Source organism: Hydrogenophaga sp. LT287 (assembly GCF_055702805.1).
In genome coordinates this window covers 1-52606 of record NZ_JBVPZC010000016.1, presented here as the reverse complement: position 1 = coordinate 52606, position 52606 = coordinate 1, and the positions used below count along the sequence as shown (strand labels likewise).

Here is a 52606-nt window from a genome sequence, read left to right as displayed (position 1 = left end):
ACCGCGGCCACGCAAGACTGCACCAGCCTCGGCGTGGTGCGGGTGCTGCACGCGCCACAAAACTCCCCTGCCACCGCCGACGCGTTCCAAGGCGTGGCGCAAGCCCGGCAGCGCAGGCGCTGCGCCGCAAAACGGGCCGTGCAAGCGGTGCAAACCGGCTGCGCGGGCCATCGGTCGCACACTTGGCAACTGCTGGGTAGGTGTTCTGAGAGCCGTCGCCATGCGTGGAACATGGGCCCAATATACTCACGCTGTCAGCAAAACGGCCATGGCGTTGTGGCATTGCCACGGCGACTTTGCGTCTGCCCTCATTCTGTTGACCCGCTTCGCGCCCGTCCCACCCTGGCCGGGTTTGAAAGCGCATCAAGCTCCACCCCAACTGTGAACAACCTGCCTGAGGCCGAAACCGCCGTCCCCCACCTGGACCCTCAGGCTGCTCTGCGCTGGCAGATGCAGCCCCGTGCCGACAGCCCGTGGCTCCATGAGGAGGTGGCTTCGCGCATGGTCGAGCGGCTTCAGTGGTTCCGCGACAAACCCGGCAGCTGGCTGCACTGGGAGCCGATCAACGGGGGCTTGCGGGCCCACGAGCAGCTTCTTGCGGTCTTGCCCGGCGCGGCCGTTCATGTGGCCTCGTCACAGATGCCGGAGGCTTTGGAGGCCACCCGCGAGTCCCGGGCTCTGTCGTGGAATCCCAAGCATTGGTTGCGCGGAAGGTCACCCCTGCCAGCGGGTGAAGGTACCCGAGTCGGCATGGTGTGGGCCAATATGGCGCTGCACACAGAAGCCATGCCGCTGGCGTTGCTAAGGCGCTGGCATGAAGCCATTGAGACCAACGGGTTTCTGATGTTTTCCTGCCTCGGGCCGGACACATTGCGCGAGCTGCGCACCCTGTATGCCCGCCTGGGATGGCCTGAGCCTACCCACCCATTCACCGACATGCACGATTGGGGCGACATGCTCGTGCACAGTGGATTCGCCGAGCCGGTGATGGACATGGAGCGCATTTCGCTCTCTTACAGCGGCGCAATGCCCATGCTGCAAGACCTGCGCTTGCTCGGCAGAAACCTGCATACCCACCGCTTTCCTGGCTTGCGTTCGCGTGCTTGGCGCGCCACATTGTGCGAAACCATTGAGGCAGAGTGCCCGCGTTCGGAGGACGGCCGCTTGTTGCTGACGCTGGAGATTATTTACGGGCACGCCTTCAAGCCCACGCCGCGTGTGAAGCTGGACGCAACCACGGCCGTCTCCATGGACGACATGAGGGCCATGCTCCGCTCGGGGCGGAGCTGAATGGGGTCGGTTGCCGGCGTGCCGCCAGCGGCCGTCGAACCACCCTCAGTAGGTCAAAAGTGACCTAAGCCACCTTGTCCCAGTCGGATGTGGCGGTTTTGTCAGGGAAGCCCATGAGAGCGGCCGCTACAATTGACATAAATCAAAGCCTTCGGGGTATTTTCCCTGCGCATCTGAAACGCCCTGAGGCTGTTTCAGAACACGACTGGTGGTAGATGGTGGGTCAAACCAGCAAAGCTTTTCGACTGGCGACGGAGTCCGCAGACGGTTTGCACTGGACCTTGCAGCGCAACTGTTCGGTAACGCCTGTTCAGCTCGCCATGACGTTCGGCGCTCTGGGTGCCTTGTCATTGGCGGTGGCGGTGTTTTTCTGGTTTCAGGGTGCCGTGCTTGTGCTGCCTTTCGCGTTGTTGGAATTGGCTGCGCTTGCGACCGCTTTTGTGGTGTACGCGCGCCACGCTGCAGACAGTGAGCGGGTGAGTCTGCAAGGCGGTCGATTGATCGTGGAGCTGGAGACCGCAGGCCATGTGAGGCGCAGCGAATTTGTGAGGGAGTGGGTGCGCGTTGAGCCGCTGTCCCGAGGTCAGCTGGTTGAAGTCCGCAGTGGCGGTTCTTCAGTGCAGCTTGGGCGTTTCCTTCGGCCAGAACTGCGGCCGGTGCTGGCGCGCGAGATTCGGCAGGCTTTGAGCGGGGTGTGAGATCGAGGGTGTGGGGGTTGGGTATTCCCTGAGTGGGCGGCCCTGAGAAAATTTGTTCTAATCTGCATTGATATAAATCAATACTTATATTTGAGGCGCTTAAAGTGAGTACGACGAAGAAAACAGGTGATTTCATGCGAAAACGGCTGACAACGCTGCGCGCAGCAAGTACCGCACTGGCGCTGGGTGCGGGTGTGTGGGCAACGGCAGGCGCTCAGGTCAATGACCTGCCTGGCGGTCCGGCTGTGAATCAGCTCAACTTCGCGCCTGCGGTGACCCGCATCGCCGAAGAGCAGCATTGGCTGCACTGGTTCATGATGGGCATTTGCGCCGTCATCTTCGTCATCGTGTTTGGCGTCATGTTCTATTCGATTTTGAAGCACCGCAAGTCGGTGGGGCACAAGTCGCAAGAGCTGGCCGAGCCCATCTGGGTCGAGTTGGGTTGGACCATCGTGCCTTTGCTGATTGTGATTGGCATGGCCCTGCCTGCCACCAAAGTGCTGGTGGCTCAGAAAGACACCACCAACAGCGACCTGACCATCAAGGCCACGGGCATGCAGTGGAAATGGGGCTACGACTACATCAAGGGTGAGGGCGAAGGCATTGGCTTCCTGTCCACGCTGGACAACAGCCACCGCGAAATGTCCAACAGCGGCAACCCACCGCCCACCGACAACTACCTGCTCAAGGTCGACAATCCGATGGTGGTGCCTGTGGGCAAAAAGGTCCGCATCATCACCACCGCCAACGACGTGATTCACGCCTGGATGGTGCCTGCCTTTGGCGTCAAGCAAGACGCCATCCCCGGCTTCGTGCGCGACACCTGGTTCCGCGCCGAGAAAACCGGCGACTTCTACGGGCAGTGCGCTGAGTTGTGCGGCAAAGAGCATGCCTACATGCCTATCCATGTCAAAGTGGTTTCGGCCGAGGAGTACACCGCCTGGGTCGGTGAGCAGCAAAAAGCCATGGCTGCTGCCGCAGACGATCCATCCAAGGTGTGGGCATTGACCGACATGGTCAAGCGCGGTGAGTCGGTGTATGCCGCCAATTGCGTTGCTTGCCATCAGGCCAACGGCAAGGGCGCGGGCCCAATCAAGCCACTGGACGGTTCTGCATTGGTGACCGATGCAAACAACGGACTCATGATCAACGTCATGCTCAACGGCGCTGCCGGTGGTGCCATGCCAGCCTGGAAGCAGCTCTCTGATACCGAGCTGGCAGCCGTGATGACCTACGCCAAGAACACCTGGTCCAACAAAACCGAGCAAATCGTGCAGCCCGCCGACGTGGTGGCCGCTCGCAAGTGATCTGTTTGCAGATAATTATTGAGCTTCAAAGGAATCGATCATGAGTGCAGTTCTTGACCACCACGACGCACATGGCCATGACCACGACCACCACGCCCCCACGGGCTGGCGCCGTTGGGTCTTTGCCACCAACCACAAAGACATTGGTACGCTGTACCTGCTGTTCTCCTTCACCATGCTCATGGTGGGCGGTGTACTGGCCCTGCTGATCCGCGCCGAGCTTTTCCAGCCTGGCTTGCAGCTTGTCAACCCTGGGTTGTTCAACCAGCTCACCACCATGCACGGCCTGATCATGGTGTTTGGCGCCATCATGCCTGCCTTCGTCGGTTTTGCTAACTGGATGATTCCATTGCAAATCGGCGCTTCCGACATGGCCTTTGCGCGCATGAACAACTTCAGCTTCTGGCTGATGATTCCTGCTGCACTGATGCTGGTGTCGTCGTTCTTCATGCCTGGTGGTGCTCCCGCCGCCGGCTGGACGCTGTATGCACCGCTGACGTTGCAGATGGGCCCATCCATGGACGCTGGTATTTTTGCCATGCACATCCTGGGTGCGTCGTCCATCATGGGTTCGATCAACATCATCGTCACCATCTTGAACATGCGCGCCCCCGGCATGACCCTGATGAAGATGCCCATGTTCTGCTGGACCTGGCTGATCACCGCTTACCTGTTGATCGCTGTGATGCCCGTGTTGGCTGGCGCCATCACCATGACGCTGACGGACCGCCACTTTGGCACCAGCTTCTTCAACCCCGCCGGCGGCGGTGATCCCGTGATGTACCAGCACATTTTCTGGTTCTTCGGCCACCCCGAGGTTTACATCATGATCTTGCCGGCCTTCGGCATCGTGAGCCAGGTGGTACCCGCATTCGCGCGCAAGAAGCTGTTTGGCTACGCGTCCATGGTGTACGCCACTGGCTCCATCGCTATTTTGTCGTTCGTCGTGTGGGCACACCACATGTTCACCACCGGCATGCCAGTGACCGGACAGCTGTTCTTTATGTACTCGACCATGCTGATCGCGGTACCCACGGGCGTCAAGATCTTCAACTGGATCGCGACCATGTGGAAGGGGTCGATGACCTTCGAGACCCCCATGTTGTGGGCTGTCGGTTTTATCTTCGTGTTCACCCTGGGCGGCTTCACGGGCCTGATTTTGTCGGTGGCTCCCATTGATATCCAGATGCAGGACACCTATTACGTGGTGGCCCACTTCCACTATGTTCTGGTGGCCGGTTCGCTGTTTGCCATGTTCTCCGGCATTTACTACTGGCTGCCCAAGTGGACCGGTGTGATGTACAGCGAGACACGGGGCAAGATCCATTTCTGGTGGTCGATGATTTCGTTCAACGTCACGTTCTTCCCGATGCACTTCCTGGGTCTGGCCGGTATGCCACGCCGTTACGCCGACTACCCCATGCAGTTTGCTGACTTCAACGCATTGGCTTCGGTTGGCTCTTTGGCCTTCGGCCTCGCGCAGGTGTATTTCTTCGTTGCCGTGATCATTCCCGCCATGCGTGGAAAAGGCGAGAAAGCCGTACAGAAGCCTTGGGAGGGCGCAGAAGGTCTGGAGTGGGAAGTTCCATCTCCAGCGCCTTTCCATACCTTCGAAAATCCACCGAAGCTGGACGCCACCGCCACGAAAGTGATCGGCTGAAATTGTCTGGATCCGTTGAAAATATGTCGTCTGAACAAAAAAAGAACAACCTGCGCCTGGGCCTGATCCTGGGTTCTGTGGCGCTGGTTTTTTTTCTGGGCTTCATCGGTAAACTGGTTTTCTTTGGTGGTTGATCGCTCTTAACGAGCAAACTGAGAAAAGTACCCCATGGGATTGCGCAGCGAAAACTTCAAGATGGTCGGCAAGCTTGGCGTGATTACGCTGGGTATGTTTGGTTTCGGCTATGCGCTGGTGCCCATCTACGAAGCCATCTGTGAAGCGACAGGTATCAACATACTTGCCCGTTCAGAGTTGGAGGTGCCTGGTTCACGTCCCACGTCGCCAACCAACACCCAGGTGGATCGTTCCCGGACCATCACGGTCGAGTTTGATGTCAACACCAGGGGTCCCTGGCACTTCAAACCCGCCGTGCGTTCGATGGAAGTCCACCCCGGTGAATTGACCACGGTGGTGTACGAGTTCCAGAACATCCAGAACCGAACCATGGCAGCGCAGGCCATACCGAGCTACGCACCGAGGCAGTCATCTGCCCATTTCAACAAGCTGGAGTGCTTCTGTTTTACCCAGTACACACTGGCGCCGGGTGAAAAGAAAGAATGGCCAGTGGCGTTTGTCATTGACCCGCGCCTTCCCAAAGACGTCACCACCATCACGCTTTCGTACACTTTCTTTGAGGTGGGTGGCAAGGTGCCGCAGGCTCCTCAAGATGTGGCTGTTCAGACGCCGGTGATGTTGCCCAAGGCGGTAGACCCGGTATGACCGAGCCTGTTCATCGGCGCAAAGGCTCCATCAGCGGTACCGTCAAGGCCGTTCTTTGGGGTTTTCTGGGTGTCAGGCGCAATGCAGACTATCAAAGCGACATCGCCAAACTCAACCCGATACACATCATGGTGGTGGGTGTGCTGATGGCGCTGTTGTTCGTCTTCGCTTTGATCTTGCTCGTGAACTGGGTTGTGGCTTAGACGTGGTTCGAGCCAGCAACCGTTATTTAATTTTTCCAATATTCATATAAGCGAAAGCAATTAGGAGTGAGCATGTCAGCAGCAACACACGGCACGACGCCTTATTACTACGTTCCGGGGCCTTCGCGTCACCCCGTCATGGCCTCCTTTGGTCTGTTTTTCGTGATTCTGGGTGCCGGCCAGTGGATTAATGGGGTCGAATGGGGCGCCTATTCTTTGGCCTTTGGACTGACCTTTTGGTCCATCGTGCTGTTTCAGTGGTTTCGTGATGCTGTGAACGAAAGCGAAAGCGGTTTGTACGGTCACAAGATTGATCTGTCGTACCGCTGGAGCATGAGCTGGTTCATTTTTTCCGAGGTGATGTTTTTCGGCGCGTTTTTCACCGCGCTGTGGTGGGCTCGGGTGCACTCTGTGCCCGCACTGGGAAACATTGAAAATGCGCTGATCTGGCCTGACTTCACGTCGATTTGGCCGAGCGTGCAGGCCGGTGCTACAGCGTCCCCCGCCGGTATCGTTGAGCCATTCCAGACCATGGGACCATTCTGGCTGCCCACCATCAACACCGCCTTGCTGCTGACTTCGGGCGTGACCCTGACCATTGCACACCATGCCTTGCAGGCTGGAAACCGCAGCAAAACCATCGCGTTCATGTGGATGACGGTGATTCTGGGTGTGGTGTTCTTGTGCGTGCAAGGCTACGAGTACTACCACGCCTATGTTGACTTGAACCTGAAAATGTCTTCAGGCATCTTCGGCTCGACGTTCTTCATGTTGACGGGCTTTCACGGTTTCCACGTGTTCGTAGGCATGTTGATGCTGCTGTTTATCACGTTGCGCCTGCAGAGGGGCCATTTCACCGCAAAGAGCCATTTTGGCTTTGAAGGCGCGGCCTGGTACTGGCACTTTGTGGACGTGGTCTGGCTCGGTTTGTATATTCTGGTTTACTGGCTCTAAACAGTGAGGGGTCTTAGCAGCAGTTAGCGGGCCCTTTAAACCCAAGAAAAAAGCGCCAATGGGCGCTTTTTTCTTTAACCCACGTTGAGTGGGAAGTCAGGGCTGCATAGGCAAGCCTGTTGGATTGATCCAACCCATCCAGTAGCTGATCAAAACGACCAGAAAAAGTAGGATGGAAAACCCCACCCTGAACGCCAGCGCACGTGCCATGTGATTTTTGCGGGGCATTCCTTCGCTGTCTGATGGGTTGGTTGCTCCTCCCCGCATCATGTACAGCAACGCAGCTCCCAAGCTGCCCAAAATGGCGACAAAAGCGGCAATGACAAGGTATTTCATGCGGCACATTATCCGGTTCTTTGTGATTTCTGACGTAGCCAGGCCATGAGTCCCCGACTTGTACGCTTTTGGATCGTCACTCTGGCAACGCTCATCACCATGGGGGTGACCAGCGCGCTGGGCGTGTGGCAGCTAGGACGGGCCTCGCAAAAGCAGGCTCTTCAGGACCAGATTCAACAGCGCAGCGAGCTGACAGCCTGGACCGAACGCAACCTGTTTGAGGCTGCAGACCCGCAAGTCGGCTTGCACCGCTCCGTTCGCCTCACTGGAGAGTGGGTGACCGGGATCGATATCTTTCTTGACAACCGCCAGATGGACGGAAGGGTGGGGTTTTTCCTTGTCACACCCTTGCGGCTGACTGGGAGTGATCGGGTGATATTGGTGCAGCGAGGGTGGGTGCCGCGGGATTTCACCGACCGCAGTCGGGTGCCTCAGGTAGAAACACCCGTGGGTGTTATTCGCATTCAAGGGCGTTTGGCCCCTGCACCGGGCAAGCTTTTTGAACTGGGTGACGCGGGGTCCGGGCCGATCCGGCAAAATATCGACGTCGCCGCGTTGTCGCAGGAAACAGGGCTTGCCCTGCTGGATGTTTCAGTTCTACAAACGGGCGACATGAAAGACGGACTGCAGCGCAACTGGCCCAGCATCACCGCAGGCGTGCAAAAGCACCACGGTTATGCGTTTCAATGGTTCGGCTTGTGTGCCCTCGCTGGCATTTTGTATGTCTGGTTCCAATTCCTCTCTCCCCGCCGAAAGCGCACTCCCAATGGCACAGACGCCTGATGAACCGTTGACCATGACTGTGCATAGCTTGCCCCAACTGGACCAGGCCAGTGCCCGCAGTGCAGCCAGCACCCGGGCCGGGCGCTGGAAAATGCTCGCCCTGCTGTTGGTGTGCACCGCACCCGTCATAGCTTCTTATTTCACTTACTACGTGGTGCGCCCTGAAGGCCGCCGCAATTACGGTGAACTGGTAAACCCGCAGCGCCCACTGCCTGCTTTCGCGGGAATCGATGCCCAAGGCCAGGCCAAGCCGCTCGAGCAACTCAAAGACCAATGGTTGCTCATCAGCGTAGCCGACAGCGCTTGCGATGACGCTTGCCAGAGGCACCTGTACTTGCAGCGCCAGCTTCGTGAAACACTGGGCAAAGAAAAGGACCGGCTGGACTGGGTCTGGTTGCGCACCGGAGATACGCCGCTGAGCGAACCCATGTTGCAAGCCACTGCTGCTGCAACCGTGCTGCAGGTTGACGCTGCGCAACTGGCTAACTGGCTTGAACCAGCCCCGGGGCAGCGTCTGGAAGACCATTTGTACGTGGTGGACCCATTGGGTAACTGGATGATGCGCTTTCCCGCCAATGTGGACCCCAAGCAGGCCAAGCGTGACCTTGATCGCCTGCTGCGAGCCTCGTCTTTTTGGGACAAGGCGGGCCGCTGATGCAACGCGCCTGGGCTTTGAGCGGCTCCTGTGCGTGCCGCGGGTCGTGCGGCACCGATGCCCTGTGTTGCGCAGGCTGTTCAAGTATTTTTAATTTGTCTTGCCGCGCGGCCGTTTCGGTCGGGGCGGTTTATTGAGCTTCTGACATGGAAACCCAAGCGTTGTACGACCTGGCACCCATTGCCCGGATCATGTTTCTGGGTGTGGTGATTGCCCTTGGGCCCTTGGCCTGGGTGTGGGTGCGCAACCGCCACGCCGCACCGGCCCAGCGGTTGCGCATGTTGACGCTGATGACCTTGTTTCTCACGTTTGACCTGGTCCTGTTTGGCGCCTTTACCCGATTGACCGACTCCGGTCTGGGGTGTCCCGACTGGCCGGGTTGCTACGGCAGCGCCAGCCCGGTAGGAGCCAGCAGCGCCATTGCGGCGGCTCAAGAAGCCATGCCCACCGGACCGGTCACGTTCTCCAAAGCCTGGATCGAAATGATCCACCGTTACCTGGCCACCGCCGTGGGGGTGTTGATCATCGTGCTGGCCAGCGTCAGCTGGATTGAGCGCCGACGTATCTCTGTGTCTTACGTCTGGCCATTGGTCACGCTGGTCTGGGTGTGCTTGCAGGGTGCCTTTGGTGCGCTCACGGTCACCATGAAACTGTTCCCCGCTATCGTGACGTTGCATCTGCTGGGCGGTATGGCCTTGCTGGCTTTGCTGCGCGCACAAGCGACCGGCTATGCCTTGGCTTCGCCGGGTGCGGCAGCGCCCGTGTCGTTGCCACCCAACACCCGGCTGGCGCTGGGTTTGGTCTACGTGTTGCTTTGGATTCAGATCGCACTGGGCGGTTGGGTCAGCACCAACTACGCGGTGCTCGCGTGCAGCGATTTCCCGACCTGTCAGGGCAGCTGGTGGCCCGACATGGACTTCCAGCATGGCTTTACCCTGTGGCGCGAACTGGGGCAAAACCGGGCCGGTGAAGCCATTGCGTTTGCGGCGCTGACCGCCATTCATTATGTGCACCGGCTCAGCGCCTATGTGGTTTTTGCGGCCTTGTTCTGGCTGGTCTGGCGCCTGTGGTCGGTGGCCGGTATGCGGAACACGGCGCTTTGGCTGGTGGCCTTGGCCCTGTGGCAGTTTTTTACCGGTTTGACCAACGTGGTACTCGACTGGCCACTGCTGGCCGCCGTGAGTCACACCGGTGGCGCAGCAGCGCTCGTGGTGGTCATGACCGGCGCCATTTTCAGCACCCGCACCGCCCATCAACCCGTGAGCGCGCCTGCACTCACCACCTCTCGACCCATCTGATGAGCTCCGCGTCTTCCAACCCCACTGCCGTTGCCCTGCCACCTGCCTGGCGGCAGTTTTACGCGCTCACCAAACCGCGTGTCATCCAGCTCATTGTGTTTTGCGCCCTGATCGGCATGGTGCTTGCCGTACCGGGTGTGCCCACTTGGGCGCAGGTGCAGCTGGCCGCCATTGCATCCTTCGGTATCTGGCTGGTGGCGGGTGCCGCTGCAGCTTTCAACTGCGTGGTTGAGCAGCAGATTGACGCCAAGATGAAACGCACCGCCTGGCGACCTACCGCCAAGGGCGAGCTCTCCAACCTCAAGACCTTGACCTTTTCGGCCGTGCTGTGCGCCATGGGTTCGGGCATTCTGTACTTCTGGGTCAACCCGCTCACGATGTGGCTGACCTTTGCCACTTTTGTGGGTTATGCGGTCATCTACACCGTGATTTTGAAGCCGCTCACACCGCAAAACATTGTGATTGGCGGCGCCTCGGGTGCTATGCCCCCGGTGTTGGGCTGGGCTGCCATGACCGGCGTGGTGTCTCCAGAGGCGCTGATTCTTTTCCTCATCATCTTCCTCTGGACGCCCCCCCACTTCTGGGCGCTTGCACTGTACCGGGTGGAGGACTACCGCAAGTCGGGCCTGCCCATGTTGCCGGTGACGCACGGCTCTGAGTTCACCCGGTTGCAGATTTTTCTCTACACCCTGGTGCTGTTTGCGGCTTGTCTCATGCCCTTCGTCATGCGCATGAGCGGCTGGTTTTATCTCGCGGTGGCGGTGGTGCTGAGCATTGGGTTTACCGGTTACGCCTATGTGCTGTGGCGGGATTATTCCGATGCGCTGGCCCGAAAAACCTTCCGCTTTTCCTTGATCCATTTGTCGTTGCTGTTCGCTGCGCTGCTGATCGACCATTACCTCTGACACGGTCCGTTGTGCGTTGCGCGCACCAGATCCATCAAGCCCATCCCGTTTTCCTGGACCCGCTCATGACCCCTTTTCTGCTGATCCGTCGAGCCGTGCTCATGGGCGCTCTGGTTTTGCTGGCTGCCTGTGGTGAGAACAAACCGGCTTTTACCGGCATTGACATCACGGGTGCTGATTACGCCACCGGCTTTTCGCTGACCGATCACAACGGACAACCGCGCACACTGACCGACTTCAAGGGCAAGGCTGTGGTGGTTTTCTTTGGCTTCACCCAATGCCCCGACGTGTGCCCCACGTCGCTCGGTGAACTGGCCGAGGCCCGGCGCCTGCTGGGTGCCGATGGCGAGCGTTTGCAGGGCCTTTTTGTCAGCATCGACCCCGAGCGCGACACGCCCGAGATCATGAAGGAATACATGGCCAACTTTGACCCCAGTTTTCTGGCCCTGTACGCTGCTCCAGACGCCTTGCCTGCACTGGCCAAGAGCTACCGTATTTATTACAAAAAGGTCCCGGGCAGCACCCCCACCAGTTACACCATGGACCATTCGGCCGGCAGCTACGTGTACGACGCCACGGGCCGTGTGCGCCTTTACCACCGCTATGGCAGCGGCGCGCAGGCGTTGGCCGATGACGTGAAGCGGCTGCTTAACGAGTGAGTGCCGTCAGCCCAAAGCTGCGCCCCAATGACAACGGCACCTCTTGGGGTGCCGTTGTCATTGGGGCGGCTGGTTAGCGCTTTAGTCGACTTTCGCGCCGCTGATTTTGACCAAGCGCTCGTACTTGCTGCGCTCGCGCGCCATGAAGGTTTCAAACTGCTCAGGCGTGCTGGGCGCAGGTTCGGCCATCAGGCTGGCGAATCGCGTTTTCACTTCGGGCGACCGCAAAGCTTCGGTAAAGGCCGCATTGAGTTTGCGCACGGTCTCTGGCGGCGTGCCGGCCGGCACCACCAAACCCCACCAGGTGTCGATTTCAAAGCCGGGCAGGGTGTCTGCAACGGGCGGTACGTCGGGCATGGCGGCAGCGCGCTGCGCGGTGGTGACCGCCAACGCCTTCAGCTTGCCCGATCGGATGTTGGGTGCTGCGGTGGCCAGGTTGTCAAAGTTGAAATCGACCTGCCCCGACAGCAGGCCCAGCTGTGCCGGGTTGCCACCGTTGTAGGGAATGTGCACCGCAAAAATGCCCGCCTGGTTTTTGAACATTTCGCCGGCCAGGTGGCCCGCGCTGCCGTTACCACCCGAGCCGTAGTTGAGCTTGGCGGGGTTGGCCTTGGCGTAGGCGATCAGATCCGCCAGGCTGTTGATGTTGAGCCGCTTGGCAGCGTCCGCGTTCATCACCAGCACGTTGGGCACCCGCAGCATCTGCGTGACCGCTGAGAAATCTTTGGCCGGGTCGTAGGGCAGCTTGGTGAACAGCCAAGGGTTGATGCCATGCGAAGCAGTGGTGGCGATGCCGAGCGTCAAACCGTCGGGCGCGGCCTTGGCTGCAGCGCTCACGCCAATGTTGCCACCCGCACCGGGGCGGTTGTCAACGATCACCGTGCCGAGCGATCCTTTGACCGCCTCGGCCAGGATCCGCGCCGTCACATCAATGGGGCCACCCGCCGCAAATGGCACCACGATGCGCGTGGTGGTGGTTTGCGCCTGAGCGGCCGCGGGCAAGGCCAACGCCGAAGCGCCCAGGGCCAAAGAGGTGATGAGGTGGCGGCGGTTCAACATGGCGAGAGTTCCTTTTGCGGGGTTTTGGCGCGGCGAGAGAGCTTGCTCAAGCCTTGTCGGCTGCGCTGGTGAATGAATCGGCAAAGAATTCTTCTGGCGGCAGTCCGGCTTGCGCGCTGAAGTCGGTGCGGGCTGACTCCACCACGATGGGCGCACCGCAGGCATACACCTGGTGGCCAGAGAGATCGGGGAAGTCTTGCAGCACCGCCTGGTGCACAAAGCCGGTGCGCCCGGTCCACTGGTCTTCCGGCAGCGCGTCTGACACCACCGGCACATAGCGCAGGTGGGGCATGCTGGCCAACTGGGCTTCGATCCAGGCGCTCTGGTACAAGTCAGCCGGGCGGCGCCCGCCCCAGTACAGTGTGGTGGAGCGGGTGATGCCCTTGAACTGCATGTGCTCGATGATGGCCTTGATGGGGGCGAAACCCGTGCCCGAAGCCAGGAAAACCATGGGTTTGGTGCTGTCTTCGCGCAGGTAGAAGCTGCCGTAAGGCCCTTCAATGCGCAAGATGTCCTTTTCTTTCAGGGTGCCAAATACGTGGTCGGTGAACTTGCCGCCGGGCATGTGGCGCAGGTGCAGTTCCACCGACGGTTGGCCGGCCTGCGTGTGCGGGGCATTGGCCATGGAATAGCTGCGGCGGTCGCCGTCGCGCAGCAAAAATTCCACATACTGACCCGCGTGGTACTGAAAGGCGTCGCTGGCCGGCAGTTGCAGCCGCAGCACGATCACGTCGTGCGACACGCGTTCGAGCGCGCTCACGCGCACCGGCATTTTTTTGATGGGGAATGCACCCGCTTCGGTGACCTGGCGCGATTCCAGCACCACGTCGCTGTGCGCCACGCCGCAGCAGGTGAGCACATAGCCGGCGGCTTCTTCATCGGCGCTCAGCGCTTTGGCCTGGTGAGCGCCTTGGGTCACACTGCCCGACAACAGTTTGCACTTGCACGAGCCGCAGGCGCCGTCTTTGCAGCCATAGGGCAAACCAATGCCCTGGCGAATGCCAGCGGCCAAAATGGCTTCATCGGGTTGGGCTTCAAAGATGCGTCCGCTGGGCTGAACGGTGATGGTGAATGTCATACAGTCTGTGGGTGTTGAGGTGCCTTCGGTGTGCCGCAGCCGCACCGGTAATTTTCCATTGTCGCAAATTCGGAATTCGCATGAGCCTACTTGGCGCTTTGCCCGCACGCTTTCGGCGTGAGCGGGTCCTGATCATTGGTTGTGGCGATGTCGGTCAGCGCGCTGCCAGCGTGCTCGGCGGTGGCGCGCGCGCGCGCATCCTGGCGCTCACGTCGTCGCCCGATCGCTGCGCCAGCCTGCGCGCGCAGGGCATCACGCCCTTGCTGGGTAACCTGGACGATGCCCGCAGCCTGCAGCGGCTCGCAGGCCTGGCCACCCGGGTGCTGCACCTGGCGCCGCCGCCCTCAGGCGAACAGGCCGACTGGCGGCTCGACCCGCGCACCCGCGCCCTGGTGCGTGCGCTGGCGCAGCGCTCGGTGCCAGCAGCGCTGGTGTATGGGTCAACCAGCGGTGTTTACGGCGACTGGCAGGGCCGCTGGGTGAGCGAAGCCACCCCCGCCCAGCCGCGCACACCGCGCGCCTGGCGCCGGGTGGACGCCGAAGCTGCCGTGCATTGGCTGGGCCGCGCCACCGGTGTGCGCACTTCCGTGCTGCGCATTCCGGGCATTTACGCGTCCGACCGGGCCGGTGGCACGCCGCGTGAGCGTCTGTTGCGTGGCACGCCTGTGCTGCGCGAGGCCGATGACGTGTACACCAACCACATCCACGCGGACGACCTGGCGCGCGCTTGCGTGCTCGCCCTGTGGCGCGGCCGCCCGCAGCGCAACGTGAACGTGGTGGACGACACCCAGCTGAAGATGGGCGATTACTTCGACCTGGCCGCCGACCTCTACGGCCTGACGCGCCCGCCCCGCATTGCGCGCGATGCCGCGGGCGATCAGTTGCCGTTGATGTTGCTCAGTTTCATGAGCGAGTCGCGTCGGTTGCACAACCAACGCATGAAAACCGAACTGCGGCTGCACCTGAACTACCCCACCGTGGCAGAGGGGCTGGTGAGCCCGGCCGCTCCCTCTTAGGCGGCCGCAATCGTGCTCAGCAGCCAGCCGGTGTAGGCCAGGTAAGCCGCCAGCAGCGCCCCCGCTTCCCAGCGGTTGATGCGCCCCGGGCGCCCGCGAAAGCCCCAGCCCATGACGAACAGCACCAGCGTCAGGCCCGCCATGACGGTCAGGTCGCGCGAGATGGAGACGGCTTCGATCTGAATGGGCGAAATCGCTCCAGCAATACCCACCACGGCCAGCGTGTTGAACAGGTTGGAGCCCAGCACATTGCCCAGCGCGATGTCGTGCTCGCCTTTGCGTGCGGCGGCCACGCAAGAGGCCAGTTCGGGCAGTGATGTGCCCACCGCCACCACGGTCAAGCCGATGATCAGGTCGCTCACGCCGAGCGATTGCGCAATCGTGACCGCGCCCCAAACCAGCAGCCGGGAACTGGCGATCAGCACCAGCAAGCCCAGCACCAGCCACATCAGCGAACGCTTCAGCGGCATCGCGTGCGCCTTCAGCTCGGTTGCTGTTTCCACAGCCAGCGCGTCACTGCCGCCGCGCATGCCTTCCACGATTGACCAGGTCACCAGCACGCCAAACACCGCCAGCAGCACCCAGGCGTCCAGCCGGGTGATCTGACCGTCCCACACCAGGTAGGCCGACAACGCCGTCACGGCCGCCAAGATAGGCAGCTCTTTGCGCAAAATCATCGAGTGCACGATGATGGGCGAGATCAGGGCTGTTACGCCCAGAATCAGCGCGATGTTGACGATGTTGGAGCCCCAGGCGTTGCCCAGCGCCAGCCCCGGGTTGCCTTGGCTGGCCGCCAGGGTGGACACCACCATCTCAGGTGCCGAGGTGCCAAAACCCACAATCAACATGCCCACTAGCAAGGGCGGCACGGAATAATGCCCCGCCGTGGCCGACGCACCTTCAACAAAACGGTCGGCACTCCAGACCAGCAAGGCAAGGCCGACAAGGATGGCAAGAGAGGGCAGCAACATGGTGGACGGTGCGCAGCGGCAGGGTGTTGGACAATGCTTATTGTCTCAGGCTCTTTCGGCCTGTTCCTACACAGGGCCACATGTTCACACCCCGTTCTTCACGCTCTGAGCCAGTCGCCCCCGGTGCTCCCATGCGCTGGCGTGTGGGGGCTGCTGTGGGTGTGGCGGCCTTGATGCTGCTGATGCTGTGGTGGTGGCGCCCGGTGCTGCTGATGCCGGGTACGCGTGCGCTGGTCATGCAAGGCGGAGACCCCTACCTGCGAGCGCTCATGCGCACCATTTCAGCCAGTGAATCCAACGTGTTGCGCCCTTACCACGTGCTCTACGGTGGCAGCTACGTCTGGACACTGGACAAGCACCCCAACCGCTGCGAGCGCATCGGGCGCGGCCCCAACAAAGGCAACTGTTCCACGGCCGCCGGGCGCTACCAGCTGTTGGCGGGTACTTGGGTGGAACTGGCCGCACGCCACCACCCCGACCGCACCAGCGATCCCCTGGACGCTACGCAGCTGAGCTTTGCGCCGATCCATCAGGACGCGGTGGTGTACGCATGGTTGACCGAGCATCGCTGGGGCAACCTGTCTGCCCAGCTGCGCCAAGGGCGTGTACAGCCGGTGCTGCGGCGCCTCTCGGGCACCTGGACGAGCCTGGGCTACGGTATTGAAAACAACAGCATGAGCCGCGAGCTGCCGCGTGTGTACCAGCGTGTACTGCAAGACGAGCTGGCCAGGGTGCCCAAAACGGCCCTTTCAACACCAGACGCGCAACAAAAAGGCCGTGCAGCAGGTGCTGCACGGCCTTGATTTGGTGCCCGGGATGTTCGGTTGCGCTGCCTCTGGTTGCAGGCCTTCGTAAGTGCCTACCGTGGAGGCTTTTCAAAATGTGCCCCCAATTTTCCGTTTTGTGCCCCCAAATGTGCCCCATGTGCCCCCGGATGAACGCGCACTGCTCCGCACTTGTCAGCACTGGTTGCGTACGATTTTCATAGGGGAAAAGAAAAAGGCCGCACGCTTATGGAAGCATGCGGCCTTATAACTGGTGCCCGGGGCCGGAATCGAACCGGCACGCCATCTCTGGCGGGGGATTTTGAGTCCCCTGCGTCTACCAATTTCACCACCCGGGCGGGAATTCGTAAGCCGCAAATTATGGCACAGTGTTGACCATGAACTACCCGACCATTGAAGACGCGATTGGAAAAACCCCGCTTGTGGCCTTGCAGCGCATCGGCGCGGCCGCCAACAAGGCCCGTGGCAACGTGATTTTGGGCAAGCTGGAGGGCAACAATCCGGCCGGTTCGGTGAAAGACCGGCCTGCGGTGTCCATGATCCGGCGCGCCGAAGAGCGGGGCGACATCAAGCCCGGTGACACGCTGATTGAAGCCACCTCGGGCAACACCGGCATTGCGCTGGCCATGGCGGCTGCCATCAAGGGTTACCGCATGGTGCTGATCATGCCGGAGGACCTTTCGATCGAGCGGGCCCAGACCATGAAGGCTTTTGGTGCCGAACTGATCCTCACGCCCAAGAGCGGTGGCATGGAATCGGCCCGCGACCTGGCCGACCGCATGCAGGCCGACGGCAAGGGGCGGGTGCTTGACCAGTTCGCCAACGCCGACAATCCGCGCATCCATTACGAGACCACCGGCCCCGAGTTGTGGGAGCAAACGGCAGGACGCATCACCCATTTCGTGAGCGCCATGGGCACCACCGGCACCATCACCGGCGTGTCGCGGTTTTTGAAAGAGAAAAATCCGGCGGTTCGCATTGTGGGCGCCCAGCCCAGTGAAGGCTCGCGCATTCCGGGCATTCGCAAATGGCCGCAGGAGTACCTGCCTAAAATTTACGACCCCAGCGCCGTGGACGAGTTGATTTACGTGAGCCAGGCCGATGCCGAAGACATGTGCCGCCGTCTGGCCCGCGAGGAAGGTATTTTTGCGGGCATCTCGGCCGCCGGTGCCTGCTGGGTCGCTCAGCAGGTGGCGCAACAGGTTGAAAACGCCACCATCGCCTTCATCGTGTGCGACCGCGGTGACCGCTACCTGTCAACCGGCGTGTTCCCCGCTTGATGGTGCGTTTCACACGGGAACCGGCTGCTCAGGCCGCGACCCAATTCAACACCAAAGGCTGATGGCATGAACACCGAATTTCGGTTTTGCCCGTCTTGCGCCGGGCCGCTGGCGCTCATCGGCAAAGAGGAAGACGGTGGCCTGACCCAGCGCCTGCGCTGCGCGGCCTGTGGTTTCACCCACTGGAACAACCCCACTCCGGTGCTGGCGGCCATTGTCGAGGTGGACGGTCTGGTGCTGCTGGCGCGCAATGCCGCCTGGCAAAACCGCATGTTCGGCCTCATCACCGGCTTCATGGAGGCTGGCGAAACCCCCGAAGACGGCATTCGCCGTGAAATTGCCGAAGAAACCAGCCTGCAGGTCAGCCAGTTGAATCTGGTGGGCGTGCACGATTTCCAGCGCATGAACCAGGTGCTGATCACTTACCACGCGGTTGCCCATGGCGATGTGCGGCTTTCAGCCGAGCTGCTTGAATACAAGCTCTTGCGCCCCGAGCAGGTGCGCTGCTGGCGCGCTGGTACCGGCTTTGCGCTGGCCGACTGGCTGCGTGGCCGGGGTATCGAACCTGCGTTTCTGGAGTCTCCACCGTCCGGCGGTTGAGTGGCCCTGTCCCCGGCGGACCCGTCTAACAAAACCGTGCCCTGCTGCACACCTGCGTTGGGCTGGCTTGCCCCCGTACCGCGCGTGGCGTGTCAGCCCGCTTAGAATCAGCCATCCTGAGGAACACCCCATGCAAGCCGACAAAGAACTCGATGCCCGTGGCCTGAACTGCCCGCTGCCTATTTTGAAGGCCAAGAAAGCCCTGGCTGACATGCACAGCGGCCAAACCCTGTGTGTGATCTCCACCGACGCCGGTTCGGTGCGCGACTTCCAGGCGTTTGCCAAACAAACGGGTAACGAACTGCTCGAGCAGCAGTCGGTGGGCAGCGATCATTTCACGCTGCTGAAACGCCGCTGATCGGCACGCTGGTTTTTTGAACCGCCAGCGCTGACACGGCCACCGCGCGCAACATGGAAGTCTTGCTGGTTGACCCGCTGGTGCCTGAAGCCCTTGGCTGGCTTCAGGAGCGCCACGATGTGAGCTACCGGCCCGAGCTCGGCGATGATCCGATCGAACTGCGCAAAAACATGTACAAGACGCGCGCCATCGTGCTGCCGCCGCATGTGATCGTGTCGCAAGAGTTTTTGGACTTTTCACCCAAGCTGCAGCTGGTGGCCCGCATGCAGATTTCCAGCGACAACACCGATCTTGACGCCTGCGCGCGCCGCCAGGTCCGGGTGATCCAGGCGCGCAGTGCCACGGTGCGTTCCAACGCTGAATACGTGCTCTACGGCCTGCTCATGCTGTACCGCCGAGGCATGATCAGTGCCTTGCTGGGACGCAAAATTTCGCAGGTGCGCATGGGCCGCGAACTCGCTGGCAGCACCGTGGGCTTGCTGGGGCTGGCACCGGTGGCGCACACGCTGGCGCCCATGCTCAAAAGCTTGGGCGTGCGCTTGCTCGGTTACGACCCAGCCGTGCACCACGCGGCCCCCATTTGGGACAAGCTCGGTGTGGAGCCCACCACGGCGCAAGACCTGCTGGCCCGCTCCGACGCGGTGTCGCTGCAGGTGGTGTATGCCTCGCGTTTCAAAGGCTGGATCAACGAGCGGCTGTTGAACCACTGCAAGCCCGGGCAGCTGTGGGTGGGGGTGAGCCGCAGTTCGCTGTTTGACCCGGAAGCCCTGGCGCACGCCTTGTGCGATGGCCGCATTGACGCCTGCTTGCTGGACGGCGCCAACCCGAGTTTTGCGGCCGAAGGCACGCCCTTGCATGCGGTGCCCAACCTGCACCTGACGCCTCGCCTGGGCTCGCACACCCGCGAAGCCAAGCTGCGCGCCAGCTGGTATGTGGCGCACCGCATTCACGAGAGCCTGTCGCCGCTGGCTTCGCACCCGGAAACCCGCCACAGCGACTTTTCGGTGCTCGACAGCCTGGACTACGCCGACCAGGAAGATCCCCAGGCGGTGTCACCTTCCCAGTGGAGTTCGCTGGAACTGCACCGGCGATGAATTGAGCCGGCGCCGCTCCCGTTGCGGCGCCGCGTGTTCAGTTACCCAGCCGGGCCAGTTGCTCGCGCACCTTGGCCAGCGTGGCGGTGAAGTCGGCCACCCGTTTCTTTTCTTGCTCAATCACGGCAGGTGGTGCTTTGGCCACAAACGCCTCATTGCCCAATTTGGCGCCCGCCTTGGTGATTTCGCCCTCCAGGCGGGTGGCTTCCTTGCCCAGGCGCAGCTTTTCGGCGGCCACGTCAATTTCCATGAACAGGCACATGCGGGCCTCGCCCACCACCGCCACCGGCGCGGCCTGCGCGGCAGCGGCCCAGGCGGCCTCGTCTTCAAACACCTTCACTTCGCTGAGCTTGGCCAGCGCCTGTAGCACGGGGCCACCGGTTTGCATGAAAGCGGTGTCGCCCAACACGTAGAGCGGCAGGCGGGTGGCGGGTGACACGTTCATTTCACCGCGCAGGTTGCGGCAGGCGTCCACCAGACCCTTGAGCTTGGCCACATGGGCCTCGGCCTGTTCGTCAATGCGGTCGGGCTGGCTCAGCGGGTAAGTTGCGATACTGACCGATGGGCCGGCGCGCCCCGCGACGGGCGCCACCTTCTGCCACAGCTCTTCGGTGATGAAGGGAATCACCGGGTGCGCCAGACGCAGAATGGTTTCCAGCGTGCGGATCAGGGTGCGGCGCGTGGCGCGTTGCTGCGCGGCGTTGCCGGTGTTGATCTGCACCTTGGCAATTTCCAGGTACCAGTCGCAGAACTCGTTCCAGACGAAGTCGTAGACCGTGTTGGCCACGTTGTCCAGCCGGTATTCGGCAAAGCCCCTGGCCACCTCGGCTTCCACACGCTGCAGGGTGGAGGTGATCCACCGGTCAGCCGGGCTGAAGCTCAGGTAACCGTGGCTGGAGCCGCCCACTTCGCAGTCGGCCTTGGTGTGTTCCTTCAGGCCGCAGTCTTGGCCCTCGCAATTCATCAGCGTGAAACGGGTGGCGTTCCAGAGCTTGTTGCAGAAGTTGCGGTAGCCCTCGCAGCGCTTGCTGTCGAAGTTGATGCTGCGGCCCAGCGACGCCAGCGCGGCAAAGGTGAAACGCAGCGCGTCGGCGCCGTAGGCCGGGATGCCCTCGGGGAATTCCTTCTCGGTCTGCTTGCGCACCTTGGGCGCGGTCTCGGGCTTGCGCAGGCCGGTGGTGCGCTTGTCCAGCAGGGGGGCGAGCGAAATGCCGTCGATCAGGTCCACCGGGTCCAGCACGTTGCCTTCGCTCTTGCTCATCTTCTGGCCCTGCGCGTCGCGCACCAAGCCGTGAATGTAGACGTGCTTGAACGGCACCCGGCCGGTGAAGTGCGTCGTCATCATGATCATCCTGGCCACCCAGAAAAAGATGATGTCGTAGCCTGTGACCAGCACGCTGCTGGGCAAATACAGGTTGTAGTCGTCGGTGGGCTTGTCGCCCTGTTCAGGCCAGCCCATGGTGCTGAACGGCACCAGTGCCGAGGAATACCAGGTGTCCAGCACGTCTTCGTCGCGCGTGAGCACCTTGCCGGCGCCGGCCTGGGCCTGCGCTTCTTCCAGATTGCGTGCCACATACACCTGGCCCTGCTCGTCGTACCAGGCCGGAATCTGGTGGCCCCACCAGAGCTGGCGGCTGATGCACCAGTCCTGGATGTTGTTCATCCACTGGTTGTAGGTGTTGACCCAGTTTTCGGGCACAAACTTCACCTCGCCCGACTGCACGGCCGCTACGGCCTTGTCGGCGATGGAGGTGCCGCTGGTGTTGTGCTCATTGCCCTTGCTGGTCATAGCCACAAACCACTGGTCGGTCAGCATGGGCTCGATCACCTGGCCGGTGCGCGCGCAGCGCGGCACCATCAGCTTGTGTTTTTTGACTTCGACCAGCAGGCCGGCGGCTTCCAGGTCGGCTACCACGGCCTTGCGGGCCACAAAGCGGTCCAGGCCGCGGTATTTTTCGGGCGCGTTGTCGTTGATGGTGGCGTTGAGGTGCAGCACGCCGATGATGGGTAGCTGGTGGCGCTGGCCGACCGCGTAGTCGTTGGCGTCGTGCGCGGGCGTGACCTTCACCACCCCGGTGCCAAACGCGCGGTCCACATAGTCGTCGGCGATCACCGGGATCTCTCGATCACACAGCGGCAGCTTCACATATTGGCCAATGAGTGCGCTGTAGCGCTCGTCTTCGGGGTGGACCATCACGGCCACGTCGCCCAGCAGGGTCTCGGGGCGGGTGGTCGCCACGGTCAGGTGGCCCGAACCATTGACCAGCGGGTAGGCGATGTGCCAGAGCGAGCCGTCTTCCTCTTCGCTCTCCACTTCCAGGTCGGACACGGCAGACATGAGCACCGGGTCCCAGTTGACCAGGCGCTTGCCACGGTAGATCAGGCCCTGCTGGTAGAGCTTCACAAAGGTCTCGGTCACGACCCTGCTGAGCTTGGGGTCCATGGTGAAGTACTCGCGGCTCCAGTCCACGCTGTCGCCCATGCGGCGCATTTGCGTGGTGATGGTGTTGCCGCTCTCTTCTTTCCATTCCCATACCTTGGCCACAAAATTCTTGCGTGCCTCGGCGGGCGTAGGCCCCATGTCGTGGCGGCTGGTGCCTTGCGCTTGCAATTGGCGTTCCACCACGATCTGCGTGGCAATGCCCGCGTGGTCTGTGCCGGGCACCCACACCGTGTTGGCGCCGCTCATGCGGTGGTAGCGCGTGAGCGAGTCCATGATGGTCTGGTTGAACGCATGCCCCATGTGCAGCGTGCCCGTCACATTGGGCGGTGGCAGCTGAATGGCGAACGACGGCGCGCCTTCCACCGGTGCCCCTGTGCCCCGGAAGCCCGCGGCCCCGTAACCACGTTGCTCCCATTCCGGTCCCCAATGGGCTTCGAGCGCGGCGGGCTCAAACGATTTGGAGAGGGATTGCAGGCCGGGTTGGTGCAGGGTGTCAGACATGGGGTGGGCGCAAAAAGTGAAACGGCGCTCCGAAGGGCGCCGTCAGGGAAAGCTCGGGAATGGGTCGATTTTATTCGACCGATCTTCCTGGGGTGCTGCGTCAGCTTTGGCTGCGTGCGGCCACCTCGGGCCGGTCGTTTTGTTGGGGCTTCAGCGGTGCGGACGCTTGGCCTTCGGCCCGCTCGCGGCGCCACTGTTCTTTGCGCGCGGTCCATTCGGCCAGGCGTGCGTGCGCGGTCTTGCTTTCTTCCAGCATTTCAAACTCGTCGGCCAGCTGGGCGGTGAGTTCCAGGCGGATGCCGTTCGGGTCAAAGAAGTAAATGCTTTTGAAAATGTGGTGGTCGGTCACGCCCAGCACCTCAATGCCATGCGCTTGCAGCCGCGCTTTGGTGTTTTCCAGCTCCTGCTCGGTGTTCACGCGAAAGCTGATGTGGTTGACCCACTTGGGCGTGTTGGGGCTGGGTAGTGCGGCCACGTCGTCACCCAGGTCAAAGAAGGCAATGAACGAGCCGTCTTGCAGGCGGAAGAAAAAGTGGGTGTACGGGCAGTACTCACCCGTGCTGGGCACATGGTCGCTCTGGATGATGTGGTACAGCGGCAAACCCAGAATGTCTTCATAAAACTGGCGTGTTTCCTCGGCGTCTTTGGCGCGGTAGGCGTAGTGGTGCAGCTGTTGTACAGGCGCTGGAGGGGGCAAGGTGCTGGTGGTCATGGGGGCTCCTGAATGACGGCAGTGGCGGCATGTAATTCAACATTGTGCAATGCATTTCCCAAAAAGAAACGGTGCGGCATGGAATCGCCTTCACAGCTTGCCGGTTTCTGGCGGGTATGTCGATGATGTTGAGAATGGTTATCAATTGAGGTTTTCCAATAGCCTGTGGCAATGCGTTGAATAGATCAGAACAATTAGACGGACCTCCCTACCCGGCGTAAGGTCGTTTTGCCTCAACGGGTGCAGCCGCTTGCCGGCCGGCCTGCTGGGTCTTTCTTCAACCACGAACAGGAGATAAAACCATGCCCGCATTGAAAGGCTCGAAAACCGAGCAATGCCTGAAAGACGCCTTCGCTGGCGAATCGCAGGCCAACCGCCGCTACCTGTATTTCGCGAACAAGGCCGACGTGGAAGGCCAGAACGATGTGGCCGCGCTGTTCCGCTCCACCGCTGAAGGTGAAACCGGTCACGCCCATGGTCACCTGGAGTTTCTGGAGCAGTCTGGCGACCCGGCCACCGGCATGCCGATTGGCTCCACCCGCGACAACCTGGCTTCGGCCGTGGCGGGCGAAACCCACGAGTACACCGACATGTACCCTGGCATGGCCAAGACCGCGCGTGAAGAGGGCTTTGACGAGGTGGCCGACTGGTTTGAGACGCTGGCCAAGGCCGAGCGCTCGCACGCCAACCGCTACCAGAAGGCTTTGAACGAACTGGTGGATTGAGCCCACCCCCATCGCTGGCCCACTTCGTGTGGCCAGCTCAGCCCCTCAAGGGGCGGCGCTGGCGGCCTGGCAAAGCCAGTTCCGCGGCGCCCCGGGGTTGAACTGCCCTTCTCTTGGAGGGCGTTTTTGAAAGCGTTTGGTTGAGCGCTTTCAAAAACCCACGAAAAACCCGCACAGACGAGGAGACACGACATGGCAACCGAAGGCAACTTGCAAGCCCCGACCCGGCATGCGCTGGACTGGAAAAACCCCGACTTTTACAATGAAGAAAAGTGTTTCGACGAGCTGGAGCGGATTTTTGACATTTGCCATGGATGCCGCCGCTGTGTGAGCTTGTGCGGTTCCTTCCCCACGCTGTTCGACCTGGTGGACGAAAGCAAGACCATGGAGGTCGATGGCGTTGACAAGAAGGACTACTGGAAGGTGGTGGACCAGTGTTACATGTGCGACCTGTGCTACATGACCAAGTGCCCCTACACGCCGCCGCACGAGTGGAACCTGGACTTTCCGCACACCATGCTGCGTGCCAAGGCCATCAAGTTCAAAAAAGGTGAAGTGGGCGCGGCTGAAAAGTTTTTGGCCTCCACCGACGTGCACGGCCAGTTTGCGGGCATTCCCATCGTGGTGCAGGCGGCCAATGCGCTGAACAAAACCAAAACCATGCGCAAGGTCATGGAAAACGTGGCGGGCGTGGACAAAGACGCCTGGCTGCCCGAGCTGGCCACCAAAAAATTCCGTTCCGGCACGCCCGAAGCCCAGTCCACGGCGGTGGTGGATGGTTCCAAGACGCCGGGCAAGGTGGCTATTTTTGCCACCTGCTACATCAACTACAACGAGCCCGGCATTGGCCTGGACTTGCTGAAGGTGCTCGATCACAACGCCATTCCTTACGTGATTGTGGACAAGGAAAAGTGCTGCGGCATGCCCAAGCTGGAGCTGGGCGACCTGGAGTCGGTGCAGGCCAGCAAAGAGGCCAATATTCCGGTGCTGGCGCGCTACGCGAAAGACGGTTTTGCCATTCTGGCCGCGGTGCCCAGCTGCGCGCTCATGTTCAAGCAGGAAATCCCGCTGATGTTTCCGAACGATGCCGACACCCAACTGGTGAAAGAGCACATGTGGGACCCGTTTGAATACTTCATGGCCCGCAAGCGCGATGGCCTGCTGAAGACCGAGTTCCCGCAAAAGCTGGGCAATGTGAGCTACCAGATTCCGTGCCACGGGCGGGTGCAAAACATCGGCAAGAAGACCGAGGAAATGCTGAAGATGATCCCCGACACCACCATCAACACCATTGAGCGGTGTTCGGGCCACGCGGGCACCTTTGGCGTGAAAAAGGCTTACCACCAGACCGCCATGAAGATCGGCAAACCGGTGTTCAAGGCCATGACCACCATGAAAGACGGCAGCAAGCCCGATTTCATCAGCTCGGATTGCCCACTGGGCGGGCACCACATTGCGCAGGGCTTCGAAGTGAACGGCCTGGGCGCGCCCGAACTTCAGCACCCGATCAGCCTGGTGGCCAAGGCCTATGGATTGAAGTGAGTGACACGGCAGCCGGCCTGCGTTTTTGTGACACCTGTTTCAGCTTTTATTTGGAGAAAAACCCATGCAACTGACCGGCCACATCACCCCCGAGAGCCTCATGAGTCTGGAGGCCTACACCAAGTGGCGCAAGCTTCACAAGCCCGAAATCATCGCGCACCGCAAGCTGCGCAGCGTCGTGCTGGGCGAACACATCAACCTGCAGTTTGAGAGCGAGACCACCATCCGCTACCAAATCCAGGAGATGCTGCGCATTGAAAAAGTCTTTGAAGAAGAGGGCATTCAGCAAGAGATTGAGGCCTATGCGCCGCTGGTGCCTGACGGCCGCAACTGGAAGGCCACCATGATGATCGAGTACACCGACATCAACGAGCGCAAGCGCGAGCTGGCCCGGCTCATCGGTGTAGAAGACCGCATGTTTGTCGAGGTCGAAGGCCATGCCCGCGTGTACGCGATTGCCGACGAAGACCTGGACCGCGAAAACGATGTAAAAACCAGCGCCGTGCATTTTGTGCGGTTCGAGCTGACGCCCGCCATGTGCGCGTCGGTCAAGGCTGGGGGCGCGGTCAAGCTGGGCTGCGACCACACCCACTACCCGGCGCACATGCAAATTCCGCCCGAAACCCTGACCAGCCTGGCTGGCGACTTGCGCTAAGCCTGCGCGGCGCTCCGGGCCGACCCGGCCGGCCAGGCAGACCATGACGCGTCGGGCGTGGCCTCGATGTGCAGCGGCTCACCGGTCGTGGGGTGTTTAAGCGACAGCGTGCGTGCGTGCAGCCACAGGCGCTGCAGACCCAGCCACTCGGCCACGGCACGGTTCAGCGGACCTTTGCCGTGGGTGGCATCGCCCAAGATGGGGTGGGCAATGTGTTTCATGTGCCTGCGCAGCTGGTGGCGCCGCCCGGTGAGCGGTTGCAGCTCGACCAGCGCACAGCGCGTGGTCTCAAAACCGCCGTGGGGCAGCGGCAGTTCGTAGCCTTCCAGGGTGCGCCAGCGCGTCTGTGCTGTCTGCACCTCTTCGCGCTCGCTGCGCATGTCGTCCGGCATGCGCTTGAGCGGGTGGTCGGTGAAGCCCTCAGGGGCGGGCCAGCCGCGCACCACCGCCTGGTAGGTTTTGTTCAGGCCGTCACCCGCTTCAAAAGCCTGGCCCAGGGTGCGCGCGGTGGCTGCGCTCAGCGCAAACAGCAGCACGCCGCTGGTGCCTTTGTCGAGGCGGTGCGCGGGCCACACCGGTTGGCCCAGCTGGTCGCGCAGCATTTGCAGGGCAAAACGTGTTTCGCCGGCGTCCAGCCCGGTGCGGTGCACCAGCAGGCCCGGCGGTTTGTTCACCGCTGCAAGATAATCGTCGACGTAAAGGATTTCCAGCATGTTGTTTGTATTGTCCCCCGCCAAAGCGCTTGACTATGAAACGCCGCCGCACGTGGCGACCCACACCCAGCCGCTGTTTGTGGAGCAGGCCACCGAGCTGATTGGGGTGTTGCGTGAAAAGTCGCCGCAGCAGATCGCCGAGCTGATGAAGCTGTCGGACCCGCTGTCGGGCCTGAACGTGGCGCGCTACGCCGCCTGGGCGCCCAAGTTCACGGCCCGCAATGCCAAGCAGGCGGTGCTGGCCTTCAATGGCGATGTGTACGAAGGCCTGGACGCCAAGTCGCTGACCGAGCCGGACCTGGACTGGCTGCAACAGCACCTGTGCATTTTGAGTGGTCTGTATGGCGTGTTGCGCCCGCTGGACTGGATGCAGCCCTACCGCCTGGAAATGGGCACGCGCCTGCCCACAGCGCACGGCAAAAACCTCTACCAGTTCTGGGGCAGCCAGATTGCCGAGTACCTGAACAAGCGTGCTGCGGCCGACCTGAGTCCGGTGGTGGTCAACCTCGCCAGTGAGGAGTATTTCAAGTCGGTGGACCGCAAGGCGCTCAAGCCGCGGGTGGTGATCTGTGCGTTTGAAGAGCGCAAGGGCGACGGCTACAAGATCATCAGCTTCATGGCCAAGCGCGCTCGCGGCCTGATGGTGCGCTACGCCGTGCAGCACCGCCTGAGCACGCCCGAGCAGCTCAAGGGTTTTGATCTGGAGGGCTACCGCTTTGTGCCCGCCGCGTCTGAAAGTGACCGCCTGGTGTTCCGGCGCGAGCACAAAGCCTGATCATCTGAGCACCGTTGCATTGTTTGCCAAGGCATGCACGCCATGAACCAACTCATCACGCCCGAACTGCGCCAATGGCTGACCCAACAGGCCGCTGAGGGCCATTCGCGCCAGTCGGTGCTGGACGCCTTGCTGAAGGCCGGCTGGCAACCTGAGACCGCCGCTCTGGCGCTGGAGAGCGAATGGGACGAACAGCAGCGCCAGCGCGCAGCAGCCTCTGCCCGCTTGCCGGCCCAGCGTCTGCCCGACCTGGACTTGGCCCGGTCGCCCCGCCAGATGGACGTGGGTGACCGCTGGGTGGACGTGATTGCCACGCTGGCGACGCCGCGTGTGGTGGTGCTGGGCAATCTGCTGAGCGCAGACGAGTGCGACGCGCTGGTGGCGGCGGCGCGCCCGCGGCTGGCACGTTCGCTCACGGTGCAGACGCAGACCGGTGGCGAAGAGCTCAACCCCGACCGCACCAGCCAGGGCATGTTTTTTAGCCGGGGCGAGAGTGAACTGCTCACGCGCATCGAAGCCCGCATTGGCCGGCTGCTGAACTGGCCGGTGGACCATGGCGAAGGCATGCAGGTGCTGCGCTACGGTGCTGGTGCGCAATACAAGCCGCATTACGACTACTTTGACCCCGCCGAGCCGGGTACGCCGACCATCTTGCGCCGCGGCGGGCAGCGGGTGGCCACGCTGGTGATGTACCTGAGCGAGCCGGCACGTGGCGGCGGCACCATCTTCCCGGACGTGGGGCTGGAAGTGGCCCCGGTGCGTGGCAACGCGGTGTTTTTCAGCTACGACCGCCCGCACCCCGCCACCGGCACGCTGCACGGCGGCGCCCCGGTGATCGAAGGGGAGAAGTGGGTGGCCACCAAGTGGTTGCGCGAGCGTGTGTTTGAATGACAGCGCCGCGCCCCCATGTGAAGCGCTGTCTGCACCCAACCGCCCCTGCATGGCGCTCAGGAACCCCATGAAAATTGCCAGCAACGGCTTGCGTTTTGAAGTTGAAACCGCCGGCCACGACAGCGCCCCGGCGGTGCTGCTCACCATGGGCTTGGGCATGCAGCTCACCGCCTGGCCCGAACGTTTGTTGACGGCGCTGGTGAACGCGGGCTACCGCGTGATCCGCTACGACAACCGCGACATCGGTTTGTCCAGCCACCTGGACGCGCTGGGCGAGCCCAACCTGCTGTGGCAGTTCGTCAAGTCGCGTCTGGGCTTGCGGCTGCGCTCAGCCTATACCTTGCAAGACATGGCGCAAGACGCGCTGGGCATTCTGGACGCGCTGGGCGTGGCGCGCGCGCATGTGGTCGGCGTGTCCATGGGCGGCATGGTGTCGCAGCGCATCGCGGCCACTGCGCCCGAGCGTGTGCTCAGCCTCACCAGCGTCATGAGCTCCAGCGGCGCACCGGGCCTGCCCGGCCCCAGCCCCGAGGTATCGCGCGCCATGGTCACCCGGCCCAAAAGCCAGTCACCCGAAGACGTGGTGGACCATACGCTCGACATTTTTCGGCTCATTGGCAGCCCCGCCTACCCGCAAGACATGCCCGTGTTTCGCCAGCACCTGCTGGACGGCGTGAACCGCAGCTACCACCGGGCCGGCGTGTCGCGCCAGTTGCTGGCCATCATGACCGACCGCCAGCGCCACACCTTGTTGCCGCGGATCGTCTGTCCCAGCCTGGTTATTCACGGCGCGGCCGACCCGCTGGTGCCCATGGCCTGCGGCCAAGACACGGCGGCGCGCATTCCCGGCGCTCGTTTTGAAGCCATTCAGGGCATGGGCCACGACTGGCCGCCCGGCGTGGCCGCGCTGCCTGGCCGCCCGGCGTGGCCGCGCTGCTCGCCCAACACATTGTTCCGCACCTCAACGCTGCAACCGCACCCCACTCAGCATGAACGCCAACACCCCCGAACACTCCCAGCTGGGCAAAGCCTCGGCCTACATCGACCAGTACGACGCGTCGTTGCTGTACCCGCTGCCGCGCGAGGCCAAGCGGCGTGAAATTGGCATTGCCGGCAGCGTGCCGTTTCTGGGCGCTGATATGTGGACCGCGTTTGAGCTCAGCTGGCTCAACCTGCGCGGCAAGCCCCAGGTGGCGCTGGCCCACATCACCATTCCCTGCGAGAGCACACACATTGTTGAAAGCAAGTCGTTCAAGCTGTACCTGAACAGCCTGAACAACACCCGGTTTGAGAGCGCCGACGCGGTGCGCGAGCGCATGCGCAACGACATCAGTGCCACCATCTGGCACGGTGGCCCGGTGCAGATCACCGCGGGTGTGCGCCTGCTGCTGCCCGAGCTGTTTGACTGCGAACCGGTGCAGGAACTGGACGGCCTGTGCATTGACCGGCTCGACGTGGAATGCACGCACTACCAGCCCGCACCCGAACTGCTGAGCGCCGCGTTGCACGAAAAGCCGGTGGAAGAAACGCTGGTGAGCGACCTGCTGAAAAGCAACTGTCTGGTGACAGGCCAGCCCGACTGGGGCACGGTGCAGATCCGTTACAGCGGCCCGCAGATCGACCAGGCGGGGCTGCTGCAATACATCGTGAGCTTTCGCAACCACAACGAATTTCACGAGCAGTGTGTGGAGCGCATGTACATGGACATCATGGCCCGCTGCAAACCCGCCAAGCTCATGGTCTACGCGCGTTACACCCGCCGCGGCGGGCTCGACATCAACCCCTGGCGCAGCAGCCATCCGCAGCTGCCGCCGGCCAATGTGCGCACGGCGCGGCAGTAGTCGCTGGAACCCGGTTTTTTAAGCAGCCGGAGCGTCACCCGCGACACCTGAGCCAGCCCCATCCAGGGCACCGCCGGGCCGGCTTTGCCGGACGGCCAGTGCCGCCCCCTTGAGGGGGTCGCGCGCAGCGCGGCGGGGGGGGAGCCATCTCAAAGCATTTTCTGAATCAGCGCACCCTTGAACAACACCGGCCCGGTGGGGCCGGTTTCGCTTGGCACACCGCCTTTGGGCTCCAGGCTGATGGCCAGCGTGGGCACTTCGCGCACGTCGCGCTGGTCGGCGGCCAGTTGCAGCAGCTTGTCCGGGCTCAGCACGCCCAGTGAGCGTGGGCCGCCGGCGGGTGGCAAGGCCCACAGCTGCAGCGACTTGTCGGCCGCTTCCTGGTAGCCGCCCACGCGTTGCAGCGTCAGGCGGCCGTTCTTCGGGTCAAACGTGACCAGCATCGACGCGCTGGCCTGGTCATCGTTGAGCACGGCCACATATTCGATCTGCGGCTGGGCCGACAGCTGCGCTTGCAGTTCACCGATCTGCGCGCCCAGGTTGTCGCGCAGGCCCACGGCCGTGACCACCGCCAGCACCGTGGCCAGCGCGCCAGCGGCGGTGGTGCCACGCCACAGCGCCAGGCTGCGCAGCCAGCCGCCCGGTGCGGGCTTGGTGGCCTTGGCGCGGGCGGCGGCCATGGCCGCTTGCTCGCCGTCGGCGCGCACCAGGTTGTCAATGCGCGTCCACACGGCCGGGGGCGGCGTGGTGGGGTTTTGCAGCTCGTTCATGCTGGCCACGCGGCTTTGCCAGATGAGCGCGGCCGCACGCACCGGCGCCTGTTCGCGGGCCAGGGTTTCAAACCGGCGGCGCGCGCCACCACGCAGCGTGCCCAGCGCGTAGGCGCTGGCCAGACGGTCCAACAGCTCAGGGTGTTGCAACAGGTTCATAAATAGGTTTCAATTTCTCTCGGCACCGGAGCGTCTTGCGCACCGCACGAAGTGTCCCAATCCAAGGGCACCGCCGGGCCGGCTCCGCCGGACGGCCAGTGCCGCCCCCCTTGAGGGGGGTGACGCGAAGCGGCGCGGGGGGTGTTCATGCAAACCCTGCCATACAGTGGCGCAACTGGTCCAGCCCGCGCCGTATCCAGGTTTTCACCGTGCCCAGTGGCAACCGCAGCTGCTCGGCCAGTTCACCGTGGCTCAGGTCGCGCAAGTAAGCCAGGCTCACCACCTCGCGCTGTTTGTTGTCCAGCCGGCCCAGGCACTGGTGCAAGGCCCAGGCCTGCTGGCTGGCCAGGCTGGTGTCCATGGGGTTGGGCGCATCGCCGGCCAGCGTGTCGGCCATGGCGTCGTCGATCTCGTCGGTCAGGTGCTCGCGCTCGGCCTTGCGCCGGCGCAGCAGGTCCAGCGAGCGGCTGCGCACGATCAGGCCCAGCCAGGCCATGGGCGGGCTCAGGCTGGCTCGGTAGTCGGGGGCGGTGCGCCAGATCTGCAAAAACGTGTCTTGCAGTGCGTCTTCGGCCCACTCGTTGTTGCGCACCACCCGCAGCGACAGGCCATACAGCTTGCCCGAGGTCAGGTCGTACAGCGCCTTGAGCGCGGCCTCGTCGCGCTGGGCCACGCGGTCCAGCAGCCCCATCAGGTGTGCATCGGGTTCGTCTTGCATGGGCGCATTGTGCGGGAAGCCCTCCGCTTTTGCTGGCGCCCAGGCGGGCCACCCACCCAGCCAGCCCATCACAAACGGCGCCGGCGCGGCACCACCTGGGTGGGCACGCTGAGCGCGGTCACGGGCAACACGCGGATGCTGGTGGCTGGCAGCTCCAGCAGCTGGTCGGCGTGCCACACGCGCACGCGCGCCGCGCCTTCGGGCACGTCTTGCAGCATCGCCACGCCGTCGGTCCCGGTCTTTACCGCCCAGGGCGTGTTGGCCACGTACACAAAACCGCGCATGGAGCCGTGCAGGTGGCAGCCCAACTGGAAGGCGCCGGCTTTGTCCAGCGTCACGTCGGCGCTGCTGGGTTCTTGGCCTTCCAGCTGGCCGGCCAGCCGCAGTTCAAACCCCGCTTGCGCGGGAGCGTTCAGGCTGGCCAGGCCGGCGGGTGTGCCGCGCACATGGTGTTCCCAGCGGTCCTGGTTGGTGAAGCGCACGCGCGAGCCCACCGGCAGCACGCTGACCGCGGGGAAAAATTGCATTTTTTGCTGGGTGATGGTGGCCTGCACCGGCGCCGGCGCGCGCAGCGCTTGCCCGCTGGCGGGCTCCAGCACCACCACCGCGTCGGCCAGGGGTTTGCCGTCGCGGGCCAGCACCGTGACCTGTACCGTGGCCGCCTGCGCTGCGCCCGCCAGAGCGAGCCAGGCGAGTGCGTGGGTCGGTTTCAAAAAGTTTTGCATGGCAGCGGCCTTCAGCGTGCGTTGACCACATCGCGGTGCATGGGCGCCAGCAGCGCCAGCAACTGGTTTTGGCGGGTGAACGCTATACCGCGCGCGTTCATGCTGACTTGCAGCACCTCGACCAGCGCATTGAAGTGGCTGCGGGTCACGTCCATGTTGGCGTGGGCCTCCTTCATGTCGGGGCCTTTGTACACACATGGGCCGCCTGCGAGCTGGCACACCTGGTCGGTCAGTTGCTTGGCCAGGTTGTCGGGTTGGGTGTCTTTGAACTGGTCACCGATGCGCGGGTCGGCCTTGAGACGCAGCACAAAATCGTCCATCAGGGCGCGGATGCCGGCTTGTTCGCCAAAGGCCTGGTACAAGCCCGCGGCCGGTGTCATGGGGTAGGCGCTGGCGGGCGAGACAGCCGGCGCCGCCGTTTGCAGGGCCATCGACTGGGCTAGGGCGTGGCCGCTGCCCATGGCGAGCAGGGTGAGGGCGGTAGAGGTGATGAAGGTTTTCATGGGGTGGGTTCAAAAAAGGAGGTGATCGGGTGGGCTGGCGTGGTGGCACAGGTCAAAAAGCAACCTGGGCTGAGAGGTACACGCCGGTCTGCTTTTTGTTGTTGGTGGTGGCGGGCACGATGCGACCCAGGTCCACGTAGGCGGCGGTGAGCGACAGGTTTTTGTTCGGTGCCCAGGCAATGAAAATGTCCTTCCAGTCGTCGGCGCGCAGGCCGTTGCCCAGGCCGGCGGCAGCGCCCGCGCGCTGCAGTTTGTTGGGCATGCTGCGGTATTCAAAGCCCACCGCCACGTTCTTGCTCAGCAGGTAGGCCACCGAAATTTCGGGCTGCAGTTCGTAGCCGTTGTCAGCGCCGCCCAGCGTGGCGCCATGGCCCAGCAGGCCGTTCTGGTTGGCGCGAGTGGCGCGCAGCGTGCCGTTCACCAGCAGGCCTTGGGCCAGAAACAGCTTGGTGGCGCTCACGTACACGTCCACACCGTCGCGCTGGGCGCCCAGGGCGGCCAGCGTGCCGTCCAGCCCGCTGCGTTGCAGGCTTTTCACTTGCACGCCCACGGCAATTTGCGGCATCAGGGTGTCGCTGTCCAGCACCGCGTCGCCGGCCACACGCACTTTCGCGCCCACGATGTTCTGCTTCAGGTGCAGCCCAGGCAGGCCCAGCAGGGTGCCGGTGATGCCGGTGTTGAAGTCTTGCCGCGCAATGGACAGCTCCACCCGGTCGTTGATGCCCACTGCCGCGCCCGCCACAGTCAGGCCGTAGTCCTGCGTGGTGGCACGGCTGATGAACGCGGACACACCGGTCTCACCTTCGGTGGCCTGGCTGCCAATCACGGCCCAGGGCGTGAGGCCACCGCCAGCGGCGCCTTCGACCGTGCTCACGCCCCCGGTCAACAGCAGCTTGCCGGTGTCGGCGTGGGCGGGAGCGGCTGCGAGCAACGCAGCAGCCAGGGGCAGCAGGGCCAGGGGCCGTGGCAGGCGAAAAGGAGCGGTCGGTGTGTGTGTCATGGCGTGTGGTGTTTGTTTGAAAAGTGAGGGGCTGAAGAGCCGCCAGTGCATCTGGCTTGCTGACTACGCAGCCCGGTGGCGACTGGATTCAGCGGCGCCTAAATCCCTTTGGCTTGAAGGGGTTTGTGAATCCAAAGCGTTGCCCGGCTGCGTATCCACAACGTCGGTGCTGCAACAACCGCCATCGGTTCACCGGCTGCTTTCCCGCCTTGTCTTTTTGTTCAAACCCACGCTTCACAGGAAAAAACCATGTCCCACATCACCACCGTGTCTTCTTCCCTCATCGCCACGCCCGCCTCGCGCCGCAGTTTCATGCGCAGCGGCGGTGCGCTGTCAGCCGTGGCTGTGGCCCTGCTCGCCGGTAAAGACGTGCTCGCCCAGGGCATGAACGCCGACACGTCCAAAGACGTGGCCATCCTCAACGTGGCGTTGGGGCTGGAGCACGAAGCCATCAACGCCTACCAGCTCGGCGCCGGCAGCGGCCTGCTGCAAAAGCCGGTGCTCGACATCGCCGTGCAGTTCCAAGGCCACCACAAGACCCACCGCGACGCCCTGGTGGCCACCATTCAGAAACTGGGTGGCCAGCCGGTGGCCGAGATGACGCTGGCCGCCTACGCCAAAGCGCTGAATGCCGGCGCGCTGAAAAGCCAGGCCGATGTGCTGGACCTGGCCGCCCGCCTGGAGCTGGGCGCCACCAACGCCTACCTGAGCGTCATTCCATCGCTGGGCAACCGTGATCTGGCCAAAGTGGCCGCCCGCCTGGCGGCGGACGAAACCATGCATTTCACGATTTTGAACAACGCGCTGGGCCGCCCGCTGCCCGCCGGTGCCCTCTCGTTCGGCGCCTGATTTTTCTCGCTGTCACGCTGTTTTTCTACCCCAACAAGGAGCTTTCCATGTTCATCAAAACCACCCTGGCCGCCGTGGCCACCCTGGCGCTCACCGCCTGCGCTTCCCACATGAACGCCCCCGCCATGGCGTTTTCGCAGGCGGGCCTGCCCGCCGCTGTGCAAGTGCCCGCCGGCCACCAGGTGGCCATGGAAACCGTGGGCGTGGGCCAGATCACCTACGAATGCCGGGCGAAGAAAGACGCCGCCGGGCATGAGTGGGTGTTTGTCGGCCCCGACGCGAAGCTGATGGGCCGCAGCGGCCAGCAAGTGGGCACCTACTACGGCCCGCCCGCCACCTGGGCGAGCCTGGACGGCTCTAAAGTTACCGCCACCCAGCTGGCTGTGGCGCCGGGCGGCATGGGCAACATCCCGCTGCAGCTGGTGAAGGCCAACCCGGCCATGGGCATGGGCGCCCTGCAGGGGGTGAGCTACATCCAGCGCGTGGCCACACAAGGCGGCATCGCCCCGGCCATGCTGTGCGATGGCAGCAAGATGGGCAGCAAGGAAATCGTCAAGTACCAGGCCGACTACATCTTCTGGAAGGCTGTCTGATCGAAGACAGCGCGGGTGCCGAAAACACACCGTTCGCCCTGAGCCTGTCGAAGGGCTTTCGCTGTGCTGGCTTCGACAGGCTCAGCCCGAACGGTTCAGGCGTTCACACCGCGCGGCGGAAGCCTTCCAGCAGGTTCACCGCGTTGGTACCCACCGCGTCCACCGCGTAGCCGCCTTCAAACGTGAACACCGTGGGCAGGCCGGCGCTGGCCAGCGCTTCGCCCACGGCCAGGTAGTCAGCGCTTTGCAGCGTGAAACCTGAAATCGGGTCGCCTTCAAATGTGTCCAGCCCCATGGGCACCACCAGCGCGTCGGCCTTGAAGGCCGCCACCGCTTCCAGCGCCTGGCCAAGGGCGGCGCGCCAGGTGGTGAAGTTCGTGCCGCGCGGCAGCGGCAGGTTCAGGTTGAAGCCTTCGCCCGCACCCGCGCCGCGCTCGTCCGCATGGTCCAGGAAAAACGGGTATTCGGTGGCCGGGTCACCATGAATCGACACCGTGAGCACGTCACCGCGTTCGTAAAAAATGGTCTGCGTGCCGTTGCCGTGGTGGTAGTCCACATCCAGCACCGCCACGCGCTGCCGGCCACCGTCGCGCAGGGCCTGTGCGGCCACAGCGGCGTTGTTCAGAAAACAGTAGCCGCCAAAAAAGTCGGCCCCCGCGTGGTGGCCGGGCGGTCGGGTGAGCGCAAACGCGCTGCGCGCACCGCCCAGCACCTCGTGCGCCGCCGCCAGCGCACACGCTGCACCCCCGCGCGCCGCCGCCCAGGTGCCGGCCATCAGCGGAGAGCCCGAGTCAAACGAAAACAGGCCCAGGCGCGCTGCAAAGTTGGCGGGCAGCACGTCGGTACGAAAGGCGTGGCGGTTGCCCAGGGGCCACACCGAGGGCAGGGCGTCGCGCTGCGCGTTCGCCGGGTCCATGGCCACCCACTCGTCCCAGGCGCCCGCCAGAAACTGCGTGTAGCGCGGGGCGTGCACGCGGGCAATCGCCGCGTCGAGCTCGGCGTCGTTCAGCGCGGGCGTGAGCAGTTCGCCCAGCGGGCGGCGCTGCAGCTCGGCCAACACAAAGTCCAGCCGCGCCGGCACTTCGTGGCACGGCACCATGCGGCCACGGAACATCTCTTCGCGCCCCTGGTGCAGGGCGTGGTGGGGGTTGTGGAAGGTTTTCATTTACAGCACCGCTTCCAGTCCTTTGCGTTCAAGCAAATCAAGCAGCTTGAGCGACGGCCCGCTCGGGTGCTTGTCGCCCAACTCCCACTTGCGCACGGTGGAGGTGCTCGTGTTCAACACCGCCGCCAGCACCGATTGGCTCAGGTTCAGGTGCGCTCGCAATGCGCGGATCTTTTCGCTGTCATACGGGGCAATAGGCTCCATGCACAGGGCTTCGTACTGGCCCATCTTGCGCTTGTCGATGAAGCCCAGGCGGTGCAGATCAGCCGCCGTTTCCTGCACGGCATCGAGTACCCGGCTCTTGGCCTTGGTTGTCTTGGTGTTGGCTTTAATGGTCATTGCAAATCTCCAGGAGGGCGCCGTCTTCCACGGCCAAAGTCAGCTGTGCTGGTGTGCGGGCCAGCAGATCGGCAGCAAGGGTCTGCAGGGCTTCCCGTTCGTCATCGTCGATGTTGGCGCGGTCGTTCTTCTCAAACCCGAACACGAAAAACCAGCGCGAGCCCTTGTTCGTGGCCACCAGTGTGCGGGCACCGCCCCGTTTGCCGCGACCGGCCAAGCCCACGCGTTTCTTGACAACGCCACCGCCCAGGTCAGCATCGATCAGACCTTGCACCATTTCGGCCACGGCGGTGCACAAAACCTGGTCGGTCAGTTCGGTTTTGCGCATCCAGCGCTGGAAGTGCCGGGTTTTGAAGATGCGGTTCATGCATACAAATTATGCCACTAGGTGGCATACCTTGTCAACGGTGAAAAGTTGGAGACGCTGGCGGCTGGCCTTGGCGGAACTGGCGCGACAATGCCCTCGTGAAACCTGTTGCGCAGCGAGCCCTCAAGGTCACGGCCAACTGATTTCCCCTACCCCTGCAAGGAGCACCCCATGTCGTCCGGAAAAATCCTCGTCGCCCAGGGCGGCGGCCCCACCGCTGTCATCAACCAGTCGCTTGTGGGCGTGGCGCTGGAAGCGCGGCGTTTTCAAAACGTGAAGCTGGTTTACGGCGCGCGCCACGGGGTGCGCGGCATTGTGGACGAAGACTTTGTGGACCTCACGCAAGAGACCAGCCACAACCTGGAAGCGGTGGCGCGCACGCCGTCTTCGGCGCTGGGCTCCACGCGCGACAAGCCCGACCTGGCGTATTGCCAGGAAATCTTCAAGGTGCTCAAGGCCCACGAGATCGAGCACTTTTTCTACATTGGCGGCAACGATTCGTCGGACACGGTGCGCATCGTGAGCGAAGAGGCGAAGAAGGCCAATTACCCGCTGCGCTCCATTCACATCCCCAAGACCATCGACAACGACCTGGTGGGCAACGACCACACGCCCGGTTTTCCCTCAGCGGCGCGCTTTGTGGCGCAGGCGTTTGCCGGCGCCAACCTGGACAACGCGGCCTTGCCCGGTGTGTACGTGGGTGTGGTGATGGGGCGGCACGCGGGCTTTCTCACCGCCGCGTCGGCGTTGGGCAAGAAGTTTCCAGACGATGGCCCGCACCTGATCTACGTGCCCGAGCGGGTGTTTGAAATTCCGAAATTTCTGGCCGATGTGAAGGCCATGTACGAGCGCTATGGCCGCTGTGTGATTGCGGTGAGTGAGGGCATCCACGACGCATCGGGCCGGCCCATCATCACCCAGCTGGCCAAAGACATCGAGAAGGACGCCCACGGCAACGTGCAGCTCAGCGGCACCGGCGCGCTGGCCGACCTGCTGTGCGAAGCCATCAAGGCCAAGCTCGGCATCAAGCGCGTGCGCGGCGACACCTTTGGCTACCTGCAGCGCAGCTTCATTGGCTGCGTGAGCGACGTGGACCAGCGCGAAGCGCGCGAAGTGGGTGAAAAAGCGGTGCAGTTCGCCATGTGGGGAAAAGTGGACGGCTCGGTGGCGATCAAGCGCACCGGTTTTTATTCGGCCGACTACGAGCTGTTGCCGCTGGACGCGGTGGCCGGCAAAACCCGCACCATGGAAGACGCATTCATCACCCCCAGCGGCACCGATGTGACCGACGCGTTTCGCATGTACCTGCGCCCGCTGCTGGGCTCAGACATGCCCGACGCCTACCGCCTGCGCTACAACCCGGTGGCCAAGGTGCTCAAGCCACAGAAAGCCCAGCCATGATCACCCGCAGCCTGTTTTTGCTGGCTTTTGCGCTGCTGCCCAGCCTGGGCGCCGCCCAGGCGCCAGACAACTGCGAGCCGCTGCGCGCGCAGATTGAAGCCAACATTGCGGCCAAGGGCGTCACCGGCTTTGCATTGACCGTGGTGGCTGCCGACGCCGCGGTGGCTGGCACGGTGGTGGGCACCTGCGGCAACGGCGCCCGGAAAATTGTGTACGCCAAGGGCGCGGCGCCTGCACAGGCCGCAGCGCCGGTGTCTGCCCGGCCTGCAGCGGCCCAACCTACCCGCCCGACCGCCCCGAAGCGCCCAACCCGGGACGAGGACATCTTGACCGAATGCAAAGACGGCAGCGTGGTGCGCGGCGGCAACTGTAAAAACTGACGCGCTGAGTAGCTGCTGGGTCAGCCCAGCGCCATGAACGACTGCAGCGCCGACAAGGGCGTGAATGCGCCCGCGCGCTTTTCTTTCATGGCCACGATGGACTCGCGCACATGCGCGTTGCTCCAGATGGCGCCTTGCAGCCAGCCCATCTGGCGCAGGCTGTCTTCCACCGAGTGGTCGCGCGCGTAGGTCACGGCCTGTTTGGTGCCCCAGATGGCAATGGGCGGTTTGCTGGCAATTTCTTTCGCGCATTGCAGCGCCGCGGCCAGCATGGCTTCTGCGGTGTCAAACACCTCGTTCACCAGCCCATAAGCCAGCGCTTTGGCCGCAGGCAGGCGCCGGCCGGTGTAGGCCATTTCTTTCACCACCGCAAACGGAATGAGCTTGGGCAGGCGCTGCAGCGTGCCCACGTCGGCCACCATGCCGATGTTGATTTCCTGGATGCAGAAGAACGCGTCGGCCGTGGCATAGCGGATGCAGGCGGCCGAGACCATGTCCACCGCGCCGCCAATGCAGCCGCCCTGGATGGCGCATATCACCGGAATGCGCAGGTTTTCGATTTTGGTGAACGTGGCCTGCATGTCGCTCAGCAGGTCAAAAATGGCGGCGCGGCCTTCGGGGCTCTGGTCGTCCATGGCAATGGCGCCGCTGAAGGTTTCCAGCGCCATGCCGGCGCTGAAGTGTTTGCCGGTGCTGCTGATCACCAGCGCACGCGCCGTGCCTTCGGTGTGGATGTGCGTCAGCACCTCGTCCAGCTCGCGCCAAAAAGTGGGGTGCATGGTGTTCATGGCCTCGGGGCGGTTGAGCACCAGGTGGGCCACGTGGTCGTCAGTCAAGTTCAGGGAAAAGCAGGTCGGTGTGTTCATCGGGGGCCTTGTCTCTCGAGGGGCGGTTGGGGTGGCCGACACTGTAGCCCGAGGTTTGGCTGCCCTCTGTCCCGGCCTTGACGAGCTTGCCCACCCGCACCCCCAGCAGACGCAAGCGCCGGCTCAGGTCCACCCGCTTCAGGCACAGCCCGGCGTGGCGCCGGATGGTGGCCGCGTCGGCGGTGAAACTGTCCAGGGTGATGTCGCGCGTGACGCTCTGAAAATTGTCGTAGCGCAGCTTGATGCCGATGGTTTTTCCCGCGTAGCCTTTGCGTTGCAGGTCGGCCGCCACCTGTTCGCACAGCCGGGTAAACACCGCGCCCAGCTCGGCGCGGTCGCGCACGGCGTGCAGGTCGCGCTCAAAGGTGGTCTCGCGGCTCATGCTCACCGGCTCGCTCTCGGTCACCACCGGGCGCTCGTCGCGGCCCCAGCTCACGTCGTGCAGCCAGTGGCCGTAGCTCTTGCCAAAGGTTTCAAGCAGCCAGGCGCGGTCGCGGGCGGCCAGCTCGCCAATGGTGTGAATGCCGTGGCTCTTCAATTTTTCGTCGGCCTTGGGCCCCACGCCGTTGATCTTGCGGCAGGGCAGCGGCCAGATCTTGTCTTGCAGGTCGTCGCTCTGCACGATGCTGATGCCGTTGGGTTTGTTGAATTCACTCGCCATTTTGGCGATGAGCTTGTTGGGCGCCACGCCAATTGAGCAGGTGAGCCCGGTCGCTTGAAAAATGCTTTTTTGAATCAGCCGCGCCAGCACCCGCCCGCCCTCGCGCTGGCCGCCGGGCACATCGGTGAAGTCGATGTAGACCTCGTCCACACCCCGGTCCTCCACCAGCGGTGCAATCTCGGCAATGGTGCTTTTGAACAGCCGCGAAATACGGCGCACCTCGTCAAAGTCCACCGGCAACAAAATGGCCTGCGGGCACAGCTTGGCCGCTTTCATCAGCCCCATGGCCGAACCCACGCCAAACTGCCGCGCCGCATAGGTGGCGGTGGTGGCCACACCGCGCCCGGTGTAGCCCGCCAGGCGGGGGAAAAAGTCCACCGGAATGCGGTCCAACGTGGCGCCCGACCATTCCCGTTCCGGGTAAACCTCCCGCAAGCGGGCCAGCACATCGTCTTCCTTGCGTCGCCCGCCGCCAATCACCACCGGCAAGCCCTTGAGCTGCGGGTAACGCAGCAGCTCCACCGACGCAAAAAAAGCGTCCATGTCCAGGTGGGCGATGCGGCGCTGCCGCGGTGGGGTGGATGGGGTCACGCTGCAAGCATAGCGCCGCCCGCCAGGGGTTTTGCAGGTCTAAGATGCTGGGTGCAGCCGGCACTTTCGCCTGGCTGCTTTAGGGAGCTGAAACACCATGAACAACACCGTTTCGCGTTTGATCGCAGCCCTGCTGGTGGGCGCGGGCATTGCCGTGGCCGGCTTCGCTGTCAACCAGGGGCTGGAACGCTTTCGCATGGCAGACCGCTCGGTCATTGTGAAGGGCCTGGCCGAAAAAGACGTGGAGAGCGATTTCGCCGTGTGGACCCTGTCGTTTCGCCGCGCCGGCGCCGAGTTTGGCGACGTGCAACAGGCCCTGGCCAGCGACCGCGACAAGGTGCTCGCCTTTCTGAAAACGCGCGGCTTTACAGAAGCGGAGCTGGATGCCCGCCCGCTGCAGGTGCAAGACTTGTTTGCCCGCGAATACGCCCAGGGCAACACGCCGTTGCGGTTCAACGGCACGGGCCAGGTGCTGGTCAAGTCACCCCGGGTGGCCGAGGTGGACGCTGCTGCCCGCGCGGTGGACCCGCTGATTCAGGCCGGCGTGCAACTGGGCGGTGAAAACGAAGGCGGCCGCAGCGGCCCGCGCTTTCAGCTGCGCGGCTTCAACGACATCAAAGCGCCCCTGCTGGCCGAAGCCACCCGCAACGCCCGCGAGCAGGCCGACAAATTTGCCGCCGAAGCCGGCGCGCAGCTGGGTCCGCTGAAAAACGCCAACCAGGGCGTGATCCGCATCACGGGCGACGATGGCAACGACTTTGACGACGGCAGTTCACGCACCAAGCGGCTGCGGGTGGTGAGCACGTTTGAATACGAGTTGAGGTAAGTACCCCCCGCAGCGCTGCGCGCTACCCCCCGGGGGGCGGCACTGGCCGTCCGGCAAAGCCGGCCCGGCGGTGCCCTGGGCTGCTGCGTTTCATGCGTCGGGGTGGAATGCCGCGCTGCGCTTGCAATGGCGGCGCGCTACCGGGCCTGCAAGGCCCGTCATTGCGAGCGCAGCGCGGCAATCCATCCCTGCGGGCCCAAGCGGCCCGCGCGCCGCACATGCGCAGCGCGGGATTTACGTCAAATCGACTTCTGCACCAGCCAGCCCTTGAACAACCAAGGCAGGCTGGGCGACACGCCGGTGGCCACGCCACCTTTGTTTTCGGCGCTGACGCCAATTTCCGTCACGCCCTGCAGGTCGGATTCATTCACCGGCATCTGCAGCGTTTTGTATTTGCTCGTGACCACGCCCAGCGAGCGGGGTGGGGCATCACCGGCAATGGCCCACACCTGCAGGCTGTCTTCGCGGCCTTCTTTCACGTCGTTGAGCCGCTGCACCAGCAAGGCGCTGTCTTTGGGGTTGTAGGTCACCAGCATGGCGGCTTGTTGCTGGTTGTCCAGCAACACCGCCACTTGCCGAATCTGCGGCACCTCGACCAGCCGGGCCTGCGCGTGCTGAATCTGCGCTTTCAGCTGCGTCATCATGCTGGCGCTGGCGGCCCAGCCAATCAGCACCACCAGCAGCAAAAAGATGGCCAGCGCGCGCCACCAGGGGCTGACGCGGCGCGAGGCCGGGGTGGACGCGGGGGTGTTGTCGGTGGTGGTGGCGGTCGCGGTGTCGGTCATGGGTCAATCAGGTCGGGTAAGTACCGGGTAGGAGTATGCCTTTGTCCACGTTCTGAATATTGGTGTGGCCGCAAAACGCCATGGTCACGTCCAGCTCCTTGTGGATGATTTCCAGCGCCTTGGTCACGCCTTGTTCGCCCATGGCACCCAGGCCGTACACCATGGCGCGGCCAATCATGGTGCCGCGCGCGCCCAGCGCCCAGGCTTTCAGCACGTCCTGTCCGCTGCGAATGCCGCCGTCCATCCAAACCTCAATCTGATCACCCACCGCCGCCACGATGGCCGGCAGCGCTTCGATGCTGCTGGGCGCGCCGTCCAGCTGGCGCCCGCCGTGGTTGCTCACCACAATGGCGTCGGCCCCGCTGGCCACGGCCAGTTGCGCGTCTTCCTCGCACATGATGCCCTTCAAAATCAGCTTGCCGCCCCACTGCTTCTTCACCCACGCCACGTCTTCCCAGCTCAGCGTTGGGTCAAACTGCTCGTTGGTCCAGGAAGCCAGCGAACTCATGTCGCTCACGCCTTTTACGTGGCCCACCAGGTTGCGAAAGGTGTGGCGGCGCGTGCCCATCATGCCCAGCACCCAGCGCGGTTTGGTCGCGATGTCCACGATGTTGCCCAGCGACGGAATGACCGAGGCGCGCATCTTGTTCTTCAAGTCTTTGTGGCGCTGGCCAATCACCTGCAGGTCCAGCGTGAGCACCAGCGCGCTGCACTGGGCCACCTTGCAGCGCTCGATCATGCGGGCCATGGCTTCGCGGTCGCGCATCATGTAGAGCTGAAACCAGAACGGCGCGGTGGTGTTTTCCGCCACGTCTTCAATCGAGCAAATGCTCATGGTGGACAGCGTGAACGGAATGCCGAATTTCTCGGCCGCCTTGGCCGCCTTGATCTCGCCGTCAGCGCTTTGCATGCCGGTCAGGCCCACGGGGGCAATGCACACCGGCATCTTGGCCACCTGGCCCACCATTTTTGTTGCGGTGCTGCGGTTTTCCATGTTCACCGCCACGCGCTGGCGCAGCTTGATCTTTTGAAACTCGTCGCTGTTGGCGCGGTAGGTGCTCTCGGTCCACGAGCCGCTGTCGGCGTAGTCGTAAAACATGCGCGGCACGCGCTTTTTGGCCAATACGCGCAGGTCTTCGACGGTGGTGATGACGGTCATGGGGGTTTGTCTCCGGTGTTGTGGGTGTGCTCTGAGCGCGATGTTAGCCAGACCACCTGGAAAAGGCTTGTGAAAGCCCCTTGGCCGGATTGAAATTTCTTGCGCCCCGTGTCCGTTTGGAGGCGGGTTCAGCAGGACGCAGCGCTGAGGCGGTCGATGATCAGGCCGCCGCCGGCGCTGCTGGCTGGTGTGAAGGCCCTGCGGGCGCTTCCAGCCGGTAGCCGAGGCCGCGCACGGTCTGGATCAGTGCGACGGGGTGACCCTCGTCGATCTTGCTGCGCAGACGGCGGATGTACACGTCCACGACATTGGTCAGCGGGTCTTCACTTTGCCCCCACACGCTGGACAAGATGCGTTCGCGACTGAACAACCGGCCAGGCGCGCCCATGAGCAATTCCAGCAGCGCCAGCTCGCGTGCCGTCAGGTTCAGGCTGGTGCCCGCCCGGCTTGCGCGCATGCTCTCCCGATCGAGTTCAAGGTCGGCCACCGCCAGCACGCGGGCACGGCCGGGCTGCAGGCCGTGAGAGCGCCTGGCCAGTGCCTCAAGCCGGGCCAGCAGTTCTTCAAACTCGAAGGGTTTGCACAAATAGTCGTCCGCGCCGGTGCGCAGGCCGTTCACGCGGTCGTCCAGCGAACCGAGTGCGGTCAGTATCAATATGGGCAGTTTCACGCCTTGTGCCCGCAACGTTTGGCAAATCTCCAAGCCGCCCATGCCGGGCAGCATCAGGTCCAGCACCACCACGCTTGGTGTGGTGCCGCTGGGCTGGTGCCGCGCCGCCGCCTGCACCAGCGCCAGCCCCTCAGGCCCGGTGGCGGCATGCTGCACCTGGTAGCCCTCGGCGCGCAGGCCCCGCTGCAAAAAGTCGGCAATGCGCGGATCGTCTTCAATCAGGATGATGTTCATGGGGCAGCGCTTACGGTCCGGATACGGTCGGTGCAGCGGTTTTTAGCATGGGCAGGCGCAGCACCACACAAGTGCCCTTGTTGCCCGCGGCGCTGGCCGGGCTGCGCAAGCTCAGGCTGCCGCCGTGTGCCTGGGCCAGCGCTTGCGCAATCGACAGGCCAAGCCCAATGCCCCCAGCCCGGTGTACCCGCGCCGCAGCGCCCCGGAACTGCCGCTCGAACACGCGCGGCAGTTCCTCAGGTTCGATGCCAATGCCTTCGTCGCTCACATGCAGTTCGACGTGGGGGTTGGCACCGCCGGTCTCATGCACGCTCACCTTCACGAGTCCCTGCGCAAAGGAATAGCACACCGCATTGTCCAGTATCAGCAACAGCAGCTGGCGAAGGCGCTGTGCATCGCCCAGCAACCACACTGGCTTCAGCTCACCGCAAGGGCCTTCAATGCGAATCTGGTTGGCCGCTGCCAGCGCTGCGGCTTGTGTCAGCGCATCGGCCAGGGACAGCGAAAGGTCCACGGGCTGGCGCACCATGGTGAGCGAGTCCATGTCGCTGCGCGCCATGGCCAGCAGATCTTCAATCACGGCGCCGAGCTGGCGCGAGGTGTCCACAATGCGGTGCAGCGCTTGCTGGTACTCCGTGGCGCTGCGGGCTCCACCGCGCAAGGTGATCTCGGCTTCGCCGCGTATCACGGTGGTGGGTGTGCGAAGTTCGTGGCTGATGTCGGCCAGCAACTGGCGTCGACGCACGTCGGTCCTTTGCAGCGACTCATTGGCCTCGTGCAAGGCCCGGGTGCGTTCGCGCACCTCGTTTTCCAGCTCGTGGCGCTGAGCAGCTTCCCGCAAGCGGTGTTGTTCGAGTTCCTCGGCCATGGCATTCATGCTGCGCGCCACATCCGAAAACTCGTCTTGCCCCTGGACTGCCACCCGGTGCTGCAACTTGCCCTGGCGCAAGGCCTGTGCGCCGTTCACCAGGGCGTCCAGTGGGCGGCGCAGTGCGCGGGCGAAATACACCATGGCCCCAAGCGCAACGAGCGCCAGCAGCAGCGCCATGCCGATCCACAGCGCCTGCATGCGCGCGAGTGCCTGGTCAGCGGCCATGCGCTCGCGCTCCACGGCAGCTGTTTCGCGCGTGATGCTCTGGGTGATCAGCTGCCGCAGGTCTCGGCCGTCGGTGCGTTCAAAAACCTCGGTGAGCGCGTCCCAGCCCTGGCGTGCGGGTGCGTCGGGCGGCAACACGTTCATCTGTCCAATGCTGGCCCCCAGGGCTCGCACCGTCACACCCAGCACACGCAAGGCATCCAGCCGCGCCAGGTGCTCTGCTTCGCCCGTGGTGTCCAGCCGTGTGAGGCGGGCTTCTTCGGTCAGGCGAGCCAGGTCGGCCAGCGTCGTTTTCATGTCGTGCAGCAATGCATCCCGCTCAGCCAGTTCACCGCCGGCACCAATCTTTTGCTGCGTGACCCACGAGCGCAAGCGCTGCTTGGTTGCCGACAGTTTGACAAAACCCAGGTGAATGTCGCTCGCAATACGGCCGCGCACCACCTGTCGCTCGGCTTCCCGCAGGGCAAACACCGCACCAATACCCTGCAGCGCCAGGGTGGCGGCCAGAAAGATCAGGACCAGGCTGAGGCGGCGACGGAACATGCACCCATTGTGTACGGGTTGCCCCCCGTGCCCGGGCTTGTCATCTTCTGTTCATCTGGCCGTCAGAGGCTGGTCATGCAGGGTTCAAACCCCATTCAGCCGGTGGTATTTCAATACAGGCAGGCCCTCGCTCAAAGCCAGTACAGGTGCCTGTTCTTACAACCTCATCCGGAGCCCCGCCATGAAAAACTTGCCTCTACTCGCTGCTGCACTCACCCTGGCCTCCTTGAGCACCGCTGCATCGGCCACCGTGGTCAACAGATCCATCACCGAGGCCGAAGTGCTGGCTGCACAGGCCGGCTGGTGCAAAGCGCTGGTCGACATCAGCCAGATCCACGAAAAAAGCGGTCAGGCAGCGGCCAAAGCACTGGCCGAAAAAGTCATCGACGGCGCCTACGGCTACCAGATGGGTGCCGTGCTGTTCAAGCCCACGCTCACCGTGGTGCCGCAAACCTTTCGCACCACCCGCGCCGGCGCTTTGGCTTATTTCGTGGGCGGCGACCGCAACTTTCCAAAAGACACCGGCTTTGCCCTCAAGGGCTGGACCCAGTGCCAGGCCAAGAATGCCGCTGTTTTCATCACCGGCGATTCGGCCACCAGCATGGGCAACGTCATGATCACCAACAAGTCGGGTGCCGTGACCACGGTGGACAAAACCTGGAAATACGTGAAAGACGATGCCGGCAACCTGCGCATCGTGGTGCACCACTCTTCGCTGCCTTACGCCGGCAACTGATGAAAGCGGTGTGACCTTCAGCCCGGCGCGGGCAGCACCTGCCCGCGCTCGGCTTCGGTCAGTGGTTCCAGCCAGCCCAGTTGCTGTTCCAGTACGGCCACCGTGGCCTCTGAGGCGTCGGTGCCGTGGGCTTGCCGCTCGGTGATGCGCTGGCGCAGCACATCCACCGGGGCTTCGCAGGCCAAGATGCGAAACGCAGCGCCCGTGCTGCGTGCCAGCGTGGCAAACGCTGCGCGCTCGTGCTGGCGCAAAAAGGCCGCGTCCACCAGCACCGTCCAGCCGTCGGTCAGCAGCCGGCGCGTGCGCTTGAGCAACGAGGCATAGGTGTCGCCATGGGCCTGCGGGCTGTACAGCCCGGTGTTCAGCCCCGAGCCACTGGGCGCCAGCGCGCTCAGGCCGTGCAGGCGCTTGCGCTCCACGTCCGAGCGCAGGCGTATGGCGCGGCCTGTGGCCTCGGCAGCCAGCCAGCGGCTGGAAGCCCAGGTTTTGCCACTGCCCGACAGGCCGTGCGTGATCACCAGTTGCGGCGCGGGTGGGTGGGCTATGGCTTGCGCCAGCCCGAGGTAGCGCCGGGCTTCGGCCAGACAAGCCTGGGCTTCGGGCGCCGCCAGTCCTTCGGGGACAGCGCCGCCCAGTTGCCCCAGGCGCAGCGCCGCCACCTTGGCGCGCACCCCCGCGCGGTAGCTGGCAAAAAAGCTCCACACCGTGGGGGCTGACACATCGCCGCTGTCGTCCAGCCAGGCGCTCAGCAACACATTGGCCAGGCCGGGGCGGCCGTGGTTCAGCAGGTCCATCCAGGCAAAGGCCATGTCGTTGGCCACATCGATCCAGCGCAGCGCGTCGTTGAACTCAATGGCGTCGAACGGCAACACGTCTGGGTGGCCGTCCGCCCCCACCAGCACCAGGTTGGCCAGGTGCAAGTCGCCATGGCCTTCGCGCACGCGGCCCTTTTGACGCCGCCGCGAAAGCAGCGGTTCAATGGCGTTGAAACGCTGTTCGGTCCATTCGCTCAGTTCGCGCACCAGCGCGGCGTCAGCGGGGTCGGTCAGGGCCGTGCGCAGGGTGTTGAAGTTGTCGCGCGGCCAGCGCATGGCTGCGGCCGCATGCCCCCATTCCTGGCCATTGCCCGCCACGGCGGCCCGGGCCTGAAACATCACCATGCGCCGCGCCAGCCCGGCCATGTGCTCGGGTGTGAGCGCGCCGCGCTCACACAGGTGGTCCAGCCGGGCAGCTTCGTCAAAGCGGCGCATGCTCACCGCGTATTCAATGGCCTGTGCGTCGTCGGCCGTACCCGGCACGCCCCAGCGCGGTTGTGCGGCCGTGCCCACAAGGGGCAGCACGCCCAGATACAGCTGCGTATCGGGTCGATCGTGCTGCTGAAAGCGACGGTTCACCCGAATCTCGGTTTCGCAGGCCTGGCGGCGCAGGGCTAGGGTGCTGAAGTCCATGAACGGAAAGCGCACCGGCTTTTTGATCTTGTAGGCCAACGCGCCCGCCAGCAGCACCCAGGCGCCATGCGTTTCCACCAGCGTCACGCGCTCCACCGCCTGCGGCTGCCGGTCGGCATACCGCGCCGGGTTCAGCAGGGCGGTGATCAGGGGCGGCAGTGCGTCGTTCATGCGAGCCACTTTACGTGCCCACACCCTGTGGCATCCTGACACCGCCGTGCATCCACCGTCAAGCCTGTGAAAATACCGCAACAGTCACCACCAGCAACCCACGGACACGGCACCCATGAACCTGGCCCACCTGCTTGAGCGCGCCGCGCTGCAAGACCCCGCGCGCCCCGCCATTTTCAGCGGCACCCGCAGCGTGGCCACGCACGGGCAATGGGCACAGCGCGCATCCGGAGTGGGTGCTCACCTGCGCGCCGCCGGCCTGCAGCCTGGCGACCGCGTGGTGTTTTTCATGCGCAACCACCCGCGCTACCTGGAGCTGATGTTTGGCGCCTGGTGGGCCGGGCTGGTGGTGGTGCCGGTCAACGCCAAGCTGCATATCAAGGAAGTGCAGTGGATCGTGGACAACGCCCAGGCCCGCTGGGCCTTCGTGACGAGCGACGTGGCGCCCGACCCGGCGGCATTCACCGGGCTGGACGGCGTGATGGACGCCGACAGCGCCGCCTGCACCGCCTGGCTGGAAGGCGGCGAAGCCCTGCCGGCCATTACCGAGCGCGCGCCCACCGATACCGCCTGGCTCTTCTACACCAGCGGCACCACCGGGCGCCCCAAGGGCGTGATGATCACGCACCGCAACCTGCTCACCATGGGGCTCACCTACTTCAACGACGTGGACCCTGTGGATGTCGGTGATGCCATTGCCTACGCCGCACCCATGTCGCACGGCGCGGGCCTTTATGCCATCCCGCACCTCATGGCCGGCGCACGCCACGTGGTGCCCGCTTCGGGCGGGTTTGATGCGGCCGAGTTGTTCGCGCTGGGCCGGCAGCTTGGGCCGCTGTCGCTGTTCGCCGCGCCCACCATCGTCAAACGCATCGTGGACGAAGCCGAGGCGCAAGGCCTTACGCCCGAGCAATGCGGCCAAAGCTTCAAAACCATCGTTTACGGCGGTGCGCCCATGTACGCCGCCGACATCCAGCGCGCCCTGCGCACCATGGGCCCGCGCTTTGTGCAAATCTACGGCCAGGGCGAAAGCCCCATGGTGGGCACTGCGCTCAGTCGCGCGCACCTGGCCAACACCGAGCACCCGCGCCATGCTGAACGCATCGCCTCGGTGGGTGTGGCGCAAACCCCGGTTCGCATCCGCGTGGCCGGCCCAGGCGGCGAGTCGCTGCCAGTGGGCGAAGTGGGGGAAGTGCTCATTCAAGGCGACAGCGTCATGGCCGGCTACTGGAAAAACCCCGAGGCCACCGCAGCCGCTGTGCGCGACGGCTGGCTCTGGACCGGCGACATGGGCGTGCTGGATGCCGACGGCTTCTTGACCCTCAAAGACCGCAGCAAAGACCTGATCATCAGCGGTGGATCAAATATCTACCCGCGCGAGGTGGAGGAAGTGCTGCTCACCGCCCCCGGCGTGGCCGAGGTGGCCGTGGTTGGCGCGCCGGACCCGGAGTGGGGCGAAATCGTGGTGGCCTTTGTGGTGCCGCAGCCCGGCGCGGCGCTGGATTCAAAGACGCTCGACGCTTTTTGCCTGGAGCATATTGCGCGTTTCAAGCGGCCTAAACGCTATGAAATCGTGGACGCGCTGCCGAAGAACAACTACGGGAAGGTGTTGAAGACGGTGTTGCGGGAGCGGGTAGGGCAGAAGGCAAAAGGCAAGACCTGACCCCGTTGCCCAATGGCAACACGCCAGCCCGGGGGTGCGTCTGCGCTTGGGGGGTCTGGGTCTGAATGGGGTGTTGTGGGCATGGAGCGCATCCGGCTTGGTCGCTGTGACGTCAGTATGGGGCGCGCTGATCGCCAGGCGGTTGACCCACCGCAAGCCTTGACCGGTGGCGCAAACGGTGCCACTGCCCCTGCTGCTCAACTTGCCTCAAGGGCTTTGCGTCCGCCAGTTGGCGTGAGTTCAAAGGCCGTTACTGGGACGCTGCAGGGCATAAGGCAACGGGCAACGGGCAACAGGCAAAAGGCAAAAGGCAAAAGGCAAAAGGCAAGACCCCTTTGCGCCGTTGAGAGCATTCTGGCGCTCGTGATTGAGCGTGCAAAAAAATATCTTGAGTTAATTTCCTTTCTGAAGAAGCTCTACGAAGCGAGATTGAGACAGGCTTGATCGCATTTTGATTGAAGAATCGCTGCTGTTGGCTAATACCCCGTTCTGATAGGTCAATATGTAAAAGTCGACGAATCCTTCAGTTGTTTCCTCGGAAGTATCTTCAGCAACGACAGTTGATTCTTGCCCATCTTCACTAGAGATTTCTCTCTCAATGAGCGCTCCCGGGTCAGGTCTTGCAAGTTCCACCACAATAGTTCGCTTGATGCCTTCCGCCGATTCGTTGCGTTCGTGGAATATTTGCCCCCTGCCGAACGAATAAGCTGGTGGGACACCTTGTGTCCACACCCTTCGTTTTATCTTTTCTGCTGCTTCCAATTTTCGGCCAAGACGTGCTTCCTTTTTTTTGTTTGCCTCAGTGTCTATCCGCTCGTCAAGGCGTATGTCCAGTTGGGTGCGAAAGCAATCGCCAACAACGAAGGCCCATTCGTCCGCGTTTCTGTCGATAAATCGGATCGACAGATTCTCCGTTCGGCGTTTTTTAGTCATTCGTGCATAACCCTGTCTAATGATTTTTTTACTCGCTTGAGCTCATTTGTTGCTCTCAATGCGTCTTGCTCGGCAATTGCTAATTTGTTCAATGTTGCTTGGATTTGAGTACCTTGCAGCATCGATGCGATTGTATGCCTGAGATTTTCAGGGTGTTCACCCCTAATTTGTGAAAAATCGCCAGCAAAGACGGCAGACCGATGTTTGCAGTGGATCTTTTTTTGTCCTGCTGGGCAGGTGCACGAAGTCTTGAGTCCAATGTCTGTTTGATACAGTTTGATTCTATAAATACTCGGCGGATTCAAAAGTGAAGTGCAACACCTGCCACCGAGTAAGGTCAGCAGATGCAAAGCAGCCCGCCCAGAAGGTATCAACAACTCCAGCCAGAGGACCGTATGACGCTGGCCAGTCTGGTCCAGCAGAATTTCAGCGTACGTGAGATGGCACTGGCCATGGGACGATCCGCCAGCACCATCAGCAGAGAGCTTCGACGCAACGCACAGCCAGCAGGCTACGCCAGCGCCACCGCGCGTGCCTGCGCCCAGCAGCGGCGTACGCAAGGCCGTCCCCCCAACAAGCTTCACCGCGACGGCGTGCTCTTTGATGTGGTGCGCCACTTTCTTAGCGAGCGTTGGTCTCCCGAACAGATTGCCCTGACACTGGGCGCCATCCTCCCCAAAGGCCATGA

General features: G+C 63.1%; 59 protein-coding genes and 1 tRNA gene (1 of these 60 cut by a window edge). 34 read left to right on the top strand and 26 right to left on the bottom strand.

The features are described 5' to 3' along the window. Window positions 1-182 carry the 5' portion of a ComF family protein gene (locus tag AC0GNR_RS12870; RefSeq protein ID WP_472901351.1) on the bottom strand. Its footprint begins 505 nt before the window's first position, so 182 of the gene's 687 nt are visible here — the first part of the coding sequence; it begins with the start codon at window positions 180-182; its stop codon lies off the left edge, out of view. Between the two features lie 268 nt (window positions 183-450). Between AC0GNR_RS12870 and AC0GNR_RS12865 the strand changes: the two genes are divergently transcribed. The 8 genes from AC0GNR_RS12865 to AC0GNR_RS12830 all read left to right on the top strand — a co-directional run bounded on the left by AC0GNR_RS12865 (window position 451) and on the right by AC0GNR_RS12830 (window position 6892). Further along, window positions 451-1290: a methyltransferase domain-containing protein gene (locus AC0GNR_RS12865; protein ID WP_472901373.1), complete on the top strand. Its 840-nt coding sequence runs from the start codon at window positions 451-453 to the stop codon at window positions 1288-1290. 215 nt (window positions 1291-1505) lie between these two features. Next, window positions 1506-1988 (top strand): DUF2244 domain-containing protein, encoded by a 483-nt coding sequence (locus AC0GNR_RS12860; RefSeq protein WP_472901350.1) that lies wholly within the window; start codon window positions 1506-1508, stop codon window positions 1986-1988. A gap of 134 nt (window positions 1989-2122) precedes the next feature. After that, window positions 2123-3295 carry a cytochrome c oxidase subunit II gene (gene coxB / locus AC0GNR_RS12855; protein WP_472901349.1) on the top strand — a complete coding sequence of 391 codons (1173 nt, stop codon included), beginning with the start codon at window positions 2123-2125 and terminating at the stop codon, window positions 3293-3295. Window positions 3296-3335: 40 nt separating this feature from the next. Then, window positions 3336-4955: a cytochrome c oxidase subunit I gene (gene ctaD, locus AC0GNR_RS12850; protein WP_472901348.1), complete on the top strand. Its 1620-nt coding sequence runs from the start codon at window positions 3336-3338 to the stop codon at window positions 4953-4955. Between the two features lie 23 nt (window positions 4956-4978). Further along, window positions 4979-5089: a cytochrome oxidase small assembly protein gene (locus AC0GNR_RS12845; RefSeq protein WP_472901347.1), complete on the top strand. Its 111-nt coding sequence runs from the start codon at window positions 4979-4981 to the stop codon at window positions 5087-5089. Window positions 5090-5123: 34 nt separating this feature from the next. Beyond that, window positions 5124-5735, top strand: coding sequence for a cytochrome c oxidase assembly protein (locus AC0GNR_RS12840; protein WP_472901346.1), 612 nt, complete (start codon window positions 5124-5126; stop codon window positions 5733-5735). After that, the gene (locus tag AC0GNR_RS12835) at window positions 5732-5938 is read left to right on the top strand and encodes a DUF2970 domain-containing protein (protein WP_472901345.1); all 207 of its coding nucleotides are present in this window, start codon (window positions 5732-5734) and stop codon (window positions 5936-5938) included. The genes AC0GNR_RS12840 and AC0GNR_RS12835 overlap by 4 nt, the downstream gene beginning before the upstream one ends. A 72-nt stretch (window positions 5939-6010) precedes the next feature. Beyond that, entirely contained in the window at window positions 6011-6892 is an 882-nt protein-coding gene (locus tag AC0GNR_RS12830; protein WP_472901344.1) for a cytochrome c oxidase subunit 3, read from the top strand. A 96-nt stretch (window positions 6893-6988) separates the two neighbouring features. On the opposite strand, the gene AC0GNR_RS12825 is transcribed toward AC0GNR_RS12830, so the two are convergent. Then, entirely contained in the window at window positions 6989-7228 is a 240-nt protein-coding gene (locus AC0GNR_RS12825) for a twin transmembrane helix small protein (protein ID WP_472901343.1), read from the bottom strand. A 45-nt stretch (window positions 7229-7273) separates the two neighbouring features. Between AC0GNR_RS12825 and AC0GNR_RS12820 the strand changes: the two genes are divergently transcribed. From AC0GNR_RS12820 to AC0GNR_RS12800, 5 genes are all read left to right on the top strand, one after another. Further along, window positions 7274-8011, top strand: coding sequence for an SURF1 family protein (locus tag AC0GNR_RS12820; RefSeq protein ID WP_472901342.1), 738 nt, complete (start codon window positions 7274-7276; stop codon window positions 8009-8011). Next, a complete protein-coding gene (locus AC0GNR_RS12815) occupies window positions 7950-8666 on the top strand; it encodes an SCO family protein (RefSeq protein ID WP_472901341.1) in 717 nt (238 codons plus the stop codon). The genes AC0GNR_RS12820 and AC0GNR_RS12815 overlap by 62 nt, the downstream gene beginning before the upstream one ends. A 146-nt stretch (window positions 8667-8812) precedes the next feature. Continuing rightward, on the top strand, window positions 8813-9964 hold the full coding sequence (locus tag AC0GNR_RS12810; RefSeq protein ID WP_472901340.1) for a COX15/CtaA family protein: 1152 nt from the start codon (window positions 8813-8815) through the stop codon (window positions 9962-9964). Next, the gene (cyoE, locus tag AC0GNR_RS12805) at window positions 9964-10869 is read left to right on the top strand and encodes a heme o synthase (RefSeq protein WP_472901339.1); all 906 of its coding nucleotides are present in this window, start codon (window positions 9964-9966) and stop codon (window positions 10867-10869) included. The genes AC0GNR_RS12810 and cyoE overlap by 1 nt, the downstream gene beginning before the upstream one ends. A 65-nt stretch (window positions 10870-10934) precedes the next feature. Continuing rightward, window positions 10935-11528, top strand: coding sequence for an SCO family protein (locus tag AC0GNR_RS12800; RefSeq protein ID WP_472901338.1), 594 nt, complete (start codon window positions 10935-10937; stop codon window positions 11526-11528). 81 nt (window positions 11529-11609) lie between these two features. On the opposite strand, the gene AC0GNR_RS12795 is transcribed toward AC0GNR_RS12800, so the two are convergent. Both AC0GNR_RS12795 and AC0GNR_RS12790 read right to left on the bottom strand, forming a co-directional pair. Next, complete coding sequence (locus AC0GNR_RS12795; RefSeq protein WP_472901337.1) at window positions 11610-12587, bottom strand: Bug family tripartite tricarboxylate transporter substrate binding protein; 978 nt, start codon at window positions 12585-12587, stop codon at window positions 11610-11612. Window positions 12588-12633: 46 nt separating this feature from the next. Then, the gene (locus AC0GNR_RS12790) at window positions 12634-13665 is read right to left on the bottom strand and encodes a CDP-6-deoxy-delta-3,4-glucoseen reductase (protein WP_472901336.1); all 1032 of its coding nucleotides are present in this window, start codon (window positions 13663-13665) and stop codon (window positions 12634-12636) included. Window positions 13666-13745: 80 nt separating this feature from the next. On the opposite strand from AC0GNR_RS12790, the gene AC0GNR_RS12785 reads away from it, so the two are divergent. Further along, entirely contained in the window at window positions 13746-14681 is a 936-nt protein-coding gene (locus tag AC0GNR_RS12785; RefSeq protein ID WP_472901335.1) for an NAD-dependent epimerase/dehydratase family protein, read from the top strand. Here AC0GNR_RS12785 and AC0GNR_RS12780 read toward each other — a convergent pair. Then, entirely contained in the window at window positions 14678-15652 is a 975-nt protein-coding gene (locus tag AC0GNR_RS12780; protein ID WP_472901334.1) for a calcium/sodium antiporter, read from the bottom strand. The genes AC0GNR_RS12785 and AC0GNR_RS12780 overlap by 4 nt on opposite strands. Window positions 15653-15732: 80 nt before the next feature. Between AC0GNR_RS12780 and AC0GNR_RS12775 the strand changes: the two genes are divergently transcribed. Beyond that, complete coding sequence (locus AC0GNR_RS12775) at window positions 15733-16455, top strand: glycoside hydrolase family 24 protein (protein WP_472901333.1); 723 nt, start codon at window positions 15733-15735, stop codon at window positions 16453-16455. A 233-nt stretch (window positions 16456-16688) separates the two neighbouring features. On the opposite strand, the gene AC0GNR_RS12770 is transcribed toward AC0GNR_RS12775, so the two are convergent. Then, a tRNA-Leu gene (locus tag AC0GNR_RS12770) sits at window positions 16689-16775 on the bottom strand. 39 nt (window positions 16776-16814) lie between these two features. On the opposite strand from AC0GNR_RS12770, the gene cysM reads away from it, so the two are divergent. From cysM to AC0GNR_RS12750, 4 genes are all read left to right on the top strand, one after another. Then, window positions 16815-17717, top strand: coding sequence for a cysteine synthase CysM (gene cysM, locus AC0GNR_RS12765; RefSeq protein WP_472901332.1), 903 nt, complete (start codon window positions 16815-16817; stop codon window positions 17715-17717). A 66-nt stretch (window positions 17718-17783) separates the two neighbouring features. Next, entirely contained in the window at window positions 17784-18317 is a 534-nt protein-coding gene (locus AC0GNR_RS12760; protein WP_472901331.1) for an NUDIX domain-containing protein, read from the top strand. Window positions 18318-18447: 130 nt separating this feature from the next. Continuing rightward, window positions 18448-18675 carry a sulfurtransferase TusA family protein gene (locus AC0GNR_RS12755; RefSeq protein ID WP_472901330.1) on the top strand — a complete coding sequence of 76 codons (228 nt, stop codon included), beginning with the start codon at window positions 18448-18450 and terminating at the stop codon, window positions 18673-18675. 53 nt (window positions 18676-18728) lie between these two features. Further along, window positions 18729-19769 carry an NAD(P)-dependent oxidoreductase gene (locus AC0GNR_RS12750; RefSeq protein WP_472901329.1) on the top strand — a complete coding sequence of 347 codons (1041 nt, stop codon included), beginning with the start codon at window positions 18729-18731 and terminating at the stop codon, window positions 19767-19769. A gap of 37 nt (window positions 19770-19806) precedes the next feature. On the opposite strand, the gene AC0GNR_RS12745 is transcribed toward AC0GNR_RS12750, so the two are convergent. Both AC0GNR_RS12745 and AC0GNR_RS12740 read right to left on the bottom strand, forming a co-directional pair. Next, complete coding sequence (locus AC0GNR_RS12745) at window positions 19807-22713, bottom strand: valine--tRNA ligase (protein WP_472901328.1); 2907 nt, start codon at window positions 22711-22713, stop codon at window positions 19807-19809. Window positions 22714-22813: 100 nt separating this feature from the next. After that, window positions 22814-23425 carry a VOC family protein gene (locus AC0GNR_RS12740; RefSeq protein ID WP_472901327.1) on the bottom strand — a complete coding sequence of 204 codons (612 nt, stop codon included), beginning with the start codon at window positions 23423-23425 and terminating at the stop codon, window positions 22814-22816. A 302-nt stretch (window positions 23426-23727) separates the two neighbouring features. Between AC0GNR_RS12740 and AC0GNR_RS12735 the strand changes: the two genes are divergently transcribed. The 3 genes from AC0GNR_RS12735 (at window position 23728) to AC0GNR_RS12725 (ending at window position 26347) form a co-directional block, all read left to right on the top strand. Continuing rightward, window positions 23728-24150: a rubrerythrin family protein gene (locus AC0GNR_RS12735; RefSeq protein ID WP_069048731.1), complete on the top strand. Its 423-nt coding sequence runs from the start codon at window positions 23728-23730 to the stop codon at window positions 24148-24150. 192 nt (window positions 24151-24342) lie between these two features. Further along, the gene (locus AC0GNR_RS12730; RefSeq protein WP_472901326.1) at window positions 24343-25692 is read left to right on the top strand and encodes a (Fe-S)-binding protein; all 1350 of its coding nucleotides are present in this window, start codon (window positions 24343-24345) and stop codon (window positions 25690-25692) included. A 64-nt stretch (window positions 25693-25756) separates the two neighbouring features. Beyond that, complete coding sequence (locus AC0GNR_RS12725) at window positions 25757-26347, top strand: DUF3501 family protein (RefSeq protein WP_472901325.1); 591 nt, start codon at window positions 25757-25759, stop codon at window positions 26345-26347. Here AC0GNR_RS12725 and AC0GNR_RS12720 read toward each other — a convergent pair. Continuing rightward, window positions 26344-27060, bottom strand: coding sequence for a pseudouridine synthase (locus tag AC0GNR_RS12720; RefSeq protein ID WP_472901324.1), 717 nt, complete (start codon window positions 27058-27060; stop codon window positions 26344-26346). The two genes, AC0GNR_RS12725 and AC0GNR_RS12720, sit on opposite strands and share 4 nt — an antisense overlap. Between AC0GNR_RS12720 and yaaA the strand changes: the two genes are divergently transcribed. The 4 genes from yaaA (at window position 27059) to queF (ending at window position 30567) form a co-directional block, all read left to right on the top strand. Beyond that, the gene (gene yaaA / locus AC0GNR_RS12715; protein ID WP_472901323.1) at window positions 27059-27835 is read left to right on the top strand and encodes a peroxide stress protein YaaA; all 777 of its coding nucleotides are present in this window, start codon (window positions 27059-27061) and stop codon (window positions 27833-27835) included. The genes AC0GNR_RS12720 and yaaA overlap by 2 nt on opposite strands. Before the next feature lie 42 nt (window positions 27836-27877). Further along, complete coding sequence (locus AC0GNR_RS12710; RefSeq protein ID WP_472901322.1) at window positions 27878-28726, top strand: 2OG-Fe(II) oxygenase; 849 nt, start codon at window positions 27878-27880, stop codon at window positions 28724-28726. 67 nt (window positions 28727-28793) lie between these two features. Beyond that, window positions 28794-29825: an alpha/beta fold hydrolase gene (locus AC0GNR_RS12705; protein WP_472901321.1), complete on the top strand. Its 1032-nt coding sequence runs from the start codon at window positions 28794-28796 to the stop codon at window positions 29823-29825. Then, the gene (gene queF / locus AC0GNR_RS12700) at window positions 29716-30567 is read left to right on the top strand and encodes an NADPH-dependent 7-cyano-7-deazaguanine reductase QueF (RefSeq protein WP_472901320.1); all 852 of its coding nucleotides are present in this window, start codon (window positions 29716-29718) and stop codon (window positions 30565-30567) included. Before AC0GNR_RS12705 ends, queF begins: the two co-directional genes overlap by 110 nt. A gap of 149 nt (window positions 30568-30716) precedes the next feature. Here the strand turns inward: queF and AC0GNR_RS12695 are convergent, their stop codons facing one another. The 5 genes from AC0GNR_RS12695 to AC0GNR_RS12675 all read right to left on the bottom strand — a co-directional run bounded on the left by AC0GNR_RS12695 (window position 30717) and on the right by AC0GNR_RS12675 (window position 34442). Beyond that, window positions 30717-31496 (bottom strand): anti-sigma factor, encoded by a 780-nt coding sequence (locus tag AC0GNR_RS12695; protein WP_472901319.1) that lies wholly within the window; start codon window positions 31494-31496, stop codon window positions 30717-30719. 145 nt (window positions 31497-31641) lie between these two features. After that, window positions 31642-32214, bottom strand: a complete 573-nt coding sequence (locus AC0GNR_RS12690; protein WP_472901318.1) for a sigma-70 family RNA polymerase sigma factor — start codon at window positions 32212-32214, stop codon at window positions 31642-31644. Between the two features lie 68 nt (window positions 32215-32282). Then, complete coding sequence (locus AC0GNR_RS12685; protein WP_472901317.1) at window positions 32283-32939, bottom strand: cupredoxin domain-containing protein; 657 nt, start codon at window positions 32937-32939, stop codon at window positions 32283-32285. 11 nt (window positions 32940-32950) lie between these two features. Then, on the bottom strand, window positions 32951-33442 hold the full coding sequence (locus AC0GNR_RS12680; RefSeq protein ID WP_472901316.1) for a group I truncated hemoglobin: 492 nt from the start codon (window positions 33440-33442) through the stop codon (window positions 32951-32953). Window positions 33443-33494: 52 nt separating this feature from the next. Continuing rightward, the gene (locus AC0GNR_RS12675; protein WP_472901315.1) at window positions 33495-34442 is read right to left on the bottom strand and encodes a DUF3034 family protein; all 948 of its coding nucleotides are present in this window, start codon (window positions 34440-34442) and stop codon (window positions 33495-33497) included. A gap of 249 nt (window positions 34443-34691) precedes the next feature. Between AC0GNR_RS12675 and AC0GNR_RS12670 the strand changes: the two genes are divergently transcribed. Together AC0GNR_RS12670 and AC0GNR_RS12665 are read left to right on the top strand one after the other, a co-directional pair. Beyond that, window positions 34692-35291 (top strand): ferritin-like domain-containing protein, encoded by a 600-nt coding sequence (locus tag AC0GNR_RS12670; protein ID WP_472901314.1) that lies wholly within the window; start codon window positions 34692-34694, stop codon window positions 35289-35291. A 47-nt stretch (window positions 35292-35338) separates the two neighbouring features. Continuing rightward, on the top strand, window positions 35339-35884 hold the full coding sequence (locus tag AC0GNR_RS12665) for a DUF3455 domain-containing protein (RefSeq protein ID WP_472901313.1): 546 nt from the start codon (window positions 35339-35341) through the stop codon (window positions 35882-35884). Between the two features lie 103 nt (window positions 35885-35987). Here AC0GNR_RS12665 and AC0GNR_RS12660 read toward each other — a convergent pair whose 3' ends face one another. From AC0GNR_RS12660 to AC0GNR_RS12650, 3 genes are read right to left on the bottom strand one after another with little or no spacing between them, the layout of a single operon-like run. Beyond that, window positions 35988-37049 (bottom strand): histone deacetylase family protein, encoded by a 1062-nt coding sequence (locus AC0GNR_RS12660; RefSeq protein WP_472901312.1) that lies wholly within the window; start codon window positions 37047-37049, stop codon window positions 35988-35990. Further along, window positions 37050-37388 (bottom strand): helix-turn-helix domain-containing protein, encoded by a 339-nt coding sequence (locus AC0GNR_RS12655; protein WP_472901311.1) that lies wholly within the window; start codon window positions 37386-37388, stop codon window positions 37050-37052. It lies immediately after the preceding gene. Next, the gene (locus tag AC0GNR_RS12650; protein WP_472901310.1) at window positions 37378-37755 is read right to left on the bottom strand and encodes a type II toxin-antitoxin system RelE/ParE family toxin; all 378 of its coding nucleotides are present in this window, start codon (window positions 37753-37755) and stop codon (window positions 37378-37380) included. The genes AC0GNR_RS12655 and AC0GNR_RS12650 overlap by 11 nt, the downstream gene beginning before the upstream one ends. Before the next feature lie 171 nt (window positions 37756-37926). On the opposite strand from AC0GNR_RS12650, the gene AC0GNR_RS12645 reads away from it, so the two are divergent. Then, the gene (locus tag AC0GNR_RS12645; RefSeq protein ID WP_472901309.1) at window positions 37927-39156 is read left to right on the top strand and encodes a 6-phosphofructokinase; all 1230 of its coding nucleotides are present in this window, start codon (window positions 37927-37929) and stop codon (window positions 39154-39156) included. After that, window positions 39153-39536 carry a DUF1161 domain-containing protein gene (locus AC0GNR_RS12640; protein WP_472901308.1) on the top strand — a complete coding sequence of 128 codons (384 nt, stop codon included), beginning with the start codon at window positions 39153-39155 and terminating at the stop codon, window positions 39534-39536. The genes AC0GNR_RS12645 and AC0GNR_RS12640 overlap by 4 nt, the downstream gene beginning before the upstream one ends. 20 nt (window positions 39537-39556) lie before the next feature. Here AC0GNR_RS12640 and AC0GNR_RS12635 read toward each other — a convergent pair whose 3' ends face one another. Both AC0GNR_RS12635 and AC0GNR_RS12630 read right to left on the bottom strand, forming a co-directional pair. Beyond that, window positions 39557-40402: an enoyl-CoA hydratase-related protein gene (locus tag AC0GNR_RS12635; protein ID WP_472901307.1), complete on the bottom strand. Its 846-nt coding sequence runs from the start codon at window positions 40400-40402 to the stop codon at window positions 39557-39559. Continuing rightward, complete coding sequence (locus AC0GNR_RS12630) at window positions 40365-41606, bottom strand: Y-family DNA polymerase (RefSeq protein ID WP_304836095.1); 1242 nt, start codon at window positions 41604-41606, stop codon at window positions 40365-40367. The genes AC0GNR_RS12635 and AC0GNR_RS12630 overlap by 38 nt, the downstream gene beginning before the upstream one ends. A 145-nt stretch (window positions 41607-41751) precedes the next feature. On the opposite strand from AC0GNR_RS12630, the gene AC0GNR_RS12625 reads away from it, so the two are divergent. Continuing rightward, window positions 41752-42480 (top strand): SIMPL domain-containing protein, encoded by a 729-nt coding sequence (locus AC0GNR_RS12625; protein ID WP_304836034.1) that lies wholly within the window; start codon window positions 41752-41754, stop codon window positions 42478-42480. A gap of 239 nt (window positions 42481-42719) precedes the next feature. On the opposite strand, the gene AC0GNR_RS12620 is transcribed toward AC0GNR_RS12625, so the two are convergent. The 4 genes from AC0GNR_RS12620 to AC0GNR_RS12605 all read right to left on the bottom strand — a co-directional run bounded on the left by AC0GNR_RS12620 (window position 42720) and on the right by AC0GNR_RS12605 (window position 46967). After that, a complete protein-coding gene (locus AC0GNR_RS12620; RefSeq protein WP_472901306.1) occupies window positions 42720-43265 on the bottom strand; it encodes an anti-sigma factor domain-containing protein in 546 nt (181 codons plus the stop codon). A gap of 7 nt (window positions 43266-43272) precedes the next feature. Beyond that, on the bottom strand, window positions 43273-44424 hold the full coding sequence (locus tag AC0GNR_RS12615) for an alpha-hydroxy acid oxidase (protein ID WP_472901305.1): 1152 nt from the start codon (window positions 44422-44424) through the stop codon (window positions 43273-43275). Between the two features lie 160 nt (window positions 44425-44584). Continuing rightward, window positions 44585-45328, bottom strand: coding sequence for a response regulator transcription factor (locus AC0GNR_RS12610; protein ID WP_472901304.1), 744 nt, complete (start codon window positions 45326-45328; stop codon window positions 44585-44587). 10 nt (window positions 45329-45338) lie between these two features. Continuing rightward, a complete protein-coding gene (locus AC0GNR_RS12605; protein ID WP_305659999.1) occupies window positions 45339-46967 on the bottom strand; it encodes a sensor histidine kinase in 1629 nt (542 codons plus the stop codon). A gap of 181 nt (window positions 46968-47148) precedes the next feature. Between AC0GNR_RS12605 and AC0GNR_RS12600 the strand changes: the two genes are divergently transcribed. Beyond that, on the top strand, window positions 47149-47703 hold the full coding sequence (locus AC0GNR_RS12600) for a hypothetical protein (protein ID WP_305659998.1): 555 nt from the start codon (window positions 47149-47151) through the stop codon (window positions 47701-47703). Window positions 47704-47720: 17 nt separating this feature from the next. Here AC0GNR_RS12600 and AC0GNR_RS12595 read toward each other — a convergent pair whose 3' ends face one another. Then, window positions 47721-49322 (bottom strand): bifunctional aminoglycoside phosphotransferase/ATP-binding protein, encoded by a 1602-nt coding sequence (locus AC0GNR_RS12595; RefSeq protein WP_305659997.1) that lies wholly within the window; start codon window positions 49320-49322, stop codon window positions 47721-47723. 115 nt (window positions 49323-49437) lie between these two features. Between AC0GNR_RS12595 and AC0GNR_RS12590 the strand changes: the two genes are divergently transcribed. After that, complete coding sequence (locus AC0GNR_RS12590) at window positions 49438-50985, top strand: AMP-binding protein (RefSeq protein WP_472901303.1); 1548 nt, start codon at window positions 49438-49440, stop codon at window positions 50983-50985. Window positions 50986-51378: 393 nt separating this feature from the next. Here AC0GNR_RS12590 and AC0GNR_RS12585 read toward each other — a convergent pair whose 3' ends face one another. Continuing rightward, a complete protein-coding gene (locus tag AC0GNR_RS12585) occupies window positions 51379-51918 on the bottom strand; it encodes a hypothetical protein (protein WP_472901302.1) in 540 nt (179 codons plus the stop codon). Continuing rightward, the gene (locus AC0GNR_RS12580) at window positions 51915-52223 is read right to left on the bottom strand and encodes an SWIM zinc finger family protein (RefSeq protein ID WP_472901301.1); all 309 of its coding nucleotides are present in this window, start codon (window positions 52221-52223) and stop codon (window positions 51915-51917) included. The genes AC0GNR_RS12585 and AC0GNR_RS12580 overlap by 4 nt, the downstream gene beginning before the upstream one ends. Before the next feature lie 39 nt (window positions 52224-52262). Here AC0GNR_RS12580 and AC0GNR_RS12575 point away from each other — a divergent pair. Then, a partial coding sequence (locus AC0GNR_RS12575) for a transposase (RefSeq protein ID WP_472901300.1) occupies window positions 52263-52606 on the top strand: 344 nt, incomplete at its 3' end.

Bases quoted from the DNA above. Each gene is read 5' to 3' on its own strand.
- AC0GNR_RS12590 (WP_472901303.1), top strand. From the start codon at position 49,438: ATGAACCTGGCCCACCTGCTTGAGCGCGCCGCGCTGCAAGACCCCGCG.
- queF (WP_472901320.1), top strand. From the start codon at position 29,716: ATGAACGCCAACACCCCCGAACACTCCCAGCTGGGCAAAGCCTCGGCC.
- AC0GNR_RS12755 (WP_472901330.1), top strand. From the start codon at position 18,448: ATGCAAGCCGACAAAGAACTCGATGCCCGTGGCCTGAACTGCCCGCTG.
- cyoE (WP_472901339.1), top strand. From the start codon at position 9,964: ATGAGCTCCGCGTCTTCCAACCCCACTGCCGTTGCCCTGCCACCTGCC.
- AC0GNR_RS12735 (WP_069048731.1), top strand. From the start codon at position 23,728: ATGCCCGCATTGAAAGGCTCGAAAACCGAGCAATGCCTGAAAGACGCC.
- AC0GNR_RS12665 (WP_472901313.1), top strand. From the start codon at position 35,339: ATGTTCATCAAAACCACCCTGGCCGCCGTGGCCACCCTGGCGCTCACC.
- AC0GNR_RS12670 (WP_472901314.1), top strand. From the start codon at position 34,692: ATGTCCCACATCACCACCGTGTCTTCTTCCCTCATCGCCACGCCCGCC.
- AC0GNR_RS12685 (WP_472901317.1), bottom strand. From the start codon at position 32,939: ATGCAAAACTTTTTGAAACCGACCCACGCACTCGCCTGGCTCGCTCTG.
- AC0GNR_RS12745 (WP_472901328.1), bottom strand. From the start codon at position 22,713: ATGTCTGACACCCTGCACCAACCCGGCCTGCAATCCCTCTCCAAATCG.
- AC0GNR_RS12860 (WP_472901350.1), top strand. From the start codon at position 1,506: ATGGTGGGTCAAACCAGCAAAGCTTTTCGACTGGCGACGGAGTCCGCA.
- AC0GNR_RS12835 (WP_472901345.1), top strand. From the start codon at position 5,732: ATGACCGAGCCTGTTCATCGGCGCAAAGGCTCCATCAGCGGTACCGTC.
- AC0GNR_RS12760 (WP_472901331.1), top strand. From the start codon at position 17,784: ATGAACACCGAATTTCGGTTTTGCCCGTCTTGCGCCGGGCCGCTGGCG.
- yaaA (WP_472901323.1), top strand. From the start codon at position 27,059: ATGTTGTTTGTATTGTCCCCCGCCAAAGCGCTTGACTATGAAACGCCG.
- AC0GNR_RS12845 (WP_472901347.1), top strand. From the start codon at position 4,979: ATGTCGTCTGAACAAAAAAAGAACAACCTGCGCCTGGGCCTGATCCTG.
- AC0GNR_RS12815 (WP_472901341.1), top strand. From the start codon at position 7,950: ATGTCTGGTTCCAATTCCTCTCTCCCCGCCGAAAGCGCACTCCCAATG.
- AC0GNR_RS12780 (WP_472901334.1), bottom strand. From the start codon at position 15,652: ATGTTGCTGCCCTCTCTTGCCATCCTTGTCGGCCTTGCCTTGCTGGTC.
- AC0GNR_RS12720 (WP_472901324.1), bottom strand. From the start codon at position 27,060: ATGCTGGAAATCCTTTACGTCGACGATTATCTTGCAGCGGTGAACAAA.
- AC0GNR_RS12635 (WP_472901307.1), bottom strand. From the start codon at position 40,402: ATGAACACACCGACCTGCTTTTCCCTGAACTTGACTGACGACCACGTG.
- AC0GNR_RS12645 (WP_472901309.1), top strand. From the start codon at position 37,927: ATGTCGTCCGGAAAAATCCTCGTCGCCCAGGGCGGCGGCCCCACCGCT.
- AC0GNR_RS12585 (WP_472901302.1), bottom strand. From the start codon at position 51,918: ATGACTAAAAAACGCCGAACGGAGAATCTGTCGATCCGATTTATCGAC.
- AC0GNR_RS12595 (WP_305659997.1), bottom strand. From the start codon at position 49,322: ATGAACGACGCACTGCCGCCCCTGATCACCGCCCTGCTGAACCCGGCG.
- AC0GNR_RS12825 (WP_472901343.1), bottom strand. From the start codon at position 7,228: ATGAAATACCTTGTCATTGCCGCTTTTGTCGCCATTTTGGGCAGCTTG.
- AC0GNR_RS12750 (WP_472901329.1), top strand. From the start codon at position 18,729: ATGGAAGTCTTGCTGGTTGACCCGCTGGTGCCTGAAGCCCTTGGCTGG.
- AC0GNR_RS12820 (WP_472901342.1), top strand. From the start codon at position 7,274: ATGAGTCCCCGACTTGTACGCTTTTGGATCGTCACTCTGGCAACGCTC.
- AC0GNR_RS12810 (WP_472901340.1), top strand. From the start codon at position 8,813: ATGGAAACCCAAGCGTTGTACGACCTGGCACCCATTGCCCGGATCATG.
- AC0GNR_RS12620 (WP_472901306.1), bottom strand. From the start codon at position 43,265: ATGACCGACACCGCGACCGCCACCACCACCGACAACACCCCCGCGTCC.
- AC0GNR_RS12690 (WP_472901318.1), bottom strand. From the start codon at position 32,214: ATGCAAGACGAACCCGATGCACACCTGATGGGGCTGCTGGACCGCGTG.
- AC0GNR_RS12695 (WP_472901319.1), bottom strand. From the start codon at position 31,496: ATGAACCTGTTGCAACACCCTGAGCTGTTGGACCGTCTGGCCAGCGCC.
- AC0GNR_RS12625 (WP_304836034.1), top strand. From the start codon at position 41,752: ATGAACAACACCGTTTCGCGTTTGATCGCAGCCCTGCTGGTGGGCGCG.
- AC0GNR_RS12790 (WP_472901336.1), bottom strand. From the start codon at position 13,665: ATGACATTCACCATCACCGTTCAGCCCAGCGGACGCATCTTTGAAGCC.
- AC0GNR_RS12705 (WP_472901321.1), top strand. From the start codon at position 28,794: ATGAAAATTGCCAGCAACGGCTTGCGTTTTGAAGTTGAAACCGCCGGC.
- AC0GNR_RS12830 (WP_472901344.1), top strand. From the start codon at position 6,011: ATGTCAGCAGCAACACACGGCACGACGCCTTATTACTACGTTCCGGGG.
- cysM (WP_472901332.1), top strand. From the start codon at position 16,815: ATGAACTACCCGACCATTGAAGACGCGATTGGAAAAACCCCGCTTGTG.
- AC0GNR_RS12740 (WP_472901327.1), bottom strand. From the start codon at position 23,425: ATGACCACCAGCACCTTGCCCCCTCCAGCGCCTGTACAACAGCTGCAC.
- AC0GNR_RS12775 (WP_472901333.1), top strand. From the start codon at position 15,733: ATGTTCACACCCCGTTCTTCACGCTCTGAGCCAGTCGCCCCCGGTGCT.
- AC0GNR_RS12610 (WP_472901304.1), bottom strand. From the start codon at position 45,328: ATGAACATCATCCTGATTGAAGACGATCCGCGCATTGCCGACTTTTTG.
- AC0GNR_RS12630 (WP_304836095.1), bottom strand. From the start codon at position 41,606: ATGGACGCTTTTTTTGCGTCGGTGGAGCTGCTGCGTTACCCGCAGCTC.
- AC0GNR_RS12730 (WP_472901326.1), top strand. From the start codon at position 24,343: ATGGCAACCGAAGGCAACTTGCAAGCCCCGACCCGGCATGCGCTGGAC.
- AC0GNR_RS12680 (WP_472901316.1), bottom strand. From the start codon at position 33,442: ATGAAAACCTTCATCACCTCTACCGCCCTCACCCTGCTCGCCATGGGC.
- AC0GNR_RS12710 (WP_472901322.1), top strand. From the start codon at position 27,878: ATGAACCAACTCATCACGCCCGAACTGCGCCAATGGCTGACCCAACAG.
- AC0GNR_RS12650 (WP_472901310.1), bottom strand. From the start codon at position 37,755: ATGAACCGCATCTTCAAAACCCGGCACTTCCAGCGCTGGATGCGCAAA.
- AC0GNR_RS12655 (WP_472901311.1), bottom strand. From the start codon at position 37,388: ATGACCATTAAAGCCAACACCAAGACAACCAAGGCCAAGAGCCGGGTA.
- AC0GNR_RS12600 (WP_305659998.1), top strand. From the start codon at position 47,149: ATGAAAAACTTGCCTCTACTCGCTGCTGCACTCACCCTGGCCTCCTTG.
- coxB (WP_472901349.1), top strand. From the start codon at position 2,123: ATGCGAAAACGGCTGACAACGCTGCGCGCAGCAAGTACCGCACTGGCG.
- AC0GNR_RS12785 (WP_472901335.1), top strand. From the start codon at position 13,746: ATGAGCCTACTTGGCGCTTTGCCCGCACGCTTTCGGCGTGAGCGGGTC.
- AC0GNR_RS12800 (WP_472901338.1), top strand. From the start codon at position 10,935: ATGACCCCTTTTCTGCTGATCCGTCGAGCCGTGCTCATGGGCGCTCTG.
- ctaD (WP_472901348.1), top strand. From the start codon at position 3,336: ATGAGTGCAGTTCTTGACCACCACGACGCACATGGCCATGACCACGAC.
- AC0GNR_RS12795 (WP_472901337.1), bottom strand. From the start codon at position 12,587: ATGTTGAACCGCCGCCACCTCATCACCTCTTTGGCCCTGGGCGCTTCG.
- AC0GNR_RS12660 (WP_472901312.1), bottom strand. From the start codon at position 37,049: ATGAAAACCTTCCACAACCCCCACCACGCCCTGCACCAGGGGCGCGAA.
- AC0GNR_RS12675 (WP_472901315.1), bottom strand. From the start codon at position 34,442: ATGACACACACACCGACCGCTCCTTTTCGCCTGCCACGGCCCCTGGCC.
- AC0GNR_RS12640 (WP_472901308.1), top strand. From the start codon at position 39,153: ATGATCACCCGCAGCCTGTTTTTGCTGGCTTTTGCGCTGCTGCCCAGC.
- AC0GNR_RS12840 (WP_472901346.1), top strand. From the start codon at position 5,124: ATGGGATTGCGCAGCGAAAACTTCAAGATGGTCGGCAAGCTTGGCGTG.
- AC0GNR_RS12605 (WP_305659999.1), bottom strand. From the start codon at position 46,967: ATGTTCCGTCGCCGCCTCAGCCTGGTCCTGATCTTTCTGGCCGCCACC.
- AC0GNR_RS12725 (WP_472901325.1), top strand. From the start codon at position 25,757: ATGCAACTGACCGGCCACATCACCCCCGAGAGCCTCATGAGTCTGGAG.
- AC0GNR_RS12615 (WP_472901305.1), bottom strand. From the start codon at position 44,424: ATGACCGTCATCACCACCGTCGAAGACCTGCGCGTATTGGCCAAAAAG.
- AC0GNR_RS12865 (WP_472901373.1), top strand. From the start codon at position 451: ATGCAGCCCCGTGCCGACAGCCCGTGGCTCCATGAGGAGGTGGCTTCG.